The sequence below is a fragment of the Spirosoma pomorum genome, assembly GCF_054776615.1.
Window position 1 is genome coordinate 1 of sequence record NZ_BAAHBP010000027.1, and the last position, 57,671, is coordinate 57,671.

Annotated in this window: 41 protein-coding genes (1 of these 41 running past the window's edge); 14 read left to right on the top strand and 27 right to left on the bottom strand. The window is 52.2% G+C overall.

What is annotated here, in order from left to right:
• Positions 1 to 367 precede the first annotated feature (367 nt).
• Together ACYVAD_RS15560 and ACYVAD_RS15565 are read right to left on the bottom strand one after the other, a co-directional pair.
• Positions 368 to 769 (bottom strand): DUF3592 domain-containing protein, encoded by a 402-nt coding sequence (locus tag ACYVAD_RS15560; protein WP_461140431.1) that lies wholly within the window; start codon positions 767 to 769, stop codon positions 368 to 370.
• Between the two features lie 204 nt (positions 770 to 973).
• On the bottom strand, positions 974 to 1,483 hold the full coding sequence (locus tag ACYVAD_RS15565) for a hypothetical protein (protein WP_461140432.1): 510 nt from the start codon (positions 1,481 to 1,483) through the stop codon (positions 974 to 976).
• Positions 1,484 to 1,775: 292 nt separating this feature from the next.
• On the opposite strand from ACYVAD_RS15565, the gene ACYVAD_RS15570 reads away from it, so the two are divergent.
• On the top strand, positions 1,776 to 1,979 hold the full coding sequence (locus ACYVAD_RS15570) for a hypothetical protein (protein ID WP_461140433.1): 204 nt from the start codon (positions 1,776 to 1,778) through the stop codon (positions 1,977 to 1,979).
• Between the two features lie 317 nt (positions 1,980 to 2,296).
• Here the strand turns inward: ACYVAD_RS15570 and aqpZ are convergent, their stop codons facing one another.
• From aqpZ to ACYVAD_RS15590, 4 genes are all read right to left on the bottom strand, one after another.
• On the bottom strand, positions 2,297 to 3,004 hold the full coding sequence (gene aqpZ, locus ACYVAD_RS15575) for an aquaporin Z (protein ID WP_461140434.1): 708 nt from the start codon (positions 3,002 to 3,004) through the stop codon (positions 2,297 to 2,299).
• Between the two features lie 56 nt (positions 3,005 to 3,060).
• The gene (locus ACYVAD_RS15580) at positions 3,061 to 3,612 is read right to left on the bottom strand and encodes a hypothetical protein (protein WP_461140435.1); all 552 of its coding nucleotides are present in this window, start codon (positions 3,610 to 3,612) and stop codon (positions 3,061 to 3,063) included.
• Between the two features lie 157 nt (positions 3,613 to 3,769).
• Positions 3,770 to 4,822, bottom strand: a complete 1,053-nt coding sequence (locus tag ACYVAD_RS15585; RefSeq protein ID WP_461140436.1) for a hypothetical protein — start codon at positions 4,820 to 4,822, stop codon at positions 3,770 to 3,772.
• A 207-nt stretch (positions 4,823 to 5,029) separates the two neighbouring features.
• On the bottom strand, positions 5,030 to 5,383 hold the full coding sequence (locus tag ACYVAD_RS15590; RefSeq protein WP_461140437.1) for a YtxH domain-containing protein: 354 nt from the start codon (positions 5,381 to 5,383) through the stop codon (positions 5,030 to 5,032).
• A 1,494-nt stretch (positions 5,384 to 6,877) separates the two neighbouring features.
• Between ACYVAD_RS15590 and ACYVAD_RS15595 the strand changes: the two genes are divergently transcribed.
• From ACYVAD_RS15595 to chrA, 5 genes are all read left to right on the top strand, one after another.
• On the top strand, positions 6,878 to 7,735 hold the full coding sequence (locus tag ACYVAD_RS15595) for a chromate resistance protein ChrB domain-containing protein (RefSeq protein ID WP_461140438.1): 858 nt from the start codon (positions 6,878 to 6,880) through the stop codon (positions 7,733 to 7,735).
• A gap of 58 nt (positions 7,736 to 7,793) precedes the next feature.
• Positions 7,794 to 8,372 carry a hypothetical protein gene (locus tag ACYVAD_RS15600; RefSeq protein WP_461140439.1) on the top strand — a complete coding sequence of 193 codons (579 nt, stop codon included), beginning with the start codon at positions 7,794 to 7,796 and terminating at the stop codon, positions 8,370 to 8,372.
• 12 nt (positions 8,373 to 8,384) lie between these two features.
• Positions 8,385 to 8,516 carry a hypothetical protein gene (locus ACYVAD_RS15605; RefSeq protein WP_461140440.1) on the top strand — a complete coding sequence of 44 codons (132 nt, stop codon included), beginning with the start codon at positions 8,385 to 8,387 and terminating at the stop codon, positions 8,514 to 8,516.
• A 30-nt stretch (positions 8,517 to 8,546) separates the two neighbouring features.
• Positions 8,547 to 8,792, top strand: a complete 246-nt coding sequence (locus tag ACYVAD_RS15610; protein WP_461140441.1) for a chromate transporter — start codon at positions 8,547 to 8,549, stop codon at positions 8,790 to 8,792.
• Positions 8,793 to 8,893: 101 nt separating this feature from the next.
• The gene (gene chrA / locus ACYVAD_RS15615) at positions 8,894 to 9,529 is read left to right on the top strand and encodes a chromate efflux transporter (RefSeq protein ID WP_461140442.1); all 636 of its coding nucleotides are present in this window, start codon (positions 8,894 to 8,896) and stop codon (positions 9,527 to 9,529) included.
• 525 nt (positions 9,530 to 10,054) lie between these two features.
• Here the strand turns inward: chrA and ACYVAD_RS15620 are convergent.
• From ACYVAD_RS15620 to ACYVAD_RS15685, 14 genes are all read right to left on the bottom strand, one after another.
• Entirely contained in the window at positions 10,055 to 10,447 is a 393-nt protein-coding gene (locus ACYVAD_RS15620) for a cupin domain-containing protein (protein WP_461140443.1), read from the bottom strand.
• Positions 10,448 to 10,543: 96 nt separating this feature from the next.
• Entirely contained in the window at positions 10,544 to 11,224 is a 681-nt protein-coding gene (locus ACYVAD_RS15625; protein WP_461140444.1) for a 3-keto-disaccharide hydrolase, read from the bottom strand.
• Positions 11,225 to 11,337: 113 nt separating this feature from the next.
• Complete coding sequence (locus tag ACYVAD_RS15630; protein ID WP_461140445.1) at positions 11,338 to 12,366, bottom strand: hypothetical protein; 1,029 nt, start codon at positions 12,364 to 12,366, stop codon at positions 11,338 to 11,340.
• A gap of 74 nt (positions 12,367 to 12,440) precedes the next feature.
• Positions 12,441 to 15,536: an FAD-binding and (Fe-S)-binding domain-containing protein gene (locus ACYVAD_RS15635; protein ID WP_461140446.1), complete on the bottom strand. Its 3,096-nt coding sequence runs from the start codon at positions 15,534 to 15,536 to the stop codon at positions 12,441 to 12,443.
• Between the two features lie 26 nt (positions 15,537 to 15,562).
• On the bottom strand, positions 15,563 to 16,042 hold the full coding sequence (locus tag ACYVAD_RS15640; RefSeq protein WP_461140447.1) for a DUF1648 domain-containing protein: 480 nt from the start codon (positions 16,040 to 16,042) through the stop codon (positions 15,563 to 15,565).
• Positions 16,043 to 16,060: 18 nt separating this feature from the next.
• Positions 16,061 to 16,450 (bottom strand): VOC family protein, encoded by a 390-nt coding sequence (locus tag ACYVAD_RS15645; protein WP_461140448.1) that lies wholly within the window; start codon positions 16,448 to 16,450, stop codon positions 16,061 to 16,063.
• 172 nt (positions 16,451 to 16,622) lie between these two features.
• Positions 16,623 to 17,696, bottom strand: a complete 1,074-nt coding sequence (locus ACYVAD_RS15650) for a DUF4097 family beta strand repeat-containing protein (RefSeq protein WP_461140449.1) — start codon at positions 17,694 to 17,696, stop codon at positions 16,623 to 16,625.
• A gap of 97 nt (positions 17,697 to 17,793) precedes the next feature.
• Positions 17,794 to 20,211: an ABC transporter permease gene (locus ACYVAD_RS15655; protein WP_461140450.1), complete on the bottom strand. Its 2,418-nt coding sequence runs from the start codon at positions 20,209 to 20,211 to the stop codon at positions 17,794 to 17,796.
• Positions 20,212 to 20,215: 4 nt separating this feature from the next.
• Positions 20,216 to 20,593: a hypothetical protein gene (locus tag ACYVAD_RS15660; RefSeq protein ID WP_461140451.1), complete on the bottom strand. Its 378-nt coding sequence runs from the start codon at positions 20,591 to 20,593 to the stop codon at positions 20,216 to 20,218.
• A 224-nt stretch (positions 20,594 to 20,817) separates the two neighbouring features.
• Positions 20,818 to 23,259, bottom strand: a complete 2,442-nt coding sequence (locus ACYVAD_RS15665; RefSeq protein WP_461140452.1) for an ABC transporter permease — start codon at positions 23,257 to 23,259, stop codon at positions 20,818 to 20,820.
• A gap of 299 nt (positions 23,260 to 23,558) precedes the next feature.
• The gene (locus tag ACYVAD_RS15670; RefSeq protein WP_461140453.1) at positions 23,559 to 27,005 is read right to left on the bottom strand and encodes a VCBS repeat-containing protein; all 3,447 of its coding nucleotides are present in this window, start codon (positions 27,003 to 27,005) and stop codon (positions 23,559 to 23,561) included.
• A gap of 26 nt (positions 27,006 to 27,031) precedes the next feature.
• Complete coding sequence (locus tag ACYVAD_RS15675) at positions 27,032 to 30,403, bottom strand: VCBS repeat-containing protein (RefSeq protein WP_461140454.1); 3,372 nt, start codon at positions 30,401 to 30,403, stop codon at positions 27,032 to 27,034.
• An 86-nt stretch (positions 30,404 to 30,489) separates the two neighbouring features.
• Positions 30,490 to 32,028: a RagB/SusD family nutrient uptake outer membrane protein gene (locus tag ACYVAD_RS15680; RefSeq protein WP_461140455.1), complete on the bottom strand. Its 1,539-nt coding sequence runs from the start codon at positions 32,026 to 32,028 to the stop codon at positions 30,490 to 30,492.
• An 18-nt stretch (positions 32,029 to 32,046) separates the two neighbouring features.
• Positions 32,047 to 35,211, bottom strand: a complete 3,165-nt coding sequence (locus ACYVAD_RS15685; protein WP_461140456.1) for a SusC/RagA family TonB-linked outer membrane protein — start codon at positions 35,209 to 35,211, stop codon at positions 32,047 to 32,049.
• A 533-nt stretch (positions 35,212 to 35,744) separates the two neighbouring features.
• On the opposite strand from ACYVAD_RS15685, the gene ACYVAD_RS15690 reads away from it, so the two are divergent.
• The 6 genes from ACYVAD_RS15690 to ACYVAD_RS15715 all read left to right on the top strand — a co-directional run bounded on the left by ACYVAD_RS15690 (position 35,745) and on the right by ACYVAD_RS15715 (position 44,765).
• Positions 35,745 to 36,827: an efflux RND transporter periplasmic adaptor subunit gene (locus tag ACYVAD_RS15690; RefSeq protein WP_461140457.1), complete on the top strand. Its 1,083-nt coding sequence runs from the start codon at positions 35,745 to 35,747 to the stop codon at positions 36,825 to 36,827.
• Positions 36,828 to 36,891: 64 nt separating this feature from the next.
• Complete coding sequence (locus ACYVAD_RS15695; protein ID WP_461140458.1) at positions 36,892 to 40,047, top strand: efflux RND transporter permease subunit; 3,156 nt, start codon at positions 36,892 to 36,894, stop codon at positions 40,045 to 40,047.
• Between the two features lie 390 nt (positions 40,048 to 40,437).
• Positions 40,438 to 41,838, top strand: coding sequence for an efflux transporter outer membrane subunit (locus ACYVAD_RS15700; RefSeq protein WP_461140459.1), 1,401 nt, complete (start codon positions 40,438 to 40,440; stop codon positions 41,836 to 41,838).
• Between the two features lie 153 nt (positions 41,839 to 41,991).
• On the top strand, positions 41,992 to 43,131 hold the full coding sequence (locus ACYVAD_RS15705) for a sensor histidine kinase (RefSeq protein WP_461140460.1): 1,140 nt from the start codon (positions 41,992 to 41,994) through the stop codon (positions 43,129 to 43,131).
• Positions 43,132 to 43,158: 27 nt separating this feature from the next.
• Positions 43,159 to 43,965, top strand: coding sequence for a LytR/AlgR family response regulator transcription factor (locus tag ACYVAD_RS15710; protein WP_461140461.1), 807 nt, complete (start codon positions 43,159 to 43,161; stop codon positions 43,963 to 43,965).
• A gap of 62 nt (positions 43,966 to 44,027) precedes the next feature.
• Positions 44,028 to 44,765 carry a YqjF family protein gene (locus ACYVAD_RS15715; protein ID WP_461140462.1) on the top strand — a complete coding sequence of 246 codons (738 nt, stop codon included), beginning with the start codon at positions 44,028 to 44,030 and terminating at the stop codon, positions 44,763 to 44,765.
• 109 nt (positions 44,766 to 44,874) lie between these two features.
• Here the strand turns inward: ACYVAD_RS15715 and ACYVAD_RS15720 are convergent, their stop codons facing one another.
• Positions 44,875 to 46,263, bottom strand: coding sequence for a hypothetical protein (locus ACYVAD_RS15720; protein WP_461140463.1), 1,389 nt, complete (start codon positions 46,261 to 46,263; stop codon positions 44,875 to 44,877).
• A 443-nt stretch (positions 46,264 to 46,706) separates the two neighbouring features.
• Here ACYVAD_RS15720 and ACYVAD_RS15725 point away from each other — a divergent pair, with 443 nt between their 5' ends.
• Complete coding sequence (locus ACYVAD_RS15725) at positions 46,707 to 47,138, top strand: CHRD domain-containing protein (protein WP_461140464.1); 432 nt, start codon at positions 46,707 to 46,709, stop codon at positions 47,136 to 47,138.
• A gap of 119 nt (positions 47,139 to 47,257) precedes the next feature.
• Here ACYVAD_RS15725 and ACYVAD_RS15730 read toward each other — a convergent pair whose 3' ends face one another.
• The 3 genes from ACYVAD_RS15730 to ACYVAD_RS15740 form a co-directional block, all read right to left on the bottom strand.
• Entirely contained in the window at positions 47,258 to 49,639 is a 2,382-nt protein-coding gene (locus tag ACYVAD_RS15730) for an ABC transporter permease (protein ID WP_461140465.1), read from the bottom strand.
• Positions 49,640 to 49,850: 211 nt separating this feature from the next.
• The gene (locus tag ACYVAD_RS15735; protein WP_461140466.1) at positions 49,851 to 50,543 is read right to left on the bottom strand and encodes a LytR/AlgR family response regulator transcription factor; all 693 of its coding nucleotides are present in this window, start codon (positions 50,541 to 50,543) and stop codon (positions 49,851 to 49,853) included.
• A gap of 6 nt (positions 50,544 to 50,549) precedes the next feature.
• Positions 50,550 to 50,780: a hypothetical protein gene (locus ACYVAD_RS15740; RefSeq protein ID WP_461140467.1), complete on the bottom strand. Its 231-nt coding sequence runs from the start codon at positions 50,778 to 50,780 to the stop codon at positions 50,550 to 50,552.
• Positions 50,781 to 50,854: 74 nt separating this feature from the next.
• Here ACYVAD_RS15740 and ACYVAD_RS15745 point away from each other — a divergent pair, with 74 nt between their 5' ends.
• A complete protein-coding gene (locus ACYVAD_RS15745; protein ID WP_461140468.1) occupies positions 50,855 to 51,427 on the top strand; it encodes a biopolymer transporter ExbD in 573 nt (190 codons plus the stop codon).
• Here the strand turns inward: ACYVAD_RS15745 and ACYVAD_RS15750 are convergent.
• From ACYVAD_RS15750 to ACYVAD_RS15760, 3 genes are all read right to left on the bottom strand, one after another.
• Positions 51,394 to 52,950 (bottom strand): sensor histidine kinase, encoded by a 1,557-nt coding sequence (locus tag ACYVAD_RS15750; protein ID WP_461140469.1) that lies wholly within the window; start codon positions 52,948 to 52,950, stop codon positions 51,394 to 51,396. The two genes, ACYVAD_RS15745 and ACYVAD_RS15750, sit on opposite strands and share 34 nt — an antisense overlap.
• A 183-nt stretch (positions 52,951 to 53,133) precedes the next feature.
• Complete coding sequence (locus ACYVAD_RS15755; protein ID WP_461140470.1) at positions 53,134 to 55,551, bottom strand: ABC transporter permease; 2,418 nt, start codon at positions 55,549 to 55,551, stop codon at positions 53,134 to 53,136.
• 97 nt (positions 55,552 to 55,648) lie between these two features.
• Positions 55,649 to 57,671 carry the 3' portion of an ABC transporter permease gene (locus tag ACYVAD_RS15760; protein WP_461140471.1) on the bottom strand. 482 nt of this gene lie beyond the right edge of the window, so 2,023 of the gene's 2,505 nt are visible here — the last part of the coding sequence; the start codon falls outside the window, past its right edge; the stop codon is at positions 55,649 to 55,651.

The window sequence follows — 57,671 nt, forward strand, 5'->3', positions numbered from 1 at the left end:
TGCTGTATGTCTTGGTCGACACAAATATGCTCTGACTCTCAGCCTTTATGGATTTCAAAACACGCTCTTATAATAATAGCAGTTAAGTTAGTTGTACAATTGGCCTGTACAAAACACAAGTGGTGACATACGATGTCACCACTTGTGTTTTGTACTTATTTTAGAGTAGTTCTATAACTAATAGCAGGTGGTAAATAAAAGTGCAACCTATTAACCCCGTATAGTTGATGAATGGATTACAAAGCGTGTTCTAACTGAAAAATATTCAAGAATACTTTATTCCAACGATCACCCCCGTGTAATCTCCACTAATATCTGTTTCAGTTGAGATATTGGAACTAGTCGGCACAATTTATAGGTCAATTAGTCAGCGTGAGTTTACTAATTGTTGATTACAATCTATAAGAACCAATTCAAACTTAAATACAGCCTTTGAAGGGTTTTTCTTTGAATAAACAATTTCTACGCTGTCACCATTTGAATACTTTCTGAAGAATTCATTAGAAACTCCGGAACTGGCTTCATACTTTATATTATTCACATAATAATCGGCATCTACCCCTTTTCCTTTGAAAGATCTTTTAGCAACAACAACTCCGTTAACGAAACCAGGGTTTTTTAAAATTTCCTCTTTATCGTTTTTATACTGGCTGTTTACATACCACATAACTCCGGCAATCAAACATCCAACGATTACAAAACTGAAAGTTGCTCTTTGCAATTTTGTAAGATAACTTGTTCTAGAAAGTGAAGAATGATTTGATGGCATCTGTAACTTAACTTCGAATACTGTTTTTTATCGTTTCACCTGTACTTAGCTCAACTGCCGCCTGATAATTGCCAGCTACTAACTGTTCAACAAATTTATTAACTAGTGTTTTAAAAATTAGGATTCTGCATGTTGTATAAGTGTATTTATGTTAATAAAAACATAACTGGCAATGCGATTTGCAATATTGCATGAGCTAAATACTTATTGATTTCGTTTGTACTCAACTCGATAATTAAGTGGCAATTTGTTAATCAGCACGATATTGCTGTTGCCCTCCACAGGCGATGAGCGCACACAGTATTCCTCCGTTACAGTGTAAGTTATAACTTTATTGGTATCATCTTTCTTGACATCACGTATATAGCTGCTACGACTACCTCTGTTCACTGTAGACAAACCCAACAACTCGTATTTACTGAAATCAATACTATCCAGAGTCACACCTGCGTAGGTTCTAAACACTTTTTGATATTGTTGATTATCTGAAATACGAATACCATACATACCTAAATCACCCCCATTCTCGTCGGAGGGTACTGGTAACTTCTGTATATAACGAAGAGCTTCACCTGATACTTGGTCGGAGTGGTCCTCACAAAATGGCTTCCTGCATGCAGATGTAGACAGGCTCGTAAGCGCTGCTAACAATACAATTAGTCTTTTCGTGACGTTACGGTCTTTTGTAGTATACAATGATTGAAAGTTCTTCATAAGGTTTCTGTTATATAATCTAACGTTATGATAACCTAGAAGCCGTTTTCAGGGGTACTTTACTCGCAGTTGGCAGGCTCAATCTACGGATATTTCATTAACATAATACTCACCTTTTCTTTCCCCTTTCCAAAGAAGAATTCATCCAGTCTCAATGGCTTATGTGGCGCGGGTAATCTTATTTATTTCACATAACATAAGAATCCTTACACAACTTCACCCAGAAAAGTGCAACATGTATTCTTTCGCTAAGTTCTCAACAAACGCTCGCCCGTGAGACGAGGGAGCATTCATGCGTCTGCTTCTTAAACTGGCATTTCAGGAAACGGATAACCCACTACCACTAGTAGTTAGCTTGACGTTTTATTCATTGGCTAATGTTGTCGAAAGTAGCTATAGTACTCCTGTCGGCAGGGTGAATTGCGTATTTACTTTTGCTTATAACTTTCCCCTGCTGGATTTGCCGGTTGATCCCGAACTGGGAGGAAAGCAGTAGTACGCAGACCCGAGGAAAAAGTTTGATAGCGTGTCGCAGAGAAACGAATGAATATGATGTCGATTAGTTCAGACGGATAGATGAGGAGTATGATAGGGGTTGGAAAGTAGATGTACTGGCTGAGCATGGTATTGATTTCACTGTCCAGACTACCGTATAAACGATGGTTGTCTCCAAGCACATCGACGGCTGGTCAACTGGAGAAGAACGTATTTTTAAGAGTTAGAATCTTTTCTAGATTCAGTTCCGTTGGGTGACGCGGGAAAAGGTAAAAGGCTGACTGGTAAGGGCTAGCCACCAGTCAGCCGTTACGAAGCTCAGTCAGGATCAACTTCGGAGGGATCGATGAGCCTTTTGTACGCAAGGCCAGCCAAAACGGCGCCGACGATCGGAGCCAGCCAGAACAGCCACAACTGGCCTAGTGCCCAGTCACCAACGAAGAGGGCCTGGCTTGTACTACGGGCCGGGTTGACCGAAGTGTTGGTGACGGGAATGCTGATTAGGTGAATCAACGTCAGGCCCAGTCCGATGGCGAGCCCCGCCAGTTCACGGGGGGATTTTTTGTGCGTCGATCCCAGGATGATGATGATGAACATAAACGTCATGACCACTTCGGTCACTAGCGCTGATAAAAGCGAATAGCCACCCGGCGAATGCTCGCCGTAGCCGTTGGCCGCGAAGGTGCCCAGCTCGAAGCCCGGCTTTCCGCTGGCAATCAGGTAGAGGATACCCGCGCCAGCAAGCCCGCCCATTAGCTGAGCTCCGATGTAGGGTAAAATCAGAGAGCGGTCGAAATGGCCCCCGACGAAAAGACCTACCGTCACGGCTGGGTTGAAGTGCCCACCTGAGATACGCCCCACGGCATACGCCATGGTCATGACCGTTAAGCCAAAGGCGAGCGATACGCCCACAAAGCCGATACCAAGCTCGGGATATGCAGCTGCCAGTACGGCGCTGCCGCAGCCGCCCAGGACCAGCCAGAGCGTACCAATAAATTCAGCGGTTAGTTTTTGACCTGTTGTCATTGTTGTCAATAGTGCGTAAAGTTGGGGGTGTATTTGAACTGAAGTAGGCCAGACGGTCATTTGCCCAGACCAAAGTTTTTGGACATGCCAAAGCCGATGCCACTACCAAACGCAAAGCCTACGTTAGTAGCAGGATCAGCGTTCCCGTCGAATTTTTGGGAGCTGAAGCTGATTGAGCCAAAGTTGAAGTTGAGCGCGAAGCTGTTTTTTAGGTTTACCCCGATAGCCGGAAATAGCGTACCCTGGAAGCCCCTGTAGCTTGTGGTCCCCGTGTTGCCCGATAGGTAGTCGGCGTTGAACTGGCCGTAGACGACGAATATGTCACTCAAGGAGCGGGTGTATCGAATAAACGGTCCTGCTCCAACACTTGACATCCTGTCCGTTTGGTTGCTACCCTTGAGGGCGAGGTTAAAGCCACCCGTCCAACGGTCGTTCCATTGGTAGCCAACGCCCGGGGCAAATGTATAGTCAGACGAACTCGTAGTGCCCACCTTCTGGGAGTTGAATCCCACGTTTCCGTAGAGTAACAAGGTATTGGACTGGGCCTGCGCACCGAGGTGGCCTAGACAAATGGCCACAAGTAGTGTAATAAATGAGAGTTTTATCATGTTGGTCGAATGCTATACAGTAGCGAATGATTATGGCTTGGTCGGGATAACGCTTATTGTTATACGTCGATAGGGCGTCGCGGCAACGTAATCGGTCCGGTTGCATTAGCCGGCCACTGCTGATCCTGAGCGTCGAATCAGCAAATCGACCTAGACGTTAGTTGACAAGGGAATTTGAGCGGCCTTTCGTAAGTAGCTCGTCTTTTGACTCGGTGCCCATCTTTGCGCCGTAGCCAGCCGCTGCCACGCCGATCAGTAGACCGAAGAAACCGAAAATGGCGGCCTTTGCTGCTGCTGAGGCTGCTGCGTCCGCGGCCTGGCGCGCCTTTGCGACGGCCTCCTGTTTGGTCTGTTCGAACCGAGCCGCTGCCTGTTTGTAGGTAGTGATCCAGTTAGAGACGATCTGCTCCGATTCGGCCCGGCTTTTTCCGGTTCGTTTCATGACCACGTTCACCGCATCATCGCGGTCGACCTGACTGACTGTAGTCTGCCCCTGTTTAAAAAGCCGGTCGAACAAACCATCAACCATTGTACCAGCAGCCCGCGGGTTCTCGGCGGCCTGGCTAACTGTGTTCTGAGCCTGATCGCCAGCGCGTTCGGCTTTTTGCTTCAGCGCGTCGGGGCTCAGTGCCGGATCGCCTGTCTGGCGCAAAATCGTATTGACTTCCCTGCGCAGGCCACCCAGGTCGATATTGTTCAGATCGATACCATTTTTAGCCAGTTCGCCTTTTACGACCTGCCCTAACTGGGGGCCAGCCGCTGACGCCACCGAACCAGCCACTGAGCCAGCCGTGCGGGCAATACCACCCAGTAGTCGACCGGCGCCACCGATAAGACTGCCAATGGTTGTCGTCAGAAAATAAATGGTGATCAGCGTTACCAGGCTCCAGGTAAGTACTCCATGGATGATACCATCGAACAACTGGGGGCTACTGGCTAGCCGACCAGCAACCCATCCACCAGCAAACAGGGAGAGTAGGCTACTGATTGCGTACCATACGGCGCTACCTATGCCCAGACCTGCCGCCGGATTTTGTTCGGTCACAGGATCGATGCTGCCAAAGCCGATACCCAGGCCCAGCAGCGTCAGCAGCAATTGACAGACAATAGCCACCAGTACACCCGCGAAGACCGCACTCCAGATAATACGTTTGGTGAAGGTAGGGCGACTGTAGGCCGCATCGGTTGAATACGAGCGATTCCGTTCCATAGAAGTGATAAGCGTTCCATAGAAGTGATAAGAAAGTGTGCGTAAATGATGTTGAATCGAATGGATCCTTGCTGGCAGTGTACTAAGCAGTATACCAGGTTCGGTCCGCTCTACCTGGCAGCGCGTCAGTGGGGCAGCTAGCTAAATCGAGATACTTTTATCTAGCTGCTCATGGGCATTGCTTTTGTCTGGCTAACTGGTGACTAATCAGCCGAGCTTACCCGTATCCTTGAACTTGTCCACTGCCGACTTGGCCTGGTCGACTACTTTATCGGCGTATACGTTAAATTCGTCCTCCACGTTGTCAGCCACCAGACCAACGTTGGTTTTGATGGTGTCAACGGCTTCGCTGTCCCGGGCCTTGGTCTTGTACCACTGGTGTTTAGCTTCCTTGGCCTGATCACCGATTGTACCGGCAATCTGTTTTCGGGGTTCTTTACCTGACCGGGGGGCGAACAAAAGTCCAACGGCAAGACCCGCGACGAGCCCGGTTAGTACGCCGGACAGATAGGGGGATTCGGGCACGTAATCCTGGGAGTATTTACGTCGTTGTAACGGCATAGCGAGAGCTTGATTTAGAGTTGTACGTTCAGAATTAAATGTCTGTACGACTAAAAAATGTGCCACCACAAAAAACAGATAATTTGGTGCTGAAAAACAGGACATTAACAAGTATTAGTAAAACTTAGTGTTTGAACTGTTGTAGGTATATATACTCAAAAACGTTGAGTAATATCAACAGGCAGATTTATAGTGATGTATAAATTGTAAAAAATACTTATAAAACTGGTAGCCTGCTAGTACTGTTAAATGCTCCTATTAGGGGTACAAACGATTCGTCTCTTCGTAAATTTATTAGTAAACAAAAATAAATAGTTAACCAAAAATTGACTTATTTGACCACAGATTAATAATTAATTAAGCTGAAAGGGCGATACTACCTACGTTGATGTCTCTGGATTTATGCTGGTCACTCAATCGACGGATGCTGTAACTGTGAGTCCAGTAAAAAAGACAGATAAACAAAATATGAGTAATTTTTCTTATCTGTACGTGAGTGTATTGTTCAAGCGTTTACTCAGGTGTGAGAGGAGAAAGGACTCTGGGTTTCCGGAGTTCCTTTTTTGACAACCAGCTTTGGTTAATCAGGGGAAGTGCTTGTGGGTAAGCTCTTTTCCTGGACAAATACTGTGCGTTTACCACTTTGCAAATGGGGGCCGATATGCGGTTCCTATTTTATAGTTAGGCTGCTGTCGGCCGCGACTAACTTGTAAAAGTGTCTTCGATCCGGTCGTGTCGGATACTAACTAACGTCTACCTTAGCCTCTTAAGAGAGATGTCTTAGCGCTATCGGAAGTAGTTTTGGACAAAATATGGTGTGGCTAACTCGGCGCGACCAGCCTGGTTTCTTGTCCACTACTCAGTCCAGGACCGGGCGTGGTAGTAGCGTACCATCGATTGAGAATATCCTGGTGTACTTATTTCACTGATAAATGACTCGTTGGCGTCGTACAATCAGACAACGGGTTCGGATAAATGCATTGGTCCCACGGCGATAGGCCTCCTGGATGACGTTGCGTTTACCCATTCCCGTTAGGACGATGACGGGTACAACTTTTCCCTGCGGGTGATTGCGCAGCAGGGTTAAAAAATCCAGCCCGTTAGATTCGCTTTGTAGCCCTACGTGATAGTCAATACATTGGGATCGTCATCAACAAGAAGTATATTGAATCTGGTAGGCATCAAGGCATTTGGTGAAGGGGAGACATATGTATGACAAGAGATACTTACGGAACGCATGTATCTACACAGGGTAGATACGTTTATAGGGTAAGGTTTAAATGTTCACTGTGCTTTCCAGAGAAGATGTTTTTTCCCAGTAGGACGCCTTCGTAGATTTTCAACGGTGCGTTCGATCAAGTGTTCGCTGTTGGATCTGTTCTCACAAAAAAGGCTTCCCTATGAGACAAAGAGAGTTTTTGTGTTCTCGATCCGGGCGTTTCACAATACCAAAAAGGGACTACAAGTAAGCAAGCTATCCTGTATGTTCGTGTTATGAACTGGATCACCCGCGAACGACCCAAGATTGACCGCCTGGCCTGCCCCTGGCTCATCAAACGCTTCATCGACCAGCAGGCCACTATTATTTTTGTGCCGGAAGACCAAGTTCTCCCCAAAGCGCAAGCCCTCAATGCGATACCCTTCGATATACCAGGAGTCGAATACTCTCACTACGAGGACCGATGCACGTTCGATTATTTTCTGCAAAAATATGACCTAGCCGACGCGGCTTTGCAAGTGATGGCCCCCATTGTTCGCGGTGCCGATACCGATAACCACGCGTTAGCAGCACAATCGGCAGGCTTATGGGCTATCTCAGCAGGGCTTGCCTTTAATATCCAGGATGATCAGCAACTGCTCATTCAGGGCATGATTATTTATGATGCCCTGTATAGCTGGGCGAAGCACCTTCAAGCCATCAGGCATACCCAAAGCCCGACCGAACAGCTACTACTGGCGGTGTTACAAGCCTATCTCAAACCATCTGGCCAGCGAAAGCCACCCGTTTGGGTGCAGGAATTGAAAGGCTTGATTCAGGATCAAATTGATACGAACCTTTCGCTCAGCCTGACGGAGTTATCAGAAAGTGTAGCGGTCAATCCGGCATACATTTCGCGCATGTTTGCCCGCTACTTCGATGATTTATCGTTTGGGGATTATATCCGTAAACTCCGCATCGAGAAGGCTTTGCAGCTGCTGGAAACGACCACTTACACATTAACCGAAATTGCTTACCTAACGGGTTTCTCTGACCAAAGCCACTTCACACGCATATTCAAAAAAACGATGGGTCAAAACCCTTCGGAGTACCGGAAAAATAAGCCCAAACGTAAAGCAGATACAAACGGGTAAAATCCGTTCTATTTTCGGCCCCATCGAATGCGTATCCTTGCTAAAAGTTACGCATTCGATGAATAAACCGTATTACATCGCACCTATCCGGGCAGCTTTTAAAACGCTCTCTATTCTTATCAGTTATGGTTTCGCGCTACTGACCATTACCCAGTCAACCAGCGTATGGGCGCAAACACCACCGCCAACCACACCGGTCGCACTGGCGTATCCACGGATGGCAGGCTATTTAGGCATCCTGCATCCACTAGTTGTTTGGAACGAAACTGGAACCGAAACCAACTTTGATCGTTATTACGTGGTCGGCTTTCCCATCGGTCTCAACCTGTGGAAAACCAAACAGCTTGGCTTTAGCGTGGAAGTCGTGCCGCTGATCCGCGCCGAAAATGGCACCAGTAAGGTGTCTAATGTACTGTTTCATCCCGGCGTGCTAATTAATCTGGGCCATGATTTTACCCTGGCCACCCGCCTGGCCTTTGAAACATCGGGCCGGTACGGAGTTACGCCCGTTCTGAACAAGATCGTCCGTAAAGGATCCACCAACAGCTATTTCGTGGCCCTACCACTACCAGTTCGATTTGGCAACAATCACGCAACCTCCTTTACCGTTGGTTTTCAATTTGGTATCGTCTTTTAATTCACTTCAGGGATGGAATCACCTCAGGCGTCCTATACCCAAACCGATTTAGTGAAGTACTTTCTGCGCTTAGGTACTTTGGGCTTTGGGGGACCACCCGCCCTTGTGAGTGCCATGCACCATGATTTGGTAGTCGAACGGTAGTGGATTTCGGAAGAAGATTATCGGGAAGGTATGGCCCTGGCGCAATTAGCGCCGGGGCCCTTAGCCGCTCAGTTGTCTATTTATCTGGGTTATGTCCACTATGGAATTCTAGGAGCCACGCTGGCCGGAGTAGCCTTTGTGCTGCCTTCGTTTGTGATGGTGTTGGCCCTCAGCTGGGCCTACGTTCAGTTTAATGGATTGCCCTGGATGCAGGCTATTTTCATGGCATCGGTGCTGCTGTCAATGGTATCATCGCGATGGGCACCTACAAGCTGACCCTTAAAACGGTTGGAAAAGACTTCCTCGGATGAGTTCTCTTTGGGGTCTCGGCCCTGGCTACGGCCATTACTGAGCAGGAGATACTCGAGCTGGTGCTTTTGTCAGGAGGAATTTACTGGCTGATCAAAACACCGGGACTCATTCGAGCTGGCGTAGGCAGTGGTTATGCTCCGTTCTTGCTGCAAGCCCTTACGCTACCAACCAATTCACTACTTTGGAAACTGGTTCTATTCTTCACCAAAGCGGGCGCTTTTATCTTTGGTAGTGGGTTAGCCATTGTGCCGTTTTTGTACGGTGGGGTCGTCAAAGAGTATGAGTGGCTAACCGAGCAACAGTTTCTAGATGCGGTGGCCGTAGCCATGATCACACCTGGCCCCGTGGTGATCACAGTTGCCTTCATTGGTTACTTGGTCGCCGGCTTTCCAGGGGCCTGCGTGGCGGCCGTGGCTACGTTTCTACCCTGTTATCTGTTTACGGTGCTGTCCGCTCCACACTTCAAACGATGGGGGAAGCACCCAAGCGTGAAAGCCCTGGTGGATGGAATCACCGTGGCAGCAGTGGGAGCCATTGCCGGAGCGGTGCTGGTGTTAGCGCGTCGGCAGTTGGTGGATTTACCCGCTATTTTAATAGCTGTCGGCACAGTGGGGGTGCTCTACCGATTTAAGAAACTTTCCGAATTATACCTTATTGGTGGAGCGGCTATAATTGGTTTATTGCTACGCTACATAGTCTGAGAAATTTGTCCCACAAAACGCTCCGTTTCTTTAAACGTTGATTGTCAAGCCGTGACAGTTGTCAACACACTCAAATCTTTGCTACCGCTGGTACCTGTCATGATAGCAAAGCGAAAAGGTAAAATGACTGGGGGCCAGCGTTCTACGTAAGAGCGTATAAACGTTAGTGTTGTGATCGGCGAAGGGAACGCTTCCTGAAAGGTGAATAAATCCTTTTTTTGAATTAGCAGGATCTCAGCTGGCTCAAATATTTAAACGGCCAGCGTCAACGGGTTTTTCGTTGACACACTTTCGTAGTTGGTGAAAACTGCCTTGCCCAATGAAACAAAAAGCTGGTACCTTATCTGGTCCGACGTAAAACGTACGTAACGTACCCGCTACGACGAGGCCAGCATACTGACAGACGAAACCCGCCTGTAACAAAAATTCTTCTTCCCAGCGTTACTGACCTTCGCTTTGGCGCTAGTTCCTCCCAGTACCGTTGGTCGATCTGGAGCAGGGCTGCGTAGTCAGGCTTGAAAAAGTTCAGGACGACGGGTTAGCTGAAATGAAATAAGTTTCCGTGCCTTCCTGAAAGGGAATATACAACCGTTCCCAACGATCCCCCTCGATCAGCGTCCAGCTGTGGCCGGGACCCGCGGTATCTTCGGCGATGAGGATAATGCCTGGTTCGATGAGAAACGTGTCGCCATTACTGACGCTGAAGCGGAGCTTTCCCCGTAACGTTATTACGAATTGCGTACGGGGCGCGGGGTGGGGGCGTTTCTGGTACTCGTCAACCTGCGTTTGTCCGAAGAAATGGCTGGTCTTTATGTGAGCGTTGGTGGGAATATAGCCCGTCTGAAAGGTACATTGCCCATCAGCGGTATTAACTAAGCGAATGGCTTTGAGCGAATGCTTTTCGTCATGGTGGGGCATAGTCTTGTAGAAAGTTAGGAAAAAGAGCCAAACAGAACGGCCCCAGTTTAGCCAAACCAGGGCCGTTGCCGAAACGTAACGAAGTAGTTTTATTAATTACAACTCCCGGATCTGAATGTTTTTGTACCAGACACGTTCGCGGGGACTGTGATTTTGTAGGGCGATTTTGCCTTTGGCGTGAGCCTGCGCGTAGGGAGCATTTGCAAATTTGCTTTTGGCAACCATTGCTTTCCAGGCATCGGAGCCGTAGTCGTACTCAACCACTTTCTTGCCGTTTACGTAGTGTTCAACGTGGTTGTTGTTCACCACAATACGTCCTTTGTTCCATTCGCCCGCGGGTTTTGATGTTCCTTTAGGGGAGGGGGGCTGCATGTCGTAGTTCGCTCCCGTTAGCTGCACTTCCTTCAGGTCAATTAGCTTGCCGCTGGGATCGATGTAACCGTTATCATCAATCACCTGGTACTCCGGCCCCGATAGGTAGGTCGATTTGATGTCCGGGCTGTCGATGACTTTGTAAACGACACCGCTGTTGCTCCCTTTAGGAATTTTAAATTCGAATTCCAGTTCGAAATTCTCATATTCCTTATCTGTTACCAGATCGCCACCGGTGCCATCGGGCGTCAGCATTCCGTCTTCAATATTCCAGCCGACGATGCCATCTTTGTGGTAGCTGTGCCACCCTTTAATCGATTTTCCGTCAAAGAGCGAAGTCCATTTGGGCGGCTTGGCCAGCGCCAGCGTGCTGAGTAGTAAGCAGGGAATAAGCAGTTTTTTCATGGATGGTTTCGGTTTTATACCCGTAAATGTAATCGGAAATCTACAACGAAACAGGCCGTTTATCCACGAGCTATGTGGATAAACGGCCTGTTTCGTGACAAAATTAGGTGAATCTAGCTAGCCATCTCGCGGGCCGCTTCTGGATCGTTGTATTTCCGGTCGAGGTCATCCGTCGATTTCTGATCAGAACGATCGGGGCCAGAAATCATATCCTGCGCTTGAGTACTGCTTTCGTCCAGCATCTCACGCGGATACTTTTCCGTTTCTCTCGCTTCTTCAGGCCGCTCGCTCGTTTGGTACGGGTCAGCATCTTTGGCGTTTACGTCGTACGCGTGCGCTGAATCGCCCGTTGCCGGGTTGACATCCATTCCCTGATCGTCAGGACCGGCTACCGATTCATCGTACGGTTCACCCTGGACGACTTCGTTCTCGCCAATTTTCTGCGTTAGAATAGTTGACGACGTATAGGTGACAAAGTTCGCTCCCGCGTTGATCTCGTGCGACCGATCGGGCTGGCTAGGCTCTTCAATCTCCGGCTTGTCCGGCGACGGAGAACCTGGCAGATCGGGTACTTCTGGACCCGGCGCTGGTGGCGTCGGTGGCGTTTCCGGAATGCCAGGTACTGGTTGCATTGGATCAGGCGTACCGGGCGTCTGCGGAATCATATCGGCTGACGGATAAATTGTTGCCGACAAAGAATTGCCGCCCATCGTCGGAATGGCAAACGAGCTGGTAGCCGTTGAGTCATTCTTGCTCGATGGCTCATCTTCCGTTGGCAGTCCTGCGTTCACAGTAGCGCCCGCGTCGGGGTTGCCCGTGATCTCGGCGTCCGCGTGCGGATTTTCCGGCATCACTTGATTATCAATAACTTCGCCAGCCCGCAAGGCAGCGTCTGAGTTTTCGTATGTTTTAGACCGTTGCTGATCGCCCTGCAAACTCCGCTCCTCGTCGCTGCTATAGCGATTTCGCAGCTGTTCGTCCATGACGTCATCGTGGGTGTCGCCCATTTCGGTCAGTTTGCCGTCAACCAGCTTAACCATATTGGTTTCGCCCTGGTCCTGTCCGTATTTGGTTTCGGCGTTCTCGTTCGAGACCATATTGGCCTGTTGAGCGCCGTCGGTGAGTGCTGATGAGCCTTCCATAATTGTTGGGTTTATCGTATGATATAAAAACCCAGTCTAACGGAAAAGGTTTAGTACCCAGTGTTCATCCGTGACTAGAGCAGTGCGTCAAATAAAATCTCAGCCGGATGCTGCGCATGCCGTTTTGTTCCATCCTTAATCTGATGGCGGCAACTGGTGCCCGCGGCCGAAATAATGACGTCGTCAGTCGTTGCCCGTACGGCGGGGAAAAGGACCATTTCACCTATTTGCATCGATAAGTCATAATGTTCGGCTTCGTAGCCAAACGAGCCGGCCATGCCGCAGCAACCAGACGGAATCAACTGAACACTATAATTGCGGGGCAGGGACAAGACCTTTTTCACGGGTACCATCGACGACAGCGCTTTCTGGTGACAATGACCGTGGACTTTCACCAGTCGGGTGTCAGTTGTGAACTGATTCCGGTCAATACGATTCGCGTCTACTTCGCGGGCCAGCCATTCTTCAAACAGAAACGTATTTTTAGCGATGTGCTGAGCAGCTGCTTTCAGATCAGACGGTACCAGGTCAGGATACTCGTCGCGGAAGGTCAGAATGGCTGAGGGTTCCAGGCCGATCAGTGGGTTGTGATCGGTAACGAGGTCTTTCAGGGCCGTTACGTTCCGAATAGCCAGTTTCCGTGCTTCATCGACGAGTCCTTTCGAGAGATACGTTCGTCCGCTTTCCGCGTGTTCCGGCAGCGAAACCGAATAGCCCAGCCGTTCTAGTAATTGAATAGCTTTCTGCCCAACTTCTACGTCGTTGAAATTGGTGAATTCATCCGTGAAGAGGAGGATGGAGGAGGGGGAGGAAGGGTTTGGGGCAGAGGGCCGGGGACGTAGGGCATGGGGTTGTGCTGGGTTATTATCCTCCGTCCCCGTCCCTTTGCCCTCAACCCTACGCCCTTTCGCCCATTTTCTGAGCGTTTCTTGTCCTAATCCCGGCATCGTGCGATCGGGGTGGAAACCGACGGCTTGGTTGGCGATTCGGCGAAGAGCGGGGGTATCGTAGATAGCGTTGTAGGCCCAGGGAGCCATGCTGGCCAACGACATTAATTTCGTGAAGTTACCAACTAGTCGCGCCCGGAATGGTATGCCCGACTCACGGTACTGCTGCTGAGTGAACTCCGATTTCATGCGGGTCATGTCCACGCTCGACGGACATTCCGATTTGCAGGCTTTGCAGGACAGACACAAGTCCAGCACGTCCTTCACAGCCGCGTAGTCATGCTTCGACGGCTTGTCCTGCGAACTATAAAAATGGCGGAGGATGTTGGCGCGGGCGCGGGTTGTATCGTGTTCGCGCCGGGTAGCCATGTAACTGGGGCACATAGTACCGCCCGATATCTCGGTCTTGCGGCAGTCGCCGGAGCCAGAGCATTTCTCGGCCAGCTCCAGTAGGCCCCCGTCTTTCGAGAAATCGAAAACGGTTTTGGGCTGTGGAATTACCTTGTCGGCCTCCGACCGCAGCGACTCGTTCATGGGTGGCGTGTCGACGACCTTGCCAGGATTGAACGTATTGTTTGGATCCCAGAGTGCCTTTACGTCCTTACATAGCTGGTAATTTTCACCACCTAGCATAAACGCAATGCACTCCCCACGCAGTCGCCCGTCGCCGTGTTCGCCCGAGAGCGAACCGCCGTATTTTTTAACCAGCTGGGCTGTGTCCATCAGCAGATTCCGGAACTTGGTACGGCCTTCTGATGATTTGAGGTTGATCAGCGGTAGGACGTGGATTTCGCCCGCCCCGGCATGGGCTGAGTATTCAAGTTTCAAACCGTGCTGTGCCCAGGCCATGGTGTCGAGTTCGTCGATGTAGTCAGGCAGGTCATGTACATCCACCGCCGTATCTTCAATGACGTTGGCCGGTTTGTCATCGCCGGGGATGTTGTACATGATACTCAGTCCGGCTTTACGTAGCGCCCACGGCTTTTTTGTCTCCTCATCGAACAGCACCGGATACGCGTAACCTAGACCCTTTGTCTGCAAGTCAGCCACAAAACGCTGTGCCCGCTGTTCCACGCTTTCCGTCGTTTCATCAAAGAACTCAACCATCAAAATAGCCTTGGGATCGCCTTCAACGAACGTTCGGTTCTTCGTCTGCTCAATGTTGGTTTTGGTAAGCTGCAAAATGTAATCGTCCACTAGTTCCGACGCGTAGCACTGGTGATCCAACGCTACCAGATTCGCTTCGAGCGACTGACGAATGGTATTAAAATGCGCGCATACCAGCGCCGTTTCTTTCGGCGGCAACGGCAGCAGGTTTAGTTTCGCCCCCGTGATGAAACACAGCGTCCCTTCCGACCCGGCAATGAGGGGGGAGAAATTGAATTTCGAGGAGGAAGGGAGGAGAGGAGGAAGGGAGGAAAGGTCATTCGGTTCGCTTCTTTCCTCCTCTCCTCCCTTCTTCCCTTCTTCCCAAAAGTTTAAAAGTGCATCCAACGCGTACCCCGTGTTTCGGCGGGTGACGGTGGGTTTGGGGTAACCGTCGCGTATTTGCTGCTGAATAGTTGGGTTTGAGAGCCAGTCGCGAAACTGAACGTAAAGCCGCTGTTCAAGGGGGCTCACGACGTTTTCGCCCCGGCATTTAGCATCAAACTGCGCCTGGGTGAGCGGTCCGAATGTTACTTCCGCACCGTCGCTCAGAACGGCCTGTACTTCAATAAGGTGATCGCGGGTCGTGCCCCAGACGATGGAGTGTAGTCCGCAGGAGTTATTGCCGATCATCCCGCCGATCATAGCCCGGCTGGCCGTCGATGTTTCGGGTCCGAATAAAAGGCCGTGTGGTTTCAGATACGCGTTCAGATCGTCGCGGATAACGCCTGGCTGTACCCGAACCCAATTTTCGGCTACGTTCAGTTCGCCGATCTGGCCGAAATACTTGGAGATGTCGACTACAATCCCACTGCCCACCACCTGACCTGCCAGTGACGTGCCGGCTGCCCGCGGAATTAATCCTAGTTTGTACTGCTGGGCAAACCGAAGCAGCCGCTTGATGTCGGCCACGGTTCTAGGCAATGCTACCGCTATCGGCATCTCCTGATAGACCGACGCATCCGTTGCGTACAGAATCCGCTGGGCCGTATGCTCGGGTGATTCATCGAAATACAGATCACCTTCAAACGAAGGCAGCAGACTGGCGAAGGGGTAGGGCTGAGTCAGACGAAACATACCCCAAAGTTACGAAGAAACAGGGGTTACTGGCGTGGCACCAGCCGGTAAGCTCGTCGTAGAAAGAAGCCAATTACCAGAAACATGCTAACTATCAGGGCGGGTAAAAGCCAGCGAATGAGTAATGTCTGTCCAGAAGCGACCTTCCAAATTGATTGCGTCTGTATGACCAGAAACATGCTGATGATTAGAGGGCGCAAACTGGCTAACAGCAACGTACCGTTTTCAACTTGACGGGCAATGTTTTCGGGCGTTCTCGGACCGGGAAAATTCATCATCTCAACCGGCATGCGCCTGGGAAGCCGCATGATAAAGGCAATGAATAGTCCAATGCCAGGCAAAATCAGCAGCGTCGCCGGGCTACCATACCGGTCTACTTCGCCCCGGAAATTGTAATGGACCGGTATTCGATCCGGCAACCAGATCACACCGGCAACGGCTTCGATCGTCAGGGCGATGAGCAAAAAGATAGTCAGCCGGCCGGCGTTACGTTCGAATTTACTCATAATGGTTTTGTCGATTTACTAACGTTCACCATAGCAATAGCAGAGCCCGTCGGGAGCTACAACAAAGAAAACCTTCCAACGGACATCACCATGTTGTTGCACCGTAAAATCTGCCTTTTCATTGGCTAGACCATTATCTTTTAACTCATCAAACGCCGTAGTAACGCTATCAACCTCGAAGAAACAGCCATCTTGCTCAGGATCGCCACCGTTCTCGGCTAAGCCAATCTGAACCGAATCTCTGGTTAGAATTGCCGAACGGATCGGCGTATCGGATCGGGAAACAAGCTGGAAGCCCAATACCTTTTCGTAAAAAGGGAGGGCTGCTTGGAGGTCGCGAACGGGCAGATTCAGGCTGTCCTGCTGAAAAGGTGATACGTGTTTGATCGTTGCTTTGGCCTGTTGCATAGGTCAGAATGTATTGGAAGGGGTGTGATCTAATTCATTTGTTGTTTTACTGCCAGCAAGGTTAACTAGTGCTCAACGTAATCTTTTTGAGGTGGTAATTTTTGATTTGTTGTATAACTACAAAAGCCCGCTGAGCTAGAATCAGCGGGCTTTTGTATGGATGTTTTAAAAATTACTGGTTGATCGAGACGCTACCGCTGTTGGCGGTCATATTCACGGCGATGCCGCCCCCGTTGAGCTTACCTCGCACGCGGTCCTTTTCGACATTACCCTCAAAACGGGACAGATTGTCGGGGAGGTTCACCCGGTTACCACTCAGATTCAGGTCCATACCTTTGTTGAGGGGCATGTTCACCCGGATGCTGCCCGCGCTGGTGTTCAGCCGAACGTATTCACCTAGTTTGGTCAGGCTAACTTCCACACTGCCCGCACTGGTGCTGGCGTCAAGGCTACCCGCTATGTTGGCGAGCCGCACCGAACCACCGGACGTACTGGCTTTAATATCACCTTCGATGTCCTTGCCCTGTACGCTGCCACCACTGGTCTGAGCGTCGATATCTCCTTTCAAATCCGCTAGTCTGATGCTACCGCCGGACGTGTGCAGCCGCAGTTTACCCGACGAGGCCGTTGCTTCGATGGAGCCGCCCGAGGTTTGCAGGTCGATACCGCCATTCGATTCAGTCTGGCGAATCCGGTCGGCGTGGATCGAACCGCCTGATGTCTGTCCGTTGACGCTGCCCTCAATATCGTTCAGATGCAGGCTTCCCCCACTGGTGCGGAACCGTTGGTTGCCCGCCAGGGCGGACAGATGAATGGAGCCACCCGACGTGCGTAGGTCCGTCGTTACGTTCCGGGGGGTGTAAAATTTAAAGCTAATGCTCAGGGAGCGTTTCCAGTCGTTGTTATTATTCCGGCGTTTCACCGTGGCCACGAGCGTACTGCCCTCTTTGGCAATCGTAATGTCGTAGTCTTTCAGCCGGTCTTCGAGTTCGTCTTTGTCCAGGTTATTACGGCCGTTCCAGTTGTTGGGGTGGACAAACATTTCAACTTTGGCTTCCTTACCCGAACCCCCTTCGACTGTCAGGCTACCTCCCGAGGTTTCAGCACGAACAGCGCTGATGCCACCCGAGAAATTCTTGGTTAGGTAAGGTGTATCCCGATCGTCGAGAGGTTTGTTAGGGAGCGTGAAAGCACTCAGAGTCAGGATGCTGGCGCTGGCAAAGGTTAAGAATTGATGACGGTTCATGGCGGTTTCTAGTTTATGCTGGAAAGATGTTTAAGTCGGGGTAAGGGTTGCATGGGTGGTGAAATTTTTCAGAAATCACCGGCTCCTGCGGATCTATTTAGTCAATACGCAGGCTCTTTATGGGATTCATCAGGGCGGCTTTGATTACCTGAACACTAATGACGACACCGGTTAGTAAGGCCAGTACGAGACCAACCTGAAAGAACGATAGCCAACCTAGTGTCTCGTGGTAGGCGTAATCGGCAAGCCAATTGGTCAGAAGCCAGTAGGCCAGCGGCCAGGCCAACGCGTTCGCAACAACCATAATCCACGCGTATTCTTTTACGAACAAAAAGACAATATTGGGCACGGACGCTCCCAGTACTTTACGGATTCCTACCTCTTTGGTGCGTCGGGTTACGCTCAGCGACACCAGCCCTACCACACCCAGAATGACAATCAATAAGGATAACACCGTAGCTACGTAGGCCGCCTTTTCTAACTGTAGTTCTGTCTGGTATAATCGCTGAAGCGTCTGGTCCATGAAAGCGTAATCGAATGGCGCGTCGGGGAAGAGACTTCGCCATTTCTGCTCAATATCAGCCAGGGTTTGGCGTGTGCTGCCCGGTGCGATTTGGAACGAAAAGAAGCGGTAAATGGACGCCTGTTGAACCTGACCAATGGCCAGCGGCCGGATTGCTTCGTGCATCGTGTTGACGTGGAAATCCTGAATAACCCCGCGAATCTGGTACGGTTGCGGAAAGTTCTGTATTCGGACTGATTGACCAATAGCGGCTTCGACTGTTTTGTAGCCCAGCGCCCGAACCGCGGCTTCATTAATAACCAGACTGGTTGAGTCGTAGCCACTGTGATCCTGGTTGAAATATTGACCGCTGCGCAGTGGAATCTGATACGTCTGCGCAAAATACTGATCGGTGGTCATGAGTTGCACGCTAGCGCCCTGCGTTGAGTCCCGGCCTGCGCGATACAAATTTCCACTGTTCCCAATGTTGCCGTTGGGAATCTCGAAGGATAGACTAGCTGATTGGATGCCGGGGATACGGGCAAACTGATCGCGGGCGACTTCCATCTGGGCCACGCCCTTAGCCGACCAGTCGCGCGGTAGTGAGGAAACCGTTAGTACCGCTTCTTTTTTGAAACCCAGATCGGTGTCGAAGAAATAGGTAATCTGCTGGGAGACGATAATGGCTCCCACAAAGACAAAAATGGCGATGGTAAACTGAACTGTCACCAAAGACCGCCGAAGCCAGGCTCCTTCAGCAACTGATTTTTCCTTGCCCTTCAGCGAGTCGGTGGAGGAATAGGCCGACAAACGTAACGCGGGGTAAGCTCCCGCCAGAATGCCAACAACCAGCAGTAAGCCTACTATGACCAGGCTGTACTGCCAGGGAAGACTCTGTAACGAGGGAATCGGTTTCCCTACTACGTCGCTGAACAGAGGCCGAAACAGGACGTACAGAACCAGTGATAGTACGACGGATAAGGTTGTTAAGGTAAGCGCTTCAAGTAAGAACTGAGCCGTTAGCTGTTGACGTAAACCGCCCAATGCTTTTCGGACGCCAATCTCCCGCAGCCGTGACGACGAACTGCCCATCGACATGTTGACGAAATTGACAACTGCCATCAGGAGAATGAACACGGCGACTGACGCCAGTGTGATGATCATTTTTTGGATCAGACCGTTGTTGCTCGTCAGGTAATAATCGGTGAGGGGAGTAACGTAAGCGGTTAGATTCTTCTGGATGTCAGCCGGCGTATTGGTTTTGATGAGTTGAGCCAGCGGTTTTTCCAGCGCCTGCGGAGAAACGTCGGGTTGTAGTTCGACGTAGGTAACAATGTATTGATTAAGCCAGGAAGACATCGGGCCTTCTCCCCCGAAGAAATACCTTAGGCTACTCAATGGCATAAAGATCTCATTCTTCTCGGTAAGAAGATTAGAGACTGAGTTGGCTGGGAGTGGAGCCAGAACGCCGGTAATCAGAAAGGTTTGCTTACCGGCGGCTGTGGTTTCAACCTGCAACGATTCATTTATTACGTCCGTCCTGCCGAAGTAGCGCATGGCTTTGTCCGCCGTGATGACCATCGAATTGGGACCGCTCAGTGCCGTGCGGGGATCGCCATGCAGTAAGGGAAAACCGTACATGGCGAGCAAGGTTGAGTCACCAATCTGCATGGATTCCCGGGCCTGTGTAGTCCCTTTTGATAACGTAGCGCTGACACCATAGAACCGATAGAAATTGGCAACCAAGGTGGGATACTGAGCCTTGAGAGCCGGGCCGAGCGGGGCTAGCGTTGTAAAGGCTATGCCCATGTTTTCGTCTTTCCAGCGACTCTGAACAAGGTAGTGGCGGTCCGCTTGTCTCAACTGTCGATTCACCTGAAACTCGCTCCAGATGTAGCTACCGATCAGGAGAAAAAAGGCCAGACCAGCGGCTAAGCCCGTGATGTTGAGCAAGGAATAAAACCGACGCTGAAGCAGGTGGCGCCAGGCTATTTTCAGGTAATTGCGCAGCATACGCCTATTGATTCACAGGACGAATCCCTAAATTACGTTCCGTTTCCTTAATGATCGCCTGCTTTTCGCGCTCGGTTTTGCCCAGCACATTGGCGGTGCGTTCGACAATAAGCTCCTCGTTGTCTTTGCGAAAAACGTACTGCATCCACAGGCGTCCGTTTTCCTTGTCCTCCCGAACCAGCATGGAAGCCGGCGATACTGTATCGGGCGACAAGGTCAGCGCGATACGGGGCTCTACCGCCGACCGAACATAGACCGAATCATTATCAATCAGGACGGCTGACTCCTGCGTGCTACGGATGCCCCGTTCACGCCTGGCAGACTGCTGAGCGATGGTCTGACTACCAATTAAGCAGAGGATTACTAACAGGAGGATTTTCATAAAACCAGCAGAAATTAGTTGGTTGAGCTATTCTGCCGGAAACGTACGCGCTAGGATCATGCCAGTTATTTTAATTGTTTAATAATGAAATAGTTGTCTCCCTTGTAGAGCGGGGAGACGTCCGCTGTCGGACAATATTCCGTACGACAGCGGACAGGATTGAGCGCTTGGGGGTTGGGGCGAAGGGCAGCAGTAACAGCCCCCAACCCCTTTCCCCATACCCCTTACTCACTCCGTAGACTCTTCACCGGATTGACCAGCGCGGCTTTCGCGCTTTGAAGACTAACGGTAAGCAGGGCAATGCCCACCGCGAACAGACCGGCTAGGGCAAACACCCACCACGTTATGTCAACCTTATACGCGAAATCCTGTAGCCAGCGGTGCATGCCGTAATAGGCAAGGGGAGAGGCAATAATGATGGCCACAAATACTAACTTGAGAAAATCTTTGGAAAGTAACGTAACGATGCTAACCACACTGGCACCGAGTACCTTGCGGACACCAATCTCTTTGGTACGTTGTTCGGTCGTAAATGTAGCCAGGCCGAATAATCCCAGGCAGGCAATAAAGATGGCCAATGCCGACCCAACCGTAAATACCCGGCTATATTGTTGCTCATTCCGGTACTGACGGTTGTAGTTCTCGTCGGCGAAGAAAAACTCGAAGGGGTTGCCGGGATAAGCCGCTTTGTAGAGTTGTTCCAGCCTGGCTATTTTATCCTGCACTTGGTCGGTAGTTAGCTGAACGGTCAGATCGCTAGCCGACCGGCGTGGCAGAAAAATGGCGGGTTGAATAGCTTGCCGCAAGCCCTGATGGTGGTAATCGGCGATGACCCCGACAATTTCGAACGGCTTTCCCCAGGTAATAGGTTGTCCCACTGCCTGACTGGCCGACGCAAAACCGAGTTGACGTGCCCCCGTTTCGTTGATCAGCACTTTGGCACTTTTCTCGTAGCCCGACTCGGCTTCCTGCCGGGTAAAGTTCCGACCGGCTAGCAGTTTGATTTCGTACGTAGTCAGGAAACGATCGTCAATGATGCCCATCGAGTACGACTTCTTGTCGTCGTCCGGCCGCGGATTCTGTTTTGTTATTCCGTCGGCGGTGAAACTGTAGAAATTGCCGGGAACAGTGCCGGACTGACAGAAGCTCTTGACGTAAGGGAGATGGCTAAGTTCGTCTTCCAGGGCAGCTGTTGCTGGCTTGAACGAACCGTTCTGGGCTAATTCTGGACCTTTAACGACAACGCGCTGCGTCAATTGAACGCCGAGGTCTTTGTCCTGCATGTACTGAAGTTGCCGGTACAGCACCAGCGTGGCAATCACCAGCGCAATTGATGCGCTGAACTGCGCCACAACCAGCGTTTTGCGAAGCCAGCCATTTTTACCGCCCTGATACGTACCTTTCAACGTCTGGATCGGCTGAAATGACGTCATCGTAAAGGCTACGTAACCCCCTGAGGCAATCGCCCCGATCAGTAACAAAACCAGCCCGACCAGCCAGAAACCATCAATATCGAGCTTGCTGATTGACAGATCTTTCTGAATAAATTCGTTGAACGATGGCTGAAGCAGCGTAACCAGCAGTAAGGCCAGGAAGAAGCCCATCCCGTTCAGCAACAGCGATTCGCCCAGAAACTGCCCGGCAAGCTGACCTGACCCGGCACCGATTACTTTACGAACGCCCACTTCTTTGGCGCGTTTTAACGCACCCGCCGTCGATAAATTGACGTAGTTAAACCAGGCAATCAGCAGAACTAGCCCGGCGATGCCGCTTAGTATGTACACAAAACCCAGGCTGCCGCTGGTCTGATAGACATCGCTCAGTGAAGAAGCTAGATGGAGCGTGGTAGCTGGCTGAACGATGAACCGGTTTTGCTCGGCTGGATTACGTTGCTTAGCCAATGTATTGACCTTTGCCTCGAGTGCCTTGTAATCCGCCGGGAAGCCGGGGCTGCGCTCTGGAATTTCAAGAAATGTGGTCAGGTACGTACCGTAAAAACTATCCAGCCGCGCCCAGTCATTCCCGTTCAGATTAGCTGGGTTCGCCAGCGTTTGTAACGCAAACACGGCATCGAACGACAGGTCCGAATTTTGGGGAATGTCGTCGTAAACCGCCGTAACGGTGTACAGCGTCTTACCGAACTGATTATTGAGGGTCAGGGTTTGCCCGATTGGGTTTTGCGTCCCAAAATACTTGCGAGCCTGTGACTGCGACAACGCAGCCGTATTGGGTTGGATAAGCGCTGTAGCGGCTGTTCCCTTGACGAGTGGAAACGTAAAAAGCGTAAAGAAGCTGGCATCGGCGTACGCGAGCTTACTTTCCCGAAACGACTGCAGTGAACGACCATTGGGAAAACTGACGATTCCGTTAGCCGAATTTTCCGCAATGCGACAGAAGTTACGCACTTCCGGGAATTTTTCTTTGGCAAGCGGACCGACGGGCGGAGACATGGCTGACCAAAGTTCACCCGATTGGTTTTGGGTGAGCAATCGATACAGCGTCGGCAGGTTTTTGTGGAACTGATTAAAGCTCCGCTCGTAGGCGACGTACTCCAGAATAAACACAAAGGCCGTGATGCCGAGAGCCAGGCCAGTGATATTGATGAGGGAGAAAACCCGATTCTTGCGTAACGTACGCAGCGCGATTTTGAGGTAGTTCTGTAGCATATCAGCGCGTATGTGTCAGGGTTAGGAACAGTCAGTAGTAAGGTGGTTACAAATGGCGTACCAGGAAAATAATCGTTGACAATCAGAGAGTTTACTATTTAATGGTATAACAAACGTCCGCTGCCGGACAAGTTTCTGTACGACAGCGGACGATAAGAAAAGCTATAGTTTGATAATCAGTGCCTTGGTTTCAGTAATCTAACCGCGACCCGTTTCTTTTTCTAGAGATAAAACTGACAGAGCATCTCTTTTTGTAAAGAGAGCAGACCAACAGTTTTTAACTGGTTTGAGCTTGGTTGTTAGGGGATTACGCGCTGAGAGTTAGTAGAACCGGCTGGCGCAAAAATTTGCAGGGGCGCATTGTTGCGGGCAATTAGCCAGCGTGGGCCATTTGTCGTCTTAATTGATTTTATATCCCGTACTTCGCCCGTCAGCACGAAACCCGTTTTGTCCGACGTAAGCGCCGTGAACGGTGCCTTTGCCTTCGGATTCGCCGTCTGATTACGGAGAACAAGGCCATAGTCGGCGTCGTAGCGCCCCTGATATGTACTGACCCCGTAGAAGTTGCCCCCCGCCAGCAAATCAGGCTTTCCGTCATTGTCAACGTCAGTAATGGCAAAGGAGAACAACTTTGATACCTGAGCCATCATGGGCAGGGGCTTGACCACAAACTGACCATTCTGGTTGTCCAGATAAACCGACGCAAACTGATTGACTACGTGTTTTTCGGCGTTATCCAGCTCACCCGCGTCGAAAATTTCGTTAACTGTTTTTCCCGCGATTTTCTGGTAATTCGTGAATTTTCGGTTGATGATTCCTGGCATCTGTTTGCTCAGTTCGTCCTTAAAGGCAACCGGGTACCATTTCGAGTTACCGTCTTCGTCGGTTCGCTTGTACGCCAGAATGTGGTCAACCGTTTGGTTACCGTCAAGATCCTTGACCCACATCGCCAGTTCGGGCGCCGACTCCTTATTGAACTTGTTGTTCAGTCCCAGATTACCGGCGACCAGATCTAGATCACCGTCGCCATCGAAATCAGCTGCCGTTACGCACTGCCAGAAACCGGTGAGGGCTGCGTCCGGACCGGCTATGTCTGCACGCGGTACTAACTTGCCGCCCTGGTTACTGAAGATCCGAATAGGCATCCAGTCACCCACCACGATTAACTCCGGCCGTTTATCTTTGTCCAGGTCCGCCCAGACTGCATCGGTGACCATACCCACCCGGCGAAGTTCCGGGGCAAGCTGATCGGTCCTGTCGCTGAAGCGGCCGCGGCCATCGTTGATCAGCAGATAGGAGCGGGGGCTCTTACCGTACGCCTGGGCTTGTACCCGCCCGCCGACGAACAAATCCAGGTCGCCATCCCCGTCAACATCGCAGGCGCGAACGCAACTCTTGTTGTCGTACATAGGCGGTAGGCCCATTGAGCGGCTGAACTGCCCGTTTCCGTCGTTAAGATACAGCCGATCGAGAAGCTGGGGCGCCTGACCAGAGAACTCGTTTCCCCCCGATACGACGTATAAATCCAGGTCTTTATCACCGTCGGCATCAAAAAAAAGCGCATCGACGTCTTCGCTCAGCGAGTCGGCTACAAAAGCTGGCTGCTTCGACGAAATAAACTTTCCGTTAGGCTGCTGTAACTGCAATACCCCAGTCTGCCACTTGCCACCACCGGCGTAAAAATCGTCCAGCCCATCGCCATTTACGTCGCCAACGGCAAGTTTGGGTCCTTCCGTCGATACCTTGAAGGGCATTAGCGACTCCCGGAAGAAATCGTAATAATCGGTATTCTCGCGGTGGGTGTATGTCGTTGGGTACTGATCGGTCACCTCAGTGAACAATGAGGGCGTCTGCGGAGTGAATTGGTAATGACTGGCGTCAAGCGTTGCCTGCGCCTGTTGCAAAACCACCTGCTGGTTCGTCTTAACCTGGGTGCGGACTTCCATGCGCTGGTTAGGCCAGATCACGATTAGCGAATCGATAAGCTGTTGGTTGCCCAGACCAAATGTCAGCACGGGTTCCACCGACGACTCGAAGCCGCGGGTGGGCATCAACTGCTGCAACTGAAGACCATTCTTGGTTTTTAGAATTACTTTGGCTCCGACGCCAAACGTATTCGGCTTGCTGCCCTGTAAACTGACTCGCAGGTAACGATTGTCCGGAAATAATTCGTTCGTATGATTCAGGTAAACACCGCCCGGCTCGTTCATGTCGTTGGTGATCAGGTCCAGATCCCCGTCGTTGTCCAGGTCAGCGTAGGTGGCTCCGTTCGAAATACTTGTCCGGTCGAAGCCCCAATCCATCGATTTGTCCTCGAACTGAAGACCGGGCGTTCCCCGATATAGATAATTATGAACGTTTCCTTCAGGCATCAACGCAATCGCCTTGTCGCTTACGGACTGGGAGGTGCTCATCGCCATTTGAACCGAATCATTCATGACGTACTTGATGTAATCCAGGTTGTTCGGCCGACGAGGAATACCGTTCGCGATAAATAAGTCTTTGATGCCGTCATTATCGTAATCAGCCAGCAGGGGCGACCAGCTCCAGTCGGTAGCAGCTACACCCGCCATGGTACCCACGTCGATAAAGCGCTTTCCGCTCAGATTCAGCTGTAAGCAGTTGCGACTGTACTGGTTCATGTACCCGTACGACAGCTTGTAGAGGTAAATGTCGAGCAGATCTTCGCCCTGCGATGACTTTTCCACCGTTTCGTCGGCCGGGTACATGTCCAGCGTCATCACGTCAGGGAAGCCGTCGTTGTTGACGTCGCCAATGTCATTTCCCATCGAGAAGCGACTCACGTGCGCGAAGGCATCCTGAGCCTGTTCCGTAAACACGGGACCCGTCGTCTGCTTGCCACCCTTGTTGACGTAGTAATAATCGTTTTCGTGAAAATCGTTGGAGACGTAAATATCCTCCCAGCCGTCGTTGTTCAGATCGGCCACCGATACGCCCAGGCCGTAGCCCATAGCCGCGCCATAAATACCGGCCTGTTCACTGATGTCCTTAAACTTGACCGACTTCGCGGGTGTCGACTGCCCTTCCGATATGAGTGGGTTCTCGAATAGGTAGTCGCCTGACTCCGGCTGGCGGGTGGTTCGTGTGGCAGCCCGGTCGTAACTGCGCGAGGTATGAACGGCGTGATTGAGCAGAAAGCAGTCCAAATCCCCATCATGATCATAATCAAAAAAGGCGGCCTGCGTGGAAAAACCGGTAAAATCTAGCCCATACTCCGCTGCTTTCTCACTGAACGTAGGCCGTCCGTCCGGGCCGTTGCCGTTGTTGATGTAGAGTTCGTTATTGCCTTCCAGCCCTTTGTAGTTACCGACCGCGCAGACGTAAATATCCAGGAGTCCGTCGCCGTTGACGTCGGCCATTGTAACACCCGTCTGCCAGTCCGAAAAGCCTGCCACGCCCGCCTGTTCGGTAATGTCCTCAAACTTCGGCGCCTGCCCCGGCTCGGTTTTGTTCAAGTACAGCCGATTCTTCCCCTGGTTCGATACGAAGTACAGGTCTGTCTTGCCGTCATTGTTAACGTCACCCGCCGAAACGCCCCCGCCATTGTAGAAGTACAGGTATTCCAGGATATTTAACTTGGCCGTGCTCGTCACCTGATTGACGAACGAGACGCCCGTTTGGGTAGAATCCAACTTCGTAAACAGGGCAGGTCCGGTTTTTTTAGTGCAGCAAAAGCAGGTACTAAAAACAAGTGCAATGAATACACCGGAAAAAATTGATTTCATATTCACGAATATACGGTAGGAATCGGTCAGGGCTTTTGCGGAGCGAATACCTGAGCCGGTGCGTTATTTTTTGCCAGAACAAACTGGCCCTGGTTCAGTCGTTTTACCCGACGAACCTGCCCGTTGGCGACGAACCCGGACGTCTTGGAAGGCAAGGTAGCAAACTGTCCGTTACCCAGCCCCTGTAACACGAGTCCGTAGCTGGCGTCGTAGCGCCCTAACTCTGGTAAGACGTCGTAGAAATTGCCGGCCAGCAGTAGGTCGGGCTTGCCGTCGCCGTTGATGTCGCTTAGCTCGATACCGCAAACCGGCGATAGCTGCGCTTCCAGCGGTAACGGTCTGGCAGTTAATGTTCCCTTGCCCGTATTGAGCAGGACGATGGATTCGGCTAAGTTCGCCTGCCTGACTACGGCGCTACGTAACTGGGTCTCGTCGAGCAGTTGGTCGAGTGGTTTCCCGGCGTAGTCCGTGTATTTGACGTACTTTTTCTTAATGCCCGGCATCTGCTTCTGGAATTCCTGTTTTAACAGCATCGGGTATAACTTACCCGTTTCGTCGGCGCAATTGATGATCTGCTCGATGGTCCCATTCTGGTCGAAGTCGGCCGTGTACAGCTCCGCCGGAGTTGTTTGGGTTGCTTTTATGCGGCTGTTGGTGCCCAGGTTACCCAGAATTAGATCGATGTCGCCGTCGTTGTCGACATCGCCCGCCTTGATGCAGTTCCACCAGCCGCCGGTTTTCAGAGGGGCGTTGGTCTGGCTGGTGATCGACTGCTCGTTACGTAGCACAAGTTTACCCCGCTGATTATCGAAAACCATGATGGGCATCCAGTCTCCGGCAACGATCAGTTCGGGATAGCCGTCGGTATTCAGGTCGGCCCAGACAGCGCTGGTAATCATGCCCAGCTGAGTCGCCTGGGGCAGGTATCGTTTGGTATAGTTTTTGAAAACGCCTGTGCCATCGTTAACCAGCAGGTAACTGGACGGAGCGTAGCCATACTGCCCCGGAATCAGGCGCGAGCCGACAAACAGGTCGAGGTCACCATCGTGGTCAAAATCGGCGGCCGTTACGCAGGAGCCGCTGGCCGCCAGGCCGGGCAGTCGCGTGTCCCGACTGAACGTACCACGCCCATCGTTGAGGTAAAGCCGATCCTGCAACTCGTCGGCGTCTGGCGCGAATTCATTACTGCCCGACACAACGTATAAATCCTGATCACCGTCTTTATCGGCGTCGAAGAAGAGGGCATCCACCGCTTCGTACTGCCGATCCTGTTGCAAAGCCGTGGGCGTTTTGTCGATAAACCGACCGTCGCGTTGCTGCACCAGTAATTTGTGCGGTTTCCCGGCGGCACTCCCGAAGAATACGTCGTCCAGTCCGTCGCCATTTACATCGCCAACGGCCAGGGCGGGTCCCTGGGTCGATAGCATCTGCTTCAATAGCGGATCACGGTTATAGTCGACAAACGCACTTTCCTGATGGGTGTACGTCAGACCACTATGCGTCGTTACGTCGGTAAGGAGTGGTGAGGCTTGAGACTGAGCGGCCGTCCAGGTTGCGGTAGCGTCCTGCTGACGGAGCGTCAGAAGCTGGTTCGCGTTAGGTTGCCGAATCGTCTGCATGCGATCGTCGGGCCAGATAACCACGACTGAGTCAATGCGGGACTGTTTTCCCAGACCGAACAGCAGTGTGAGATCGACCGACGACTGAAAGCCCCGGTTCGGCATCTGCTGAAGCCGCTGCTGACGCGGAGTGCCGCTTGAATCCGGCCCGTAGACATAGATACTGGCCCCGATGGCGTTGCGATTCTTCTGCGTTCCGATCAGCTTTACTTTCAAGAAGTTAGCCTGCGTCTTTTCCCGGGTCAGGTTTTTGTAGATCGCCACGGGGCCATTGACGTTGTTGACAATCAGGTCCTGATCGCCGTCGTTATCCAGATCGCCATACGCTGCGCCGTTGGAGAAATCCGGTTCGCCCAGCCCCCAGTCCGTCGCTTTGTTGACGAACTGTAGGTTACCCGTATTACGAAAGGCATAATTGGGTACCGGCTCGGACGGAGCCTGGTCCAGAAACTTTTTCGGGTCGAGGGTTCCCTGTCTGGCAATCTGAACCATGTTCTCGCGGTCGGCCAGAAAGCTGACAAAGTCCTGGTTGGTTAAGTCTTTGGCGATGCCATTGGCGACGAAAATGTCTTTCTGCCCATCATTGTCCATGTCGAAGATGAGCGCGCCCCAGCTCCAGTCGGTGGCGTGTACCCCGGCAAAGCGGGCCACATCACTAAACATCGGCATGGCTGATTTACCCCCCGACGGAGCCCGGTTCCCCCGGTTCAGGTGCAGCATGTTCTGCATGTACTGGTAGTGGAAATCGCGGCCGAGTTTCAGCTGGAACAGGTCGTAGCCCTCAAAGGTTGACGTTAGTTTTAGCCGCCGGTCGTTGCCGGGCAGCATATCGGTTACGAAAATATCCAGCTGGCCGTCGTTGTTAATGTCTGCAATATCCGCCCCCATCGACGACAGGCTGATGTGCGGCATCGATTCTTTGACGGCTTCCTGAAACGTACCGTCGTGGTTGTTGAGATACAGGTAATCGCGCTCGTAGAAATCATTGGAAATATATACGTCCGGCCAGTTGTCGTCGTTAACGTCGCCGATGGTGATGCCCAGTCCGAAGCCGATCAGGCTGCCGTAAATGCCGGCTTGCTCGCTGACGTCGGTGAAGCGATTGCCGTCGTTCCGAAACAGTTTGTGCCCCCCCAGCGAATCGCGTTCGTTACGCATGTTCGCGTATTGCAGTCGCGACACTGGGATAAAACTGTTGTTAAGCAGGTACATATCCAGGTCGCCGTCCCGATCGTAATCGAAGAAAGCCGCGTGGGTGGAGTAGCCCCGGTCGTCCAGGCCGTATTCGTGTGCTTTCTCGGTAAACGTGAGATTCCCGTTGTTGATGTACAGCTCATTCGCGCGGTCGTCGCCGGGACGGATGCCGGCGTTGCACACGTACAGATCCAGCAACCCGTCGCCGTTGACGTCGGCGAACGTAGCACCCGTACTCCAGGCTCGTTTGCCCCCTACGCCCGCCTTGGCGGTGATATCAGCGAATTGCATGGGCAATTCGCCCTGCTTGCCTTTGTTCAGGTAGAGTTTGTTATCGCCCATGTTGGCAATCAGGAAGACGTCAGAATACCCGTCGTTGTTGACGTCGCCGATGGCCACCCCACCCCCGTTGTAGAAGTTGCGGTAGTTGAAAATGTTGAATTCTTTGTCGTCGGTTACGGTGTTGGTAAACGAAATATTTGTTACGTCGGCAGGTAGTTTTTCGAAGAGCCTGCCCTCCGTTTCGGAGTCGGGCTGGCAACCAATAAGACTGAAAAGCAGCAGGAGAAATAAGCTGGCACGCATGAAAATTTGTTTCCTGGTAATAAAACAGACTTGACAGGCAGCAATACCCATCAAGTCTGTCTGATAAAACGTAAGCGAAGATAGCGTTAGTACCCCTGATTCTGTTTCAGAAGGGGGTTACTCGACAACTGCGTGGCCGGAATAGGAAAGACCCGACGGCTGGGATCGCGGCTGACCAGTTCGAAGGGGGTGGTGAAGTTTTCGGATTTGGTGGTCCAGTTGCCTTCCCATTTGCCAAACCGGATCAGGTCGCTCCGACGCCAGCCCTCCCAGGTCAACTCCCGGCCCCGCTCAGCCAGTAATTCGTCGAGCGTCAGCGTGGTCATGGCCGCCAGCCCCGCCCGTACCCGGACTGGATTCAGCGATGCCAGGGCCGTAGCCGTATTGCCCAGCCGCAGCGATGCCTCGGCTTTCAGGAGTAGTATGTCGGCGTAGCGCAGAATAGCCCAGTCGTTGTCGGCATTGTTACCAGGTAGGTTCGACTGAACCTGATACTTGATAAGCCGGACACCTTCGTTCTGAGCCGCTTTCTCAATGGAGCTGATCTTGGGCGTAAAGTTCAGCGTCTTGTTGGTTTCACCCGTCACCGCATCGTTGTAGACAATCGGGCTACCATTTTTATCCGTCTGAACGCCCTGGAGCCACTGATTTTTCCGTACGTCGTTGCTGGTGAAGGTACCGTAGAAATCAGCGTAGGTCGCGTAGCCGTTCCACGGGCTGTCGGCCCCCAGGCTGTACTTCGCCTTGAAGGTTGGGTGCAGCGTTTCTAGGGTTAGGTTATTACCGCTAGCGTAGTTTTTGTCAAATACGCCGACGATGATGTTTTCGACGTTGGCGCCGTTGCTTTGGTTATTCGTCGCGAACAGCGCGAAGAAATCACTATTCAGCTTGTAGCCCAGCTTGGTAACGGCATCGCAGGCGTTGATGCAGTCCTGCCAGCGGGCCGTTCCCGTGTACACTTCAGCGTTAGCGTACAGCTTAGCCAGCAGCGCCTGGGCCGCCCCCTGCGTCATCCGCCCGTAGGTTTCGGTACTGATGTCGGCTCTCAGATCGGGCTGGGCCGCTTTCAGTTCGTTTTCGATGAACGTAAATACATCCTTTCGTTCGCTTTGCGCCACACTACCCGCCGGAGACGACTCCGTGATGATGGGTACCCGGCCAAAGAAATCGCAGAGGACGTAATAGTACCAGGCGCGCAGCGTACGCAGCTCGGCCACGGTGGTAGCTTTGCCGGGAATGGTCAGCGTACTAGCGTTCAGGTAGGAGAGGTACAGGTTCGTCTGCGCAATGCCGGTATAGGCATAGTTCCAGGCATCGTTGATCTGCGGGGGCGTTACCGACGAGAAATCGTGCCGCGCAAATTTTTGCCACCGCCCATCGTCGAACCAGTCGGGGCCGCGCGTCGGAACGACCATTTCATCGGAAGCCGCTTCGTTACAGGTCCGTACGGAATTAATGGCATATCGGAGCTGGCCGTACGCCGAACCAACGATTGAGTTCAGTTCATCGGCGGACGACGGGAATTTATCAGCCGAAGCCTGGTTAAACACCTGCGAATCCAGCCCGGTGCAGGCCTGACCAATCAGGGTAATGCCAAGTAAACTGGCAACAACGGAATTTTTCATACAGATTAAGTTCAGGTTTTAGAAGGCAACAGAAACACCAAGTACGAAGGATCTCGTCCGCGGATAGAAGCTAACGGGGTCGATACCCGGCGACAGGTTGACGCTGTTGTCGCCCGGTCCGCCGTACACGTCACGCGATGATCCTGTCCGTAACTCGGGGTCGATACCCCGGTATTTGGTAATCACGAACAGGTTCTGCCCCGACAGATACACCTGTGGGTTTCTAACGTAGCGATCCAGGCCCGGAATCCGGTAGCCCAGCCGGAAGTTGTCCAGGCGAATAAACGACGCATCTTCAATCCAGAGGCTGGACAGTTGCGAGGCTACCCCTTGTCCGATACCACTCTGGAAAGCGTAAGCCAGTACGTTGTTTCCGGGGAAGTTACCCGGATTAGCGTATAGCAGGTACGGGCCGTTCAGGGCTTTCTGGCCCAGCGAACCCCGGAAGAAGAAATTCAGATCGAAGTTGCCGTACTGGAAATTGTTGTTCCAGCCCAGCGTCATGTACGGCTGCGAGCTGCCCAGGTACGTCCGGTCTTTACCGCCCGGATCGCGACCGCCACCCCCGTTGTCTTCGTAGACGTAGTTACCCCGTTCATCAAAGCGCAGGAAACGGGCGGTATAAAACTGTCCAATCGGATAGCCCTCCTGAAGCACGATCGGGAACGTGTTGGCAAAACCACCCTGTCCACTGCCAATACCGCCGTACGTGGTCGGATTAGCCGTATTGTACTTGTAGAAGTCATTGGTTAGCGACACTACCCGGTTGCGATTGTGCGCTACGTTGAGCGTTGTCTGCCAATTAAACTTGCCTTTGTCGATAACCTGGTAAGTGAGGCTCAGCTCGACACCCCGGTTGTTGACCCGCCCTACGTTGGCCAGTACACTGCCCACCACCGCTGTCAGGTTTTCGGAGCCGTATTTCTGACCAATCGACAGCGGGTAGTTGAACAGCAGATCCCGCGTGTCTTTGTTATAAAATTCCAGCGAGCCCTGCACCCGATTGTTGAACAGCGCAAAGTCGAAGCCCAGGTTGGTCATGGCCGAGGTTTCCCACTTCAGATCGGGGTTGGCGTTCTGCGTAAAGGCGTAGGCCGACCGGAAGCCGCCGTTGGTGGGATAAAAACCGCTTTGCGAGAAGATCAGCCGGGAGGCATAATCGCCAATCCCATCTTGGTTACCCGTAACGCCGTAACCCAGCCTGATTTTTAGGTCGTTGATCACGCTGCTGTTTTTCAGGAAGGACTCCTGACTGATTCGCCAGCCTATGGAGAGCGACGGGAACACGCCCCACCGGTTGTTGACCCCGAACCGGGATGATCCGTCCCGGCGAATATTAGCCGTCAGCAGGTACTTTTCGTCGTAGGAATAGTTGACCCGCCCCAGTAAACCGACCAGGATCGCTTCGTACTTGTTTGACCGAACAACCCGCGTGTTACCGCCGTCGGGTAAGGGGTTACCCGCTTCCAGGTTGTTATAGCCGAAGATGTCCGGAAAGTCGCGGTTCTCTGCGAACACCTCCTCGCTGCTTAATTTCTGGTACGTATGCCCGGCCAGTACGTTCAGATTGCTTTTTCCGAACGTGGTATTGTAACTGATCGTCGACTCGATGAGCTTATCGATTACTTCCCGCTGGAACCGGTTGGCCAGTGATTTGCCCGTGTTGGCGTAGCCGCGGAACGTGCTGGGTACGAAATAACCCGAGAAGTAATTAAAATCGCTCAGCGATGCGTTGACACCCACTTTTAGTCCTTTGAGTACCTCCAGCGAGACTTTACCATTGACCAGCGTCTGCTTCTCCTTGGCATCGTTGGTGATCTGCGAAATCCGCGCCACCGGATTTTCCTCTTCGATCTGGGGACTGGCCAGTTGGAAGAACGACCCATCCGCATTGTATACCGGATAGGTTGGGTTTAGCTTGGTAGCCGCTCGGAATGCGTTGTAGTCAATGAATTTTTTGTTGGAAAACTGCTGCGACACCAGCAACTGGATTTCCATCCGGTCATTGAAGGCTTTCTGAACCAGGTTAAGACGGGCATTCAGGCGATCATAGCCCGAATTTTTAACAACCCCCGGCTGGTTCAGGTAAACCAGCGATCCGCGGTACGTAAACTTGTTCGACCCGCCCGAAATGCCAATGGAGTGGTTGTGGCTAATGGCCGTCCGCTCCATTTCCTTGAACCAGTCGGTGCTGGCTCCGCCGTCGATGGCTTTCGTGCCTAGTTCCTGCGCTTTCTGCCGAAACTCATCGGCCGTCAGCACGTCCGGGTTCTTCGTTACGTTCTGGACCCCTACGTAGCCGTTGTATTCGATCTGGGTTTGACCGCTTTTCCCCCGTTTGGTCGTAACAACGATAACCCCGTTGGCACCACGCGATCCGTAAATGGCGGCTGCGGATGCGTCTTTCAGGACGTCGACCCGTTCAATATCTTCGGGGGCAACGCTGGTCAGGTTCGCGCCTGCTACTCCATCAATGACGATCAGTGGTTCACTGTTGGCACTCAACGACGACGTGCCCCGCAGCCGGATCGCGGGCCGGTTGTTGGTTGGGTCGCTGTTAGGGGCCTGAATGACCAGACCCGCTACCTTACCCTGCACCGACTGGAGCGGGTTATTGATCACCCCGGCGTTAAATTCTTTCTGCGTGACAGTCGACGTTGCGCCAGTTACGTCGGTTTTTTTCTGCGTACCGTAACCGACCACGACAACTTCGTCCAGTGATTTGGTATCGGGCTTCATAATCACGTCGACACTACTTCGGTTTCCGATGGCTACGTCCTGCGCCAGATAGCCGACAAAGCTGAATGTCAAGGTTGTTGCGCCATCGGGTACGACAAGTTTATAGTTTCCTTCTGCATCCGTTGTCGAACCGCGCTGGCTTCCCTTGACAACGATCGACACACCAGGCAGACCCGCGCCCTGGTCGTCGGTCACCCGCCCCGTAACGGTCCGGTCCACCGGCTTGACCCGCTTGCCTTCCATCGGGTGTAAAGCCAACCGCGCCAATTGAGTCGACCTGCTTTCAACTACGGGCACTAGTCGGCTAAGGGCGATTTCCACCCGAATAGCCTCATGGGTATTGCTCAACGCTGGCGTGGCAATCGTACACAGCGGCAAGGTCAGCAGCTGTGCACAGCCGACGTAGATAAGCCAGCGTCTTGGTTCAGTTAAACGTTTGCTCATAATTTAACTTGAATTTAATTTACGTAAAAAAGTGATTTTTTTTCCATAAAAAGCACAATAATATAAAAAATCAAGTGTCATAAGTACACTTTTATTATGTAATGGGTTTCTTGCGGTTATACTGAGCCTGGTAAGTACTTTCGGTGGTGGGTTTGGAAACACAGGTTGGGGGTGAGAATTTCGACTTCTTCAGCGCTTCCGTGGGTGCACTGTACCTGTTCACCGCAACGTAATAACCTGAGTAAAACAACAGTGAGCAGAACCAAATGCGGGGTAGAGGCAAACCCGTCCTTCGTGCATACTGTATTGTTGCGGTCTGAAGTCAGGGCCTAACGCCGGTAATTCGTGTTAGCCTCAACGCCGTCCCCAATAAGTTCGTCGGCCAGACGGTTGAGTCGTTAGTTTTGGCGGTTGAGGTATTAAAACGGCATTAAGTTAGGCGAGGGGACTTACCTTTGATTGCCTAATAAACATGCAACGTGAAGCATATCCAACTCCTGAAAAATCGTTCCCTGCTCTTTTACTTAGTACTATTGAGTCCCCTAATCGGGCTACAGGGATGCGGTTCGGCAGCCGAAGACAAACCGGCTGAGCAGCCAGTCGCGCAGAAGCGGCCCGTCGTTACGTTGAAAGAAAGCGCCGTAACGCTGACGAAAGATTACCCCGCCCGCATCGAAGGAAAAGTCAATGTCGATATCCGGCCGCAGGCGGAGGGGTACCTGGAAAAAATCTACGTGGAAGAGGGGGCCTTTGTAAAAGCGGGGCAACCCCTCTTCAAAATTGCCGATGCGCCGTACCGCGAGCAACTCAACACGGCCCTGGCGAATCTGCACGCGGCTCAGGCGGAACTGAAACGGGCGGAACTGGAAGTCGAGAAGTTTACCCAGTTAAGCCAAAGCCGGGTAACGTCTGATTTTCAGCTCAAAACTGCCAAGGCGGCTTATGAATCGGTCAAGGCAACCGTTGCTTTGCAGGAAGCCGCCGTGGCCACCGCCAAAATTAACCTGGGTTTTACGTTGGTGAAAGCCCCGGTGAGTGGGTACATTGGCCGAATTCCGAAGCGAATTGGTAACCTGGCGTCCCGGACGGACGTAGAGCCGCTGACGACGTTGTCGGACATTCACCAGGTATACGCGTATTTCTCCATGACCGAGCAGGATTTTCTGGCGCTAAGCCGAACGTCCGAACAGCCACTTTCTCAAACCATCCAAAAGCTGCCAGCGGTGCAACTGGTGCTGGCCGACGGGCTGCCTTACGCCCAGAAGGGTAAGGTGCAGATGGTGGACGGAAAGTTCGATACGGGGACGGGCAGTATTAGCGTTCGTGCTATGTTCGACAATCCGCGCTACCTGCTCCGTTCCGGTAATACGGGCCGGATTACCCTGCCCGAAACCCGCCAGAACGTCCTGCTGGTACCGACTCAGGCCACGGCCGATATTCAAAACAAGATTTACGTATTCCGGCTCACCAAAGACAACCGCGCCGAACGTGTAGCCATTACCGTGAACGGGAAAAGTGGCGATAACTACGTACTCGCCAAAGGGCTTCAGCCGGGCGACCGTATCGTGGCGAAAGATGCCTCGCTGGTTACAGAAGGAGAGCAGGTACGACTGTAACCCGTACTGACCCATCCCGCCAACCATTTGAGCTGCCAACCGGCGGCCATTTCACCTCGACATCATGCTCCAACAAATTATTCATAGGCCCGTTCTGGCTACGGTTATCTCGATCGTGCTGGTTCTGCTGGGGATCATCGCCCTAACCCAGCTCCCGGTCACCCAGTTTCCCGATATTGCCCCGCCCACAGTGTCGGTCGCAGGCGTTTATCCCGGCGGAAACAGCGAAAGCGTTACCCGTTCGGTGATTACCCCCCTGGAGGAAGCCATCAACGGCGTTGAGAAGATGCAGTACATCAAATCAACGGCGGGGAGTGACGGCTCCTTCTTCATTCAGGTCGTTTTCAATCAGGGGACCAACCCCGATCAGGCGGCCGTGAACGTACAGAACCGGGTGGCGCAGGCCAACAGCCAGATTCCGGCCGAGGTTATCCGGGCCGGGATCACGACCACCAAGCAGCAGAACAGCAACATCATGTTCTTCAATGTAGCCAGCGAAGACTCGGCCAAGTTCGACGAGCTGTTCCTGCAAAACTATTCGAAGATCAACCTGGTGCCAGCGCTAAAACGCATTCCGGGGATCGGCAACGTACAGCTTTTTGGTAGCAAGGATTACTCGATGCGGATCTGGCTGGACCCGCAAAAATTGACGGTGAATAACCTGGTGCCGCAGGACATCGAAACCGCCATCACAAACAGCAGTCTGGAAGCATCGCCCGGTAAGCTGGGCGAGGAATCGCAGGCGCCGATGCAGTACACCGTTAAGTACAAAGGCAAGCTGAACCAGCCCGAAGACTTTGAGCAGATCGTACTGAAAGCCAAACCCGACGGTTCGATGCTGCGGCTGCGGGACGTGGCCCGGATTGAGTTCGGTTCGGCGTTCTATTCGAGCGACAACAAAGAGGATGGCCGGCCCGCCGTTACGTTGGCTATTCAGCAGGTGAGCGGTTCGAACGCCAACGAGATTGAGATCGCGGTCCGCAAAACGCTGGATCAGGCGAGTAAGTCTTTTCCGAAAGGCATTAAGTATAACATCATTCAAAGCGTAAAAGAGCGGCTGGATGAGTCCATCAACCAGGTGAAACAAACGCTGATCGAAGCGTTCATTCTGGTATTTATCGTCGTGTTCCTCTTCTTGCAGGATTGGCGCTCGACGCTGATTCCTGCCATTGCCGTGCCCGTTGCCATTGTCGGTACGTTCTTCTTTCTGTTGCTCATCGGCTTCTCGATCAACGTGCTTACCCTCTTCGCGCTGGTGCTCGCGATCGGGATTGTGGTCGATGATGCCATCGTGGTGGTGGAGGCCGTGCACGCCAAAATGGCCAACGAACACCTGGAACCCGAGGAGGCAACTGCGTCGGCCATGCAGGAGATTACCGGCGCAATTATTTCGATTACGCTGGTGATGGCTGCGGTGTTCCTGCCCGTTGGGTTCATGAGTGGGCCGGCGGGGGTATTCTATAAACAGTTCGCCTTTACGTTGGCCATCGCTATTCTGATTTCGGCGGTCAATGCCCTGACGCTGAGTCCGGCGCTGTGCGCGCTGTTTCTTCGGAATACTCATGCCGACGGCAATGCCTCGAAACGGACGTTTAAGCAGCGGTTTGATCTGGCTTTCAATACCGGATTTGAGAATCTGACGGCAAAATACGTTCGTAGTGTTCGCTTCCTGATCGACCGGAAATGGATTGGGCTGGGAGCGCTGGCGCTGGTGGCAGGCCTGGCCTTTTTCATGATGAATCGGACGCCCAAGGATTTCGTACCCAACGAAGACGATCGATTTGTGGTCTACGCGCTATCGCTGCCGGCCGGAAACAACCTGAAGTTCACGACGAACGTAATTCGGCGCATCGACCAGGCGCTGAAGAAAATGCCGGAGGTCGAGACCGTAACGAGTATTTCGGGATTCAACCTGCTCAGTAACAGTGCTGGCCCGTCGTACGGCGTTGGATTCGTTCGCTTAAAAGCCATCAAGGAACGGGGTGAGATTCAGGACATGAATCAGATTATCGAAGCGATGACCCAGCGGCTGGCGAGCGTCAAAGAAGGTGAATTAAGCTTGTTCCGCTCTCCGCCGGTCGAAGGGTTTGGAAGCGTAAACGGTGCCGAACTCGTCTTGCAGGATCGAATGAGCCGGAGTCTGGACGACTTTAGCCAGCAGGCCCAGCAGATCCTGGGTGCCCTGAACCAGGACCCCGCCATCGGCGCGGCTTTTACTACCTTCCGTTCCGACTTTCCGCAGTTTGAAGTGATTGTCGATGAGGACAAAGCCTTCCAACTGGGTACGACGCCCCGCGACGTAATGACGACCCTGCAACTGTTCTACGGGGGAGCCCAGTCCAGTGATTTTGTCCGGTTTGGTAAATTTTACCGGGTCAACGTCAAAGCCGAAGGCCAGTTTCGCATGGACGAAGAATCGCTGAATCAGGTCTTCGTCAAAAACGCCAGCGGAGCCATGATTCCGGTCGGAAACTTGGTGAAGCTACGCAAAGTGTATGGGCCGGAAGTGGTGGATCGCTATAACCTCTTCAACAGCATCACGGTCAATATCATGGCGAAGCCGGGCTATAGCAACAGCCAGATCATGGACGCTACCGAACGGATTCTAAGCGATAAACTACCGGCGGGCTACGGCTATGAATGGAGCGGACTGAGCCGGGAAGAGAAAGAATCGGGTGGCCAGATGGTGCTCATTTTCGGGATGTGCGTCCTGTTTACCTACTTCCTGCTGGCCGCTCAGTACGAAAGTTACCTGCTGCCGCTGGCGGTCATTCTCTCGCTGCCCACTGGAATTTTAGGCGTCTATTCGGCCATCGGGCTGGCGGGGATCACGAACAACATTTACGTGCAGATCGGCCTCATTATGCTCATTGGACTACTGGCCAAAAACGCCATTCTGATCGTTGAGTTTGCCCTAAAAGCCCGGCAGTCGGGTATGTCGCTGGTCGATGCGGCCATCGAAGGAGCCCGGCAACGGTTCCGGCCTATTCTGATGACCTCGCTGGCGTTCGTTGCGGGGCTGATTCCTCTGATGTTTGCGACGGGGGCGTCGGCGGCAGGGAACCGGTCCATCAGTACCAGCGCAGCAGGCGGTATGGTTACCGGCGTTGTACTAGGATTGGTCTTCATTCCGCTGCTCTTTGTGATTTTTCAGTCGCTCCAGGAGAAGATTAGCCGAAAGCCAAAGCCAAAACGTAAAGAAGAATTCGCCCACGCGTAGGGTGTGAACGCTTTCGCGTGTCTTCGGGCACTGCTCGCGACGGCGGCTACTATGGTACCTGTAGTCTTGCAAATGTTTCGGGAGATGGTGAATCAAGCGTAGTTTTTCACCACCCCCCTGCCCCCTCCTAGAAAAATAGGAGGGGGTGATTGAAAGGGCACTACTGCTCATCCCCCTCCTGTTTTAGGAGGGGGCAGGGGGTGGTAAATGGCAGAAAACAAGAGAGATGTCCCTTCACAAGAGTAGGTTTTAATAGGGGCGGGGCGGCCCGTGCCAGTGGTCAAATAGAGCCCTTACAAGATTAGTCTAAAAACCAGGATAGGGTTACTTAATCAGACGACTGTTGCAGTGAGATGGAGTACGGAAAAACAAATAATTACAGCCATTAAAATGAAACCCATTCACCTTCTTTTCCTCCTTATCCTGCTGCTCGCATCGTGCCGTGTCAGTCGGGAGCAGCCCAAACCGGACGTAAAATTGCCTTCGCAGTTCCGTAGTGAGCAGGCGGTTGATTCGACGCTGTCAACGCTGCCGGGTGTACAGAATTTCTTCACCAATGCAGCCCTACGAACGCTGATCGATACGGCGCTGGTTTTTAATAACGATCTGCGGATTGCCGTCAAAAATGTGGAGACGGCGCAGACGGTTCTGAAACAAGTCCGGCTCAACTACCTGCCCGATCTGAACGCGCAGATTCAGGCGAGTCGCAACCGGACCGCCCGGAACAGTTTTGCGGGATTGGGAAACGAGGCTTTTCTGGGTACGCTGACGCTGAACGACTTTAACGCCAGCCTGGGGCTCAACTGGGAAATCAACCTATGGGGCCGGGTTCAGAAACAGAAAGAGCAGGCGTTGGCGACTCTGCTGCAAAGCCAGGAAATCAGACGAGGAATCCAGACGCGGTTAGTAGCCGACGTCGCGAGCGGGTATTATAACCTACTAATGCTCGATGAGCAATTGCACATTGCGCTGGACAGCCGCCGACTCGCCGATAGCACCGTTACCATCACAAACGCCCAGTTCAAGGTTGGCGAAGCAACGTTGCTGGCTATTCAGCAGGCCAAGGCTCAGTTGGAAGCTACCCAGCAACTCATTCCCCAGATCGAACAGAGCATTACGCAGCAGGAGAATGGACTGAGTCTACTCTGCGGCCAGTATGCCCGCAGCATTAGGCGGCAGACGCAACCCGGCGAAGCGTTTACGGTCAACCCAAAAGGCGGCTATGAAATTTCATTGCTGGCAGCCCGGCCCGATATTCACGCGGCTGAATACGCGCTTCGGGCGGCCAACGCGCAGGTGGGCCTGGCGCAGATCGCCATGTACCCCCGGCTGACGATCACGGCGCAAAGTGGTCTTACGTCCTTTCAACTGGCTAACTTGGTTAGTGTACCGGGCTCGTTCTTCTGGAATATTGCCGGGGGCTTGGTCCAGCCAGTTTTCCAGCGTCGCCAGTTAAAGACGCAGTACGAGCAGACTATGCTGGAGCGGGACCGGGTGGCGCTGACGTTTCAACAGGCGGTTCTGGTGGGCTACACCGAGGTGTCTAATGCACTAGTCGCCAATCAAAAAGTAGACGAACAAATTCAGGCCGCGTTACGTCGTCGGCAGGCGTTGGAAGAAGGAATTGGTTCCACCCAGTTGCTGTTTCGGAATGGGATGGCCAACTACCTGGAAATTATTTCCGCTCAGAGTAATTACCTGCAGTCGCGGCTGGCCGTTACGCAGTTACAACGAGAAAAGGCCGCGGCCACTATCGAGCTATACCGGGCGCTGGGGGGCGGCTGGCGTTAGAGCTATAAAACGGTCTAAAAATTATTTCATAACGAGTCAGAAACCCCTAAAACCCCTAAAGGACGGTCGGCCGTTGCCGGACTTTACTTACTCTGGAAAAAAGTTCGGCAACGGCCGACCGTCCTTTAGGGGTTTTAGATAGTTTTTTAAAGCATGGACACCTTACCGCTACTGCTGAATCGCAACAACCACCGATGGTATTTTCGGCTGGCGCTGGCACCCGTTGTCATGCTGGCGATCTACGCGGTATCCTTTCTGATCAACCCCAACGGAACGTATTGTCCTGGCTGGAGTGGGCCCTGGCAGGAGTTGGCGGTAAGTCTGTCGATTGACTTGTTCTTCTGTTGGCTCATTATCGAGGTAAGCATTGGCATCGCTCACCTGCTAGAACGGTTCTATCCCTGGGAAAGCGTACCGCTGGTCCGTTTCCTGATTCAGACGATTCTGATTTTAGTCGTCAACTGTGGCATATTCTGGACACAGGATAGGCTCTACTCCTGGCTGTACCCCGGAACGCTGACGCCCCAGCAGATTCTTGAAGTCTGGCAGTTTTTTATCGTCAACCTCATTATTGGTTTGATGATCAGCGCGCTGCACACGAGTTATTACTTGCTGCAACGCTGGAAAACAACGCTGGAAGAGGCTGGTGAACTGAAAGTCAAAACGTTGGAATTGAGCCGAATCGCGCTCCAGGCCGAATTGCAATCCCTGAAGTTGCAACTCGATCCGCATTTTCTGTTCAACAACTTCAGTACGTTATCCGAACTCATTCTGGAAGATCAGACGAAAGCGTCTCTGTTTCTGGATAATCTGTCGAAGGTCTATCGGTATATGATCCAGGCGGTGAAACAGGACCTTGTGTCGCTGAAGGATGAAATTACGTTCGTGAAGGCGTACTATTATCTAATCCAGATTCGGCACGGCGAGCAGGTTCGTATTTGTTTCGATCTGAATCAGGAACTGATGAGTAAGTGGTTACCACCCATTACGTTGCAACTGCTGATTGAAAACGCCATCAAGCATAACCGCGCTACGTTAGCGGAACCCCTAACGATTGATATTTCACACACGGGCGATTACCTCTGCGTGTCGAATAACCGACAGCCCTTTCCCAAGCCTTTGCCTTCCACGGGGCTGGGATTGGAGAACATAAAAAACCGCTACCAGATTCTGTCCAGCCAGATTCCGGCAGTAGGGTCTGATGCCAAAAGATTCTGGGTGAAACTGCCGCTGCTGGACCCTTGCGCCCCACGGCACTATACGGTAAAACAGGGCCAACTGGCAATCGACTAGCTTTCATTTCTATCCCCGCTTTGCCGTATGAATACGTTGTCCGTACTGATTGTTGAAGATGAGCAGCCAAACGTGAATCGTCTACGTCGGCTGCTCCAGGCCATTCGGCCGGATCATCAGGTGGTGGCCGTGTTGGGAACCGTGCACGAGAGCGTCGACTGGCTACAAACGAATGTAAAGCCGCAGCTTATTTTTATGGACATTCGCCTGGCGGATGGAATTTGCTTCGACATTTTTTCACAGGTAAGCGTCACCAGCCCGATCATCTTCACGACGGCCTACGACGAGTATATGATGCAGGCGTTTAAGGTCAATAGCATCGATTATCTACTCAAACCCATCGACAGTGACGAACTGAAGCAGGCGCTAGACAAGTTCGATCAATTGCAGACGGCTCATGACTCGTCGGCTTCAGACTCCCCGGACCGGCATCAATCCGATTCGTCGGCTTTGTACGCTGAACTTGTCGACCTGTACCGAAAGCAGCTAAAAGTCTTCCGACAACGTTTCCTGTTGCCCTTTCGGGATGGATACGTCACGCTCAGCGCACAGGACGTTGTCTACTTCTTTTCGGAAACGAAGATTACGTTCGCTGACCTCAAAAGTGGTGACAAAACGATGGTCCCGTACACGCTGGAGGAGTTGGAGGAAGAACTGGACCCGCGCTATTTTTTCCGGGCTAACCGGCAGTACATCATCCACGTAGACAGCATCCATAGCATTCACAACTACTTCAACGGCAAGCTCAAGGTACTGGTTGGTAAGAAGGACGCCGTCGAAATCATCATCAGCAAAGAAAAAGCCCCCCTGTTCAAGCAGTGGCTCAACCAGTAGGGCCCCGAGCTAACATTGTCGCGGGGAACGAGTTAAGCCAACGTTGATTTGATTTCCATCGCATGGCTTTTACGTTCTTAACCGCCGAATGGCGCAACCTGATTTTTGCCAATTACGCCATCGACCGGCGCGTGCTGGAACCGCTGGTTCCCTACGGCACCGAACTAGACGAGTTTGAGGGTGTCTGCTACGGCAGTCTGGTTGGCTTTTACTTCCAGAATGTCAAAATGCTGGGTAAGGTTGCCGTGCCGTTTCACCGCGAGTTTGAAGAGTTTAACCTGCGTTTTTACGTTCGTCGTCGTACCGATGCGGGCTGGCAGCGCGGGGTTGTTTTTGTGAAGGAGATCGTGCCCAAGCTGGCCATTACGTTGGTGGCAAATACGCTCTATGGCGAGCCCTACGCTACCCATCCCATGCGGCATCGCTGGCAACCCGATGGTAATCGGCAGTTGATTGAGTACGAATGGAAAGTGGGAGCCAATTGGAATCATATCCGCGTGTTAGCTGATCAGACTGGACACGCGCTCATCCCGGGCAGTGAGGAGGCTTTCATCACCGAGCATTATTGGGGCTATACGAAGCGAACAGCACTATTCAGCTCAGGATCGCGGACATCGGAATATGAAGTTGTTCACCCGCAATGGCAGATCTACCCCGTCTACGACTATTCCGTTCGTTGCGATGTTGCCACGCTTTACGGGCCACAGTTTGCTCCCTTTTTCGAGGGATCTCCCCATTCCGTTTTCCTGGCCGACGGCTCGGCAGTGGCTATCCGCTCCGGTGCTACGTTGCGGGGGTGAGAAGACGCTCGCGTTGGTCCGATAGTGCCTGTCGTCCGCTGCACAAAAAAGTGGGGGTAAGAGTGCGTTGCTACTTCTTACCCCCACCAGATTAGTGTGTATGTTCTTCTTATCGACCACCCCGACCACCGTGGAATCCGCCGAAACTGCCTCCGCCGAAAGAATGCATACCGCCACCAAATGAACGGGCTCCGCCGAAACCACCGCCCCAGGACGAACCCCGGTTGAGGCTGGCATTCGCATTTGGGTAGCGGCTCATGGGTGTTGCCATGCGGGCGTTTGCGCTATTCCAGGTATTCGGACGGCTGTACGTTCGAGGTGTCGTGAACCAGTTTGGGTGACCACCCAGTGTCCCGTAAGCAGGACCAAACGCCTGGTGGGCGGCAGTCATGAAACCGGAGTTGCCTGGCGACCAATAGCGGTGAAAACCGACGTTGTTGGTGTAATACGTATTGAAGCGGTTGTACAGATGGGGGTAATACGAGTAACCTCGGTTGAAAAACCAACTTGAGAACCCTACGGAGGGTAACCCAAAGACCACCATATTTCCTCCAGCACCGTAGTAAAAGCCAGTTCCAGACCACCAGGCCGATGGATACCAGACCGGAGACGCGTACCAGTAAGGATAGCCAAACCAGTAAGAATACGGATTCTGATAAGAGTAATTTGTGGTTACCCAGGCTGGGTTGGGGTTGATGCCGGTATGGTAGCCGTTAGCCTGTGCGTAGGCCTGACCAGCCTGTTGCAACTCCTGCTGAGCCTGTGGGTCCTGGCTCAGTTCGCGCTGATAATTGGCCAGTTCCTGCTGATTCTGGGCATCCAGTTTGTCGTGGGCGTCAGCCAGATTTTGCGTTACGCCTGCTGAATCGGCCTGATACGCCCGGCCCAGTTTTGCCGTTTTATCCATCTGCTGCGTCAGCAGCGTTAGTACGTCGGGCATGTTGAGCAACTGCCGAAACGCATCCTGGGTGGGGTGATCCAGGAACGCTGTCAGATCAGCTAATGCCTGATCGGCCTCTTGATTCAGCTTGTCGGCCTGAACCAGATCGTTGTGGTGATTATGATACAGTTTCCAGGCGGGCTCCTGCAAATCCGAAGGGAGATTTTTGGTAATGGCCTGCACCGTCGCCTGACTCGAACCGGTTGGCAGCGTAGCTAAGTCATGCAGGACGTCCGGAAAGCGGGCCAGATCGTAGAACCACCCCTGCTTGGTCTGGCCGTAAAACTGAATTAGCTTACTGAAAGCCTGCTGGCTATTGGCCTGTTGCTCGGCAAGCTGGGTCAGCACGTTAGGTTGCTGACTGGCCAGAAGAATTGAGCGACGGACGTCGTCGCGGTAAGGCGCAATGGCCGAGACGAGCGATTGGTCGGCGTTAGAGACAGCCGGTGTCCGGTTATCGTCGAGCGTCTGAGCGAATGTCGTTTGTCCTGGTGCGATCAGTAGTCCCAGCCCCAACATCAGGGTTGTTGCCGTAGGGAAATGAATGAGCGCTTTCATGGCGGAACTCAGAAAAAATGAATGTTTGGATCTGTTGATCACCCGCGAAAATATCGTTCGGACGATCACATAAATAACAGAGGTGACGATATAAACCGTGCGCGGGATGAGTTAAGCATTGATTAAAAAAGTATTATTACTCATCCTGCTTGCAGGAGGGTTATCTGACGCATCGAGAAAAAAGACGTTCGGATAAGCGGAAAAGAGAAAACAATCTGTATCGACAATAACTATAGATATATCTTACTGTAGTTGTTTGGTTTTCAGTATGTTGTATAAGCAAAGGGTTCTAAATATAGCCTGAAGAGTAATCTCGTTCAATAGAAATGAATGACTTTGGCGGGGCACTTTCCTAACAAAAAGGTTACCCATCATAGTGCTTTTTTTATTTACCAATAACCGAGAGTGTTATGATCAGGCCAAAAAAGATAGCAGTACTACTTATGTTTGTTGCTGCCCCACTATTACTACCATCCTGCAAATCAGGCAGCAATCCATCACCTGATGATCCAAATGATACGTTTGGAGCAACCATGAGCGGTACCAACGAGGTTCCACCCGTAAGCACCAGTGCTACGGGAAACTACACGGCCAATTACAACCGCGTGACACGGGTACTGAGCTACACGGTAACCTATCAGGGACTAACGCCAACCATGGGGCACATTCATTCGGTTACGGCCTCTACGGCTTCGGGTAATAACGGGCCGGTAACGATTACGTTCCCATCGCTGACCAGCCCGATTGTCGGCCAGGCGACATTAACGCAGGGGCAACAGGATGACATGTACGCTAACAAGACGTACGCGAACCTGCACACATCGACTTATCCTAACGGATTGATCCGCGGTAACATCGTACAAACCGACCGGTAGGCATACGTAACAAGCAAGGGGTTGTCTATCTAATTCGATCAGATAGACAACCCCTTGTCTATTTATACACAGAATACCGTAATAGCCGCGAAACGTACGGTTAGTAGCTTGCTTCCTCCTTATTCTGATCGCAATGACTTCACCGGGTTGACCAGTGCCGCCCGGACACTTTGGAGACTGACCGTGAGTAAGGCAATGCCCATAGCAATCAGGCCCGCCAGTACGAACATCCACCAGGCCAGTTCAATTTTATAGGCGAAATTTTGCAGCCACTGGTGCATCGCATACCAGGCAATGGGTGATGCAACAATAACGGCGATCAGGACCAGCTTCAGAAAATCTCTGGAGAGCAGGGCGACGATGCTGGCGACTGATGCGCCCAGAACTTTTCGCACGCCAATTTCTTTGGTCCGCTGTTCGGCTGCAAAGGCTACCAACCCGAACAGGCCCAGGCAGGCGATAAAAATGGCCAGGAGTGTAAACGTCAGCAGCACATTACCCTGTTTTTGCTCAGCCTGGTATTGCTTCGAAAAGTTTTCATCCAGAAAGTGAAAATCAAGCGTAGCCGTGGTGGAAAACGTTCGGTAGACCGTTTGAATGTGCGCCAGTGCTGCCGTTACGTTACCCGCCCGAACCCGAACGTACAGATTGTCTTTGTCAGACGCCGTGGGCATCTGCAATACCAGTGGCTCGACTTTGTGCTGAAGCGAATAGGTGTGAAAGTCCTTGACGACGCCAACGATGCGGGCTTCGGCGGTGTGATTGGCTTGGTCGATAAAGTAGCGGACCCGCTTGCCAACCGGTTGAGGACCAAGTTGTCGGGCCAGCGTCTGATTGATCAGAACGGCGTTCGATGCATCGCTTTTGAAAGACTCAGAAAAATTACGGCCGCTTACCAGGCCTATTTCCAGTGTTTTCAGGTAGTCCGGGTCAACGAGGAATTTCTGAACTAGTTGCGCGTTGGGGCTAAACGCGCCCTGTTGCTCGAAAAACATCCCGCTACCGCCGATGTTGTTGTTGCCAATCGGATTGCTGGCAGCGGCTGCGCTTTCGATCAGCGGATTCCGGACTAACGCTTCCTTGAGGGCGTCGATACGTTGCCGGACGGTTTCGTCGTCGATGTGAAAAGTAAGTACCTGTTCTTTATTGAACCCCAGATCCGCCTGACGGACAAATTGCATCTGTCGGTACACAATTCCTGAGCAGGCGATGAGTGCCACCGTGGCTACGAACTGAAAGACAACCAGTGCTTGCCGGAGCACAACCGGGTTCTGATGATTGCTCAGTTGCCCACGCAGAGCCGATACGGGTCGGAAACCGGACAGACGCAAGGCAGGGTAAAGCCCACTCAACGCACCAATGAGCAACGAGAACAGGGCGACCGTCAGCAACGTACTGGACCAGCCGCCGAGCGACAATGATTTGTCGGCGAGCTGGTTGAAATACGGCAACGCCACGACGACTAGCCCGGCACTGACCAGTCCCGCCAAGAACGTCATGAGCAGCGATTCGGTCAGGAACTGCCCGATTAGTTGGTGCCGGAACGAACCAACCGCTTTTCGGACGCCTACTTCGCGCGTGCGTTTGAGGGCGCGCACCGTGTTCAGATTTACGTAGTTGATGCAGGCAATCAGCAAAATCAGGGCGGCTACAGCGGCAAAAATAGAAACCGTGCGGGCGTTGCCATTCGGACTGATTTCGTAATCCAGATGCGAGTGCAAATGAATGGCCGACAGAGGTTGCAACTCCAGCCGATACGTTACGTCGCCCATTTCTTTCTTCAGGTATTTCGGGAAGAAGTCCGTCAGCTTTGCCGATAGCATGTCGGGTTCACTACCTTTTGTTAGCAACAGATAGGTGTAGAGCTCGGCCTGCTGCCAGCCGCTCGTATAGTTGTCAGGGAAGGAACGTAAAGCGCCGAATTGTAGATGCGAGTTGGTCGGTACGTCCTCAATAACGCCCGTTACGGTGTTCGGGAAATGCTCACTGAACTCAACGACCTTGCCGACTGCGTTGCCGGCACTGCCAAACAGTTTTTCGGCTACGCTCTTCGTCAGTACGATACGCTGCGGACCACTGAGGGCAGTACGTGGGTCGCCGTACAGAAAGGGAAACGTGAACACGTCGAACACCGTCGAATCGGCGAAGAAGATGGCAGGAACGTCCAGTTTTTTGTCGCCAACCGTAATCAATCCACCACCTTCCGGGTGAAAGCGGACCGTTTTTTCAACCTCCGGGTAGTCTTGTTTCAGTGCTTCCGCAAAGGGGGCCGACGTAGCCGCCAGGTGAAGGTCTCCGCCTTGCCACTGCGCGTGCTGCACTACCCGAACAATGCGGTCGGCATTGGCGTGAAAGCGGTCGTAACTCCACTCGTTGACCACGTACAAGACCATGAGCCAGACAGCCGCCATGCCGACGCCCAGCCCGATTATGTTGAGACCGCTGAAAAGCTTGTTTTTCCAGAAAGTCCGGATGGCGATTTTTAGATGGTTGCGCAGCATAATCGGTTGGTTGTCGGGATAGATGGGAAGAACAACAATCTATACTGCCCCAAATGCTGTACCAAGTCTATAATTGGTTGATATACAGTAGGTAACGTTAAGGTTGGTCCGGCTTATGTCCGCAAATGGACGAATTGCGTTCACTTATGGACAGAATAAAGTAGCCGAAAGTGACTGAGTAACAGAGGTTTTGTCTACGTAAACGAATGACTTATGGTAGGTTCAGACTAGTTCGGATGTCAGCAACGGTACGCTCATACGACGCGCCAATGGGTATGGTATGGCCAGCCACGGTGATCTCCTGGCGAGCTATCTTGTCAACCTTACGAACGGCGACGGCGTAGGACCGATGTACCCGAATGAACAGGCTGGACGGCAGCAATTGCAATGCATCAGTCATGGTCTGCCGACTGAGCAAACGACGGTTTCGCAGTACAAACGACAGGTAATTCCCGTCGGCTTCGAGGTACAGAATATCATCGACCCATACCTTCTCTTCTTCGTAGCCCGTTTTGACAAAAATAAATGGGGCTTCGTCCGAACGTAACGTGTGTATGTCGAGCGCTTTCGTACAGGCTTTCAGAAAGCGAGCCAGCGAAAACGGTTTCAATAAATAATCAACCGCATCCAGCTCAAAACCTTGTACGGCGTAATCAGAGTAAGCCGTTGTGAAAATCACCATCGGGTTTCGGGGGAGACACTTCACCACATCGATTCCCGAGATGTCGGGCATCTTGATATCCAGAAAAACTAGGTCGACGCGGTGCGTTTGCAGGTACGTAATGGCTTCAAAGGCATCGGTAAACGTAGCGTCCAGTTGTAGGAAGGGTACCTTGGCCGCGTGAAGCCGGATTACGTCCAGCGCCTGGGGTTCGTCGTCGATAGCAATGGCGGTCAAGGCCATACGAGGTTATTTTTGTTTTGTCCAGCGATCTTCCTCGAAGGAGAACAAACCGGAAATGGCGCCGTCGGCAGCAATCTCAACGGTACATGATGCGTCATTCGTCTGTAGCAAAAAACGTAGCCGCGGTGGCTCATTGAGGGGTGGTGCCGAACTGGCAGACACAAAGCCTAACGCCATTTGAGCGATCACAACAGGAACAAGCCAGAGTAAGAGCAGGGGAAGATAAAAGCATTTCATGGAAAAGAAAATTTAAGTGGATCGTATGAATTTTGGGTATTGTGGTCATCTCTCGGTAAACCGACGATTTTCCGATGAGAGCAGCCCGTCAGCGGTACAAACTTCCTCAGGTAGATATGGCTCCATTTGTTAGCGTAGTTCTGTTACTGATTACGTTTTTTATCTGGATGAAGCAGATAGAGCGGCATAAAGTCGTATCTGTCTACAAGAGCCATAATGGGAAAGTCGAGTATTACCAGCCGCTTACGGGCATCCTATTTTTGCTGGAGAATGATAGGATTGGGTACCTTTTGTATGGAACTGACAGTACCGCCAGTTACGTCGAGATCGATTATTCAGCAGACAGATTACAGCATACGTTACGTCGTACCGCTTTGTTGATAAACCCTGTTTTGGTGATCAAGCCGACAAGTCAATCGATCATCAGAAACCTGGTGGACGTTGTTGATGCGTTAGCCGTAAATGGGCGAATCGCTTGTATACTGGCGGATCAATTGGCTGAGGAGGAGCAGTGTTTACTAACAAGGTATCGGCAGTATAAACAGACGCGTCCGCAGTGGCCTGTCGTTCTGAAAATCCCTGGCCGCCGACGATTTCTCCCGGAATGCTGTGATTACCAGTACACCAGCGTCAGCGATACAAAATAGTCCTGTTCCGACTGCTGAATATCGAGTGTGTGTCGACCCGGATAAATCAGCTCCAGGCGCTTACGAACATTATCCAGCCCAACGCCCGATTGCTCTTTTTCGGGATCGGCCGATTCGGCCGGACGCGGATGACGGGAGTTGTGAACCTTGAAATACAGCTTCGTCGCATCGAGCGTTAGCGTAACGAAAATCCAGGATGGATTTCGCAGGCTGATGCCGTGCTTGAACGCGTTCTCGACGAAGGGCGTCAGCAGCATGGGGGCGAGGTAAATCTCACGCTTCGGTTGTTGAATGTTGACCCGAATCTCGATCGGGTGACTCTCATCAACGCGCATCCGCTGAAGCTCGATGTAGTTGTGCAGGTATTCGACCTCCTTGTCGAGCGGGATGCGATCGTGGTTATTCTCCTGAAGCATAAACCGCATCATATCGCCCAGCTTCTGAATGCCGTCGGCCGTTTTTTCGCTGTTCTCCTTAAGCGCCGTAGCGTACAGACTATTCAGCGCATTGAACAGAAAGTGCGGGTTTATCTGTGCCCGCAGACTGGACAATTCGGCCGATTTAGCCGAGACCTGAGTTTGAAGCACTATTTTCTCCCGGTTCAGCACCCGGCGTCCGTAGGCAATCGCCACCGAGCAGATTACAACGATGGCGCTGAACGTAATGATTGGATCAAGGGAGTGATAATAAAATTGGGTGCTGGCTTCCCAAATGATAGTCGTCACAAAGAGCACTGCCAGCAAAAAAGCACCGATCGAGTAGGGCGAAACCTCCCTAAAATTAACTGACTGACTAACTGCGTTTTTGTAAATGAATGACTGAAGAATCAGGGTTTGACTGCTCAGTCCCAGCAGCAGCAGCAGATCACGAAACGATCCCCGCCAGAGTGTAGGCGGTAAGTTGCCAACGAAGGCAAACCGCACCAGTAGTACCATAATGCCGCTGAGTAGCAGATAACTGACTACTCGGAAATGAGTTGGTAATTCCTGGCGGGTTTTGTCAGATAAGTAGACGTAATAGCCCCGGATAATCTCGTATGTGGCTAGCAGAATACCCAGTCCGATCGCGTCGGCCAGTACGGTGCGTTTGCGGTAAAGCGAATACACTTTCAGTCCGAAAATATCGCCCGATTCGAGGTGCTTGTAACGGACGTAAAGCTTTAGATAGTGGTAGATAAGCGCGCTTGATAGAAGCAGAAAAACGGTCAGCCCAACGTACAGCCAGCCTGCGCGGCTACCAACTTCTTCGGAAAGGCGGGGGTAAGCTAGGTAGTTAAACACGTACCAGGCCCCCAGAAACAGACAGACGCCCGCGATAAGTGGTACGTTGTTGTTCAGCGTATGATCGTAGTTGCCCAGCTCCGGCCAGTAGGTTCCGGCTGGAATACCATTGCCGCTTGACGCCAGACCAATCATGCCGTCAAGCTTGTTAACCTCTACCAGCAGTCGTCGTATGACGTAGATAGTTGCCAGGCCGACCAGAAATAATGGTTCGGCGTATCGTTTGAGTGAATGTGCCTGCATAGCTATTGCTCGATTTTTGACCAAAGCTATGATGGTGCCACGCGCTCGTGGGAAAAATGGGTTAAACCGGGCGAAAAATGGGATGAAAAGGGGGGGGGGAGCAGGAAAGGGAGGAGGGAGAAAGGGAGGAAGGTATGCTTGACTATCCCTTTCCTCCTTTTCTCCCTCCTCCCTTTCCTGCTCTTATTCCGTTTTTAGCGACTTGACGGGGTTGACCAGGGCGGCTTTGAGGCTTTGGAAGCTGACCGTTAGCAAAGCAATACCTACCGCCAATAGTCCGGCTACGGCAAACACCCACCATTGGATGTCGATGCGGGAAGCAAAATCCTGGAGCCAGCGCTGCATGGTGTACCAGGCAATAGGGGAGGCTATAACGATGGCGATCAGCACCAGTTTGACGAAGTCCCGCGCCAGCAGACTGACGATGCTCCAGACCGACGCGCCGAGTACTTTGCGAACGCCGATTTCTTTGGTCCGCTGTTGCGCCGTGAACGTAACCAGACCCAGTAAGCCCAGACAAGACACCAGCACTGCCAACAACGTGAAGAAGCCAAACACCTGCCCGAAGCGATCGTCGGCGCGGTATTGCTTGTCGTACTGCTCATCCAGAAACGCAAACTCGAAAGGGTCTGTGGGGAAGAATTGTTGCCAGGCTTGTTTGACAACTGCCACCATACGGGTTGATTCGCTACCCGCCATCTTGATAGAAATGGCACCGTTCACGTTGGGATCAAGACGTAGAATGAGCGGTTCGTAGGCTTCGCGGGGCGATTGCTGGTGAAAATTGTCGATTACGCCGACGATGGTGAGTTTATCGCCCCAGAAGTCAATCTGTTGACCGATGGCTTTATCCGGGTTGGCGAAGCCCAGTTGCAGCAGGCCCGTTCGATTAAGAATAACCGCATCCTTCTCACCCAGTGCCGAATTGAAATTTCGACCCGCCAGCATTTTTAACCCATACGCATCGATAAAGTCGTAATCAGTCGTGATGATTCTGTATTGTTTTCCGTCTTCGTTGGGTGCGCCGAGCAAACGAATGCCGCCTGCGTTAAACTCCACTTTTTCGCCCGGAACGGTTGACGAAACAGCCACGCGTTGCGTACCAGACTGGTTGAGCAAATACTCTTTGAAGGCCTTGGTTCGGCTGACTCGCGTCGAATCATTGACGGGCCTGCCCAGCACCATTGTCTGGTCAATAGCAACCCCGAGCTGCTGACTGCGCATGAACTGAAGCTGGCGAAATACGGTAATGGTAGCCACCAGGAGGAATACCGAAGCGGCAAACTGAATGACGACCAACGACTTACGGAGTGTAACGCCCTCTTTGAACCCAGCCATGCCGTTTTTAAGTACAGCAACCGGTTTGAAGCCGGATAAGACAAAGGCGGGATAGAGACCAGACAACAACGTTCCCACAACGTACATGCTGCCTAATCCAAGCCAGAAACGGTTGGACGCGACAAAGTCGTACGTCAACTCCTGATCCGTAAACTCATTGAATACGGGCAGGGCTATGGTAATCAGCACGAATGCTGCACCGACAGCCATCCCATTCAGTAAAGCCGATTCGATCAGAAACTGGCCGATCAATTGACCCCGATACGAGCCGATTGCCTTACGAACGCCCACTTCTTTGGCCCGACCGATGGCCCGCGCCGTAGCCAGATTGATGTAATTGATCCAGGCAATACTGATGATAAAGAAAGCAACGCACAATAAGACATACACTGCGTTGCCGTCGCCGTTCGGACCGGCTTCGAATAACAAATGCGAATACAAATGGATATCGGTAAGCGGCTGTAGCTGGAGCAAGAGGCCATCGCCCGTTTTGGGGTCGCGCTGATCCTTACGTTCCGTAAAGGCGGGCAGCTTGCGTTCCAGAGCCGCTGCGTCTACACCCGGCTTCAGCAGCAGATACGTTAAGCAGCCATCCTGGTCCCAGGCATTATCGAAGTTTCTGTCAGGTTCATTTTTGGGGTTAGCTAACTTCTGGAATGTACTGAACGACATCAGGTAGTCGGCCTGAATATGCGAGTTCTTCGGGAAGTCAGGATAAACGCCGGTTACGCGAATGGGCAGCTCGCGCTCCACATGCATCAACTGACCAACTGGGTTCGCTGTCCCGAACAACCGCTTTGCCAACGACGCGGAAACGACGCCCGTGTTGGGTTCCGTCAGCGCTGTTCGCGAATCACCCTCGGTCAGTGGAAACGAAAAAATCTTGAAGAAGGAAGGTGTTACGAAAAAACCCTTATCTACCCGGAAATCACGCTGGTGGGCCTCCAGAACTAGCTTTGGCCGGGCGAATAGTTTGACATAGTCTTCGACTTCGGCAAATTCATCTTTTAACTGGTTGCCTGCCGCAAACGGCCCTCCGGCCCAGTTGGTCGACAAAACCCCATGTTCGTAGCGCTGGGCCGTTACGCGAACAATGCGACCAACGCGTTCATGGAAGCGATCATAGCTGCGTTCGAAACTGACGTACTGGAAAATGAGCATGGTGGCCGCCATACCGACGGCCAGCCCGAAAATATTGATTGCCGTGTAGCCACTCTGCTTGCGCAGGTTCCGCCAGGCGATTTTGAGATAGTTCTTGATCATAAGAAGGGATGGCGAAAGGAGGAAAGGGAGGAAGGAGGAGAGGGAAGAAAGGGATCGTCAAGCCTTCCTCCTTTTCTCCCTCCTCCCTTTCCTCCTCTTACTCCGTTTTTAGTGATTTGATGGGATTGACCAGGGCAGCCTTTATACTCTGAAAACTGACCGTGATGAACGCAATCGCCAGCGCCAGGCCCCCGGCCGCCACAAAGACCCACCAGGAAATGTCGATTTTGTAAGCGAAACCCTGTAGCCATTTATCCATTGCATACCAGGCCAGGGGCGAGGCAATCAGAATGGCCATGCCGACCGGTTTCAGAAAGTCGCTGGAGAGCAGGCCAACAATGCTGCCCACCGATGCGCCCAGGGTTTTACGAACACCAATCTCTTTGGTACGTTGCTGGGCCGAAAAGGAAGCCAAACCGAACAGACCCAAACAAGCAATGAAAATGGCCAGTCCCGCAAAAATGCTCAGAATAGTTTGCTGACGCAGGTCGGCCTGGTACATCTGGTCGAACTGCTGGTCCAGAAAATGATAGTTAAGCGGATACGCAGGGCGCGTTTTAGCGTACAGTTGCTGGATCGTCTCGACCGTGGCGGACAGGTTACCGGGCTTCAATTTTATAAGAGCGACCCGTCGGTCATCGTTGGGGGCAATAACCAGTGGTTCGATCGACTCTTTCAGGGATAGAAAATTGAAATCCTCGACCACGCCGATGATTGTCCGCTTCGTGCTGTCGCGCAATGTATTTTTCAGCCACTTGCCGATGGCCTGTTCCGGTGTCCAGCCCAGCCGCGCAGCCGCCGTTCGGTTGATCAGGGTCGCCTTCACCGTATCGGAGGGAAACGCGGGCGAAAAGTCCCGGCCTGCAATCAATTTCAGTCCCAGCGTTTTTACGTAATCGAAGTCGGCGAATTCCGTCCGGGCTCTCCATTTGCTGTCATGTGCTTCGACATCAAACATATGTCCGTCGAAATAACCACCCGGCTCACCCGACATCAACGAAACGGCCTCAATCCGGCTCTGGGCGAGCAGTTCTGGTTTGTGTCCCCTGAAGAACATATCGGTGTCTTCGTTGTCAATGGGTACAACCAGCGTCTGCTCCTTATTGTACCCGAGCTGTTTATTTTTGAGGTAGCTCATCTGCTGGGTGCCAATGGCGGTGCCGAGCATCAGCAGGATCGAGATACTGAACTGCACCACAACCAGCACCTGCCTCAGCGAAACGCTACCTTTACCCAGTCGCAATCTACCCTTCAGCGCCTGAATGGGCGAAAAGGCCGCCAGGACAAAGGCAGGGTAGCTTCCCGCCAGAAAACCCGCTACCACGATGATACCAAGCAGGAACAGTACGATCGGTAGGACGTGGGTTGATAGGGCCAACGAGTAGCCCAGTAGCTGTTGGTAAAACGGCAACACCAGCGCCAGTAAACCAAGGGCGAGTATACAGGAGAACGCCGTCAGCAGGATTGATTCGCCGATGAACTGCCAGACCAGATGCCCCTTAACGGCCCCCAGCACTTTGCGAACCCCAATCTCTTTCGAGCGTTCTACGGCCCGAACCGTTGATAGGTTCATAAAATTGATGCAGGCTACCAGCAAAATAAGAATCGCAATTGACAGGAAGATGAAGACGACCCCTTTATCGCCATGTTTGCCGTTATCGAAAGCAGCCTGTTCAAAATAAATATCCCGTAAGGGCGTAAGCGACAGGGTGAACTTAAAGCCGGATTCTTTCATAACAAGCCCCATGTGTTTATCCATGAAGCGCGGAAAATTTCGCTCGATATGTTCTTCTGTCACCGTCGGGGCTAGTTGCACGTAGGTGTAGAGGCCGTTGTTGATCCAGGTGGTCATCCAACCCTGGTCTTTGTAGTTTTCCAGCGGTATCACCAGGTCGAAATCCAGGTGGGAATTCGTGGGTACATCCTGCGCGATCCCGGTGACTTTAACGGCCAGTTTTTTATCAACCCTGACGATTTTACCCATCGCGTTGTCGGCGCTGCCGAAATACTTTTTGGCTGTCGACTCCGTCAGCACTACACTCGCCGGGTCGAGCAATGCCGTAGCCGGATTGCCCTTGAGCAGGGGAAAGGAAAAGAACGTAAAAAAGGTCGGGTCAGCA

Coding starts and splice junctions, on each gene's coding strand:
- ACYVAD_RS15595 (WP_461140438.1), top strand. CDS start 6,878: ATGAACTGGATCACCCGCGAACGACCCAAGATTGACCGCCTGGCCTGC.
- aqpZ (WP_461140434.1), bottom strand. CDS start 3,004: ATGACAACAGGTCAAAAACTAACCGCTGAATTTATTGGTACGCTCTGG.
- ACYVAD_RS15715 (WP_461140462.1), top strand. CDS start 44,028: ATGGCTTTTACGTTCTTAACCGCCGAATGGCGCAACCTGATTTTTGCC.
- ACYVAD_RS15675 (WP_461140454.1), bottom strand. CDS start 30,403: ATGCGTGCCAGCTTATTTCTCCTGCTGCTTTTCAGTCTTATTGGTTGC.
- ACYVAD_RS15585 (WP_461140436.1), bottom strand. CDS start 4,822: ATGGAACGGAATCGCTCGTATTCAACCGATGCGGCCTACAGTCGCCCT.
- ACYVAD_RS15570 (WP_461140433.1), top strand. CDS start 1,776: ATGCGTCTGCTTCTTAAACTGGCATTTCAGGAAACGGATAACCCACTA.
- ACYVAD_RS15630 (WP_461140445.1), bottom strand. CDS start 12,366: ATGGAAGGCTCATCAGCACTCACCGACGGCGCTCAACAGGCCAATATG.
- ACYVAD_RS15605 (WP_461140440.1), top strand. CDS start 8,385: ATGGAATCACCTCAGGCGTCCTATACCCAAACCGATTTAGTGAAGTAC.
- ACYVAD_RS15655 (WP_461140450.1), bottom strand. CDS start 20,211: ATGCTGCGCAATTACCTGAAAATAGCCTGGCGCCACCTGCTTCAGCGT.
- ACYVAD_RS15670 (WP_461140453.1), bottom strand. CDS start 27,005: ATGAAATCAATTTTTTCCGGTGTATTCATTGCACTTGTTTTTAGTACC.
- ACYVAD_RS15685 (WP_461140456.1), bottom strand. CDS start 35,211: ATGAGCAAACGTTTAACTGAACCAAGACGCTGGCTTATCTACGTCGGC.
- ACYVAD_RS15745 (WP_461140468.1), top strand. CDS start 50,855: ATGAGAGCAGCCCGTCAGCGGTACAAACTTCCTCAGGTAGATATGGCT.
- ACYVAD_RS15730 (WP_461140465.1), bottom strand. CDS start 49,639: ATGCTGCGCAACCATCTAAAAATCGCCATCCGGACTTTCTGGAAAAAC.
- ACYVAD_RS15710 (WP_461140461.1), top strand. CDS start 43,159: ATGAATACGTTGTCCGTACTGATTGTTGAAGATGAGCAGCCAAACGTG.
- ACYVAD_RS15610 (WP_461140441.1), top strand. CDS start 8,547: ATGGCCCTGGCGCAATTAGCGCCGGGGCCCTTAGCCGCTCAGTTGTCT.
- ACYVAD_RS15725 (WP_461140464.1), top strand. CDS start 46,707: ATGTTTGTTGCTGCCCCACTATTACTACCATCCTGCAAATCAGGCAGC.
- ACYVAD_RS15645 (WP_461140448.1), bottom strand. CDS start 16,450: ATGCAACAGGCCAAAGCAACGATCAAACACGTATCACCTTTTCAGCAG.
- ACYVAD_RS15705 (WP_461140460.1), top strand. CDS start 41,992: ATGGACACCTTACCGCTACTGCTGAATCGCAACAACCACCGATGGTAT.
- ACYVAD_RS15755 (WP_461140470.1), bottom strand. CDS start 55,551: ATGATCAAGAACTATCTCAAAATCGCCTGGCGGAACCTGCGCAAGCAG.
- ACYVAD_RS15625 (WP_461140444.1), bottom strand. CDS start 11,224: ATGAAAAAACTGCTTATTCCCTGCTTACTACTCAGCACGCTGGCGCTG.
- ACYVAD_RS15590 (WP_461140437.1), bottom strand. CDS start 5,383: ATGCCGTTACAACGACGTAAATACTCCCAGGATTACGTGCCCGAATCC.
- ACYVAD_RS15665 (WP_461140452.1), bottom strand. CDS start 23,259: ATGCTACAGAACTACCTCAAAATCGCGCTGCGTACGTTACGCAAGAAT.
- ACYVAD_RS15740 (WP_461140467.1), bottom strand. CDS start 50,780: ATGAAATGCTTTTATCTTCCCCTGCTCTTACTCTGGCTTGTTCCTGTT.
- ACYVAD_RS15735 (WP_461140466.1), bottom strand. CDS start 50,543: ATGGCCTTGACCGCCATTGCTATCGACGACGAACCCCAGGCGCTGGAC.
- ACYVAD_RS15560 (WP_461140431.1), bottom strand. CDS start 769: ATGCCATCAAATCATTCTTCACTTTCTAGAACAAGTTATCTTACAAAA.
- ACYVAD_RS15660 (WP_461140451.1), bottom strand. CDS start 20,593: ATGAAAATCCTCCTGTTAGTAATCCTCTGCTTAATTGGTAGTCAGACC.
- ACYVAD_RS15720 (WP_461140463.1), bottom strand. CDS start 46,263: ATGAAAGCGCTCATTCATTTCCCTACGGCAACAACCCTGATGTTGGGG.
- ACYVAD_RS15620 (WP_461140443.1), bottom strand. CDS start 10,447: ATGCCCCACCATGACGAAAAGCATTCGCTCAAAGCCATTCGCTTAGTT.
- ACYVAD_RS15750 (WP_461140469.1), bottom strand. CDS start 52,950: ATGCAGGCACATTCACTCAAACGATACGCCGAACCATTATTTCTGGTC.
- ACYVAD_RS15565 (WP_461140432.1), bottom strand. CDS start 1,483: ATGAAGAACTTTCAATCATTGTATACTACAAAAGACCGTAACGTCACG.
- ACYVAD_RS15650 (WP_461140449.1), bottom strand. CDS start 17,696: ATGAACCGTCATCAATTCTTAACCTTTGCCAGCGCCAGCATCCTGACT.
- ACYVAD_RS15580 (WP_461140435.1), bottom strand. CDS start 3,612: ATGATAAAACTCTCATTTATTACACTACTTGTGGCCATTTGTCTAGGC.
- ACYVAD_RS15600 (WP_461140439.1), top strand. CDS start 7,794: ATGAATAAACCGTATTACATCGCACCTATCCGGGCAGCTTTTAAAACG.
- ACYVAD_RS15700 (WP_461140459.1), top strand. CDS start 40,438: ATGAAACCCATTCACCTTCTTTTCCTCCTTATCCTGCTGCTCGCATCG.
- ACYVAD_RS15640 (WP_461140447.1), bottom strand. CDS start 16,042: ATGAGTAAATTCGAACGTAACGCCGGCCGGCTGACTATCTTTTTGCTC.
- ACYVAD_RS15695 (WP_461140458.1), top strand. CDS start 36,892: ATGCTCCAACAAATTATTCATAGGCCCGTTCTGGCTACGGTTATCTCG.
- ACYVAD_RS15635 (WP_461140446.1), bottom strand. CDS start 15,536: ATGTTTCGTCTGACTCAGCCCTACCCCTTCGCCAGTCTGCTGCCTTCG.
- ACYVAD_RS15680 (WP_461140455.1), bottom strand. CDS start 32,028: ATGAAAAATTCCGTTGTTGCCAGTTTACTTGGCATTACCCTGATTGGT.